At 42.8% G+C, this 57,671-nt stretch carries 46 protein-coding genes and 2 pseudogenes (2 of these 48 cut by a window edge); 21 read left to right on the top strand and 27 right to left on the bottom strand.

The genetic code is table 11. The features are described from left to right. Positions 1-593: the 5' portion of a prolipoprotein diacylglyceryl transferase gene (gene lgt, locus RJ01_RS01855; RefSeq protein ID WP_034169881.1), read on the bottom strand. 220 nt of this gene lie to the left of the window's left edge; the window shows 593 of its 813 coding nt (coding positions 1-593); its start codon is at positions 591-593; its stop codon lies off the left edge, out of view. Positions 594-686: 93 nt separating this feature from the next. Between lgt and RJ01_RS01860 the strand changes: the two genes are divergently transcribed. Both RJ01_RS01860 and RJ01_RS01865 read left to right on the top strand, forming a co-directional pair. Continuing rightward, the gene (locus RJ01_RS01860; RefSeq protein WP_034169882.1) at positions 687-1,469 is read left to right on the top strand and encodes an NRDE family protein; all 783 of its coding nucleotides are present in this window, start codon (positions 687-689) and stop codon (positions 1,467-1,469) included. A gap of 112 nt (positions 1,470-1,581) precedes the next feature. After that, a complete protein-coding gene (locus tag RJ01_RS01865) occupies positions 1,582-2,463 on the top strand; it encodes a permease (RefSeq protein ID WP_034169883.1) in 882 nt (293 codons plus the stop codon). Between the two features lie 259 nt (positions 2,464-2,722). Here the strand turns inward: RJ01_RS01865 and rdgB are convergent, their stop codons facing one another. From rdgB to RJ01_RS01905, 8 genes are all read right to left on the bottom strand, one after another. Beyond that, positions 2,723-3,349, bottom strand: coding sequence for an RdgB/HAM1 family non-canonical purine NTP pyrophosphatase (gene rdgB / locus RJ01_RS01870; RefSeq protein ID WP_004781971.1), 627 nt, complete (start codon positions 3,347-3,349; stop codon positions 2,723-2,725). A gap of 106 nt (positions 3,350-3,455) precedes the next feature. Continuing rightward, on the bottom strand, positions 3,456-3,686 hold the full coding sequence (locus RJ01_RS01875; RefSeq protein WP_004781972.1) for a hypothetical protein: 231 nt from the start codon (positions 3,684-3,686) through the stop codon (positions 3,456-3,458). Positions 3,687-3,792: 106 nt separating this feature from the next. Beyond that, positions 3,793-4,383 (bottom strand): tetratricopeptide repeat protein, encoded by a 591-nt coding sequence (locus RJ01_RS01880; protein ID WP_004781974.1) that lies wholly within the window; start codon positions 4,381-4,383, stop codon positions 3,793-3,795. Then, the gene (metW, locus tag RJ01_RS01885; RefSeq protein WP_004781976.1) at positions 4,380-4,973 is read right to left on the bottom strand and encodes a methionine biosynthesis protein MetW; all 594 of its coding nucleotides are present in this window, start codon (positions 4,971-4,973) and stop codon (positions 4,380-4,382) included. The genes RJ01_RS01880 and metW overlap by 4 nt, the downstream gene beginning before the upstream one ends. Continuing rightward, positions 4,973-6,133, bottom strand: coding sequence for a homoserine O-acetyltransferase (locus RJ01_RS01890; protein WP_034169884.1), 1,161 nt, complete (start codon positions 6,131-6,133; stop codon positions 4,973-4,975). Before RJ01_RS01890 ends, metW begins: the two co-directional genes overlap by 1 nt. Before the next feature lie 112 nt (positions 6,134-6,245). Continuing rightward, positions 6,246-7,943, bottom strand: a complete 1,698-nt coding sequence (leuA, locus tag RJ01_RS01895; protein ID WP_034169885.1) for a 2-isopropylmalate synthase — start codon at positions 7,941-7,943, stop codon at positions 6,246-6,248. Between the two features lie 428 nt (positions 7,944-8,371). After that, complete coding sequence (locus tag RJ01_RS01900; protein ID WP_005232220.1) at positions 8,372-9,055, bottom strand: Fe2+-dependent dioxygenase; 684 nt, start codon at positions 9,053-9,055, stop codon at positions 8,372-8,374. Positions 9,056-9,126: 71 nt separating this feature from the next. Then, positions 9,127-11,379 (bottom strand): TonB-dependent siderophore receptor, encoded by a 2,253-nt coding sequence (locus RJ01_RS01905; RefSeq protein ID WP_004781982.1) that lies wholly within the window; start codon positions 11,377-11,379, stop codon positions 9,127-9,129. Between the two features lie 502 nt (positions 11,380-11,881). Between RJ01_RS01905 and tig the strand changes: the two genes are divergently transcribed. The 4 genes from tig to RJ01_RS01925 all read left to right on the top strand — a co-directional run bounded on the left by tig (position 11,882) and on the right by RJ01_RS01925 (position 16,233). Next, positions 11,882-13,213, top strand: a complete 1,332-nt coding sequence (gene tig / locus RJ01_RS01910; RefSeq protein WP_005232218.1) for a trigger factor — start codon at positions 11,882-11,884, stop codon at positions 13,211-13,213. A gap of 190 nt (positions 13,214-13,403) precedes the next feature. After that, positions 13,404-14,009: an ATP-dependent Clp endopeptidase proteolytic subunit ClpP gene (clpP, locus tag RJ01_RS01915; RefSeq protein WP_004781985.1), complete on the top strand. Its 606-nt coding sequence runs from the start codon at positions 13,404-13,406 to the stop codon at positions 14,007-14,009. 29 nt (positions 14,010-14,038) lie between these two features. Then, positions 14,039-15,349, top strand: a complete 1,311-nt coding sequence (gene clpX, locus RJ01_RS01920; protein ID WP_005232215.1) for an ATP-dependent protease ATP-binding subunit ClpX — start codon at positions 14,039-14,041, stop codon at positions 15,347-15,349. 167 nt (positions 15,350-15,516) lie between these two features. Continuing rightward, positions 15,517-16,233: a DUF2846 domain-containing protein gene (locus RJ01_RS01925; RefSeq protein WP_004781989.1), complete on the top strand. Its 717-nt coding sequence runs from the start codon at positions 15,517-15,519 to the stop codon at positions 16,231-16,233. A gap of 60 nt (positions 16,234-16,293) precedes the next feature. Here the strand turns inward: RJ01_RS01925 and RJ01_RS01930 are convergent, their stop codons facing one another. Further along, the gene (locus tag RJ01_RS01930) at positions 16,294-17,820 is read right to left on the bottom strand and encodes a fumarate hydratase (protein ID WP_005232211.1); all 1,527 of its coding nucleotides are present in this window, start codon (positions 17,818-17,820) and stop codon (positions 16,294-16,296) included. Positions 17,821-19,022: 1,202 nt separating this feature from the next. On the opposite strand from RJ01_RS01930, the gene RJ01_RS01940 reads away from it, so the two are divergent. Further along, positions 19,023-19,262: a DUF2171 domain-containing protein gene (locus RJ01_RS01940; protein ID WP_004781996.1), complete on the top strand. Its 240-nt coding sequence runs from the start codon at positions 19,023-19,025 to the stop codon at positions 19,260-19,262. Between the two features lie 308 nt (positions 19,263-19,570). Here RJ01_RS01940 and pta read toward each other — a convergent pair whose 3' ends face one another. The 3 genes from pta to RJ01_RS01955 all read right to left on the bottom strand — a co-directional run bounded on the left by pta (position 19,571) and on the right by RJ01_RS01955 (position 24,659). Then, positions 19,571-21,709, bottom strand: a complete 2,139-nt coding sequence (gene pta / locus RJ01_RS01945) for a phosphate acetyltransferase (RefSeq protein ID WP_034169887.1) — start codon at positions 21,707-21,709, stop codon at positions 19,571-19,573. A gap of 54 nt (positions 21,710-21,763) precedes the next feature. Further along, positions 21,764-22,987, bottom strand: a complete 1,224-nt coding sequence (locus tag RJ01_RS01950) for an acetate/propionate family kinase (protein WP_034169888.1) — start codon at positions 22,985-22,987, stop codon at positions 21,764-21,766. 406 nt (positions 22,988-23,393) lie between these two features. Further along, positions 23,394-24,659 (bottom strand): glutamate-5-semialdehyde dehydrogenase, encoded by a 1,266-nt coding sequence (locus tag RJ01_RS01955; protein WP_005232205.1) that lies wholly within the window; start codon positions 24,657-24,659, stop codon positions 23,394-23,396. A 324-nt stretch (positions 24,660-24,983) separates the two neighbouring features. Here RJ01_RS01955 and RJ01_RS01960 point away from each other — a divergent pair, with 324 nt between their 5' ends. After that, positions 24,984-26,321: an alpha/beta fold hydrolase gene (locus RJ01_RS01960; RefSeq protein ID WP_034169889.1), complete on the top strand. Its 1,338-nt coding sequence runs from the start codon at positions 24,984-24,986 to the stop codon at positions 26,319-26,321. A 29-nt stretch (positions 26,322-26,350) separates the two neighbouring features. Here the strand turns inward: RJ01_RS01960 and RJ01_RS01965 are convergent, their stop codons facing one another. Further along, positions 26,351-27,214, bottom strand: coding sequence for a class I SAM-dependent methyltransferase (locus RJ01_RS01965; RefSeq protein WP_034169890.1), 864 nt, complete (start codon positions 27,212-27,214; stop codon positions 26,351-26,353). A gap of 123 nt (positions 27,215-27,337) precedes the next feature. Beyond that, a complete protein-coding gene (gene nagZ, locus RJ01_RS01970) occupies positions 27,338-28,360 on the bottom strand; it encodes a beta-N-acetylhexosaminidase (protein WP_034169891.1) in 1,023 nt (340 codons plus the stop codon). Positions 28,361-28,559: 199 nt separating this feature from the next. On the opposite strand from nagZ, the gene RJ01_RS01975 reads away from it, so the two are divergent. From RJ01_RS01975 to RJ01_RS02010, 8 genes and pseudogenes are all read left to right on the top strand, one after another. Then, positions 28,560-30,749: a carboxy terminal-processing peptidase gene (locus RJ01_RS01975; protein ID WP_034169892.1), complete on the top strand. Its 2,190-nt coding sequence runs from the start codon at positions 28,560-28,562 to the stop codon at positions 30,747-30,749. Positions 30,750-31,176: 427 nt separating this feature from the next. Next, a pseudogene (locus tag RJ01_RS01980) lies at positions 31,177-33,234 on the top strand (EAL domain-containing protein). 288 nt (positions 33,235-33,522) lie between these two features. Next, positions 33,523-35,115, top strand: coding sequence for a peptide chain release factor 3 (locus RJ01_RS01985; RefSeq protein WP_034169893.1), 1,593 nt, complete (start codon positions 33,523-33,525; stop codon positions 35,113-35,115). Positions 35,116-35,210: 95 nt separating this feature from the next. Beyond that, complete coding sequence (locus RJ01_RS01990; RefSeq protein WP_005232178.1) at positions 35,211-36,038, top strand: hypothetical protein; 828 nt, start codon at positions 35,211-35,213, stop codon at positions 36,036-36,038. Positions 36,039-36,087: 49 nt separating this feature from the next. Then, the gene (locus RJ01_RS01995) at positions 36,088-37,050 is read left to right on the top strand and encodes an RsiV family protein (RefSeq protein ID WP_034169894.1); all 963 of its coding nucleotides are present in this window, start codon (positions 36,088-36,090) and stop codon (positions 37,048-37,050) included. After that, positions 37,047-37,868: a TatD family hydrolase gene (locus tag RJ01_RS02000; protein WP_034169895.1), complete on the top strand. Its 822-nt coding sequence runs from the start codon at positions 37,047-37,049 to the stop codon at positions 37,866-37,868. The genes RJ01_RS01995 and RJ01_RS02000 overlap by 4 nt, the downstream gene beginning before the upstream one ends. Positions 37,869-37,996: 128 nt before the next feature. Continuing rightward, a complete protein-coding gene (locus RJ01_RS02005) occupies positions 37,997-38,803 on the top strand; it encodes an enoyl-ACP reductase (protein ID WP_005232173.1) in 807 nt (268 codons plus the stop codon). Between the two features lie 186 nt (positions 38,804-38,989). Next, positions 38,990-39,388, top strand: a complete 399-nt coding sequence (locus RJ01_RS02010) for a cytochrome b562 (protein ID WP_034169896.1) — start codon at positions 38,990-38,992, stop codon at positions 39,386-39,388. A gap of 51 nt (positions 39,389-39,439) precedes the next feature. Here RJ01_RS02010 and secB read toward each other — a convergent pair whose 3' ends face one another. The 4 genes from secB to rsgA form a co-directional block, all read right to left on the bottom strand. Beyond that, positions 39,440-39,898: a protein-export chaperone SecB gene (gene secB / locus RJ01_RS02015; RefSeq protein WP_004782070.1), complete on the bottom strand. Its 459-nt coding sequence runs from the start codon at positions 39,896-39,898 to the stop codon at positions 39,440-39,442. 35 nt (positions 39,899-39,933) lie between these two features. Beyond that, the gene (grxC, locus tag RJ01_RS02020) at positions 39,934-40,188 is read right to left on the bottom strand and encodes a glutaredoxin 3 (protein WP_034169897.1); all 255 of its coding nucleotides are present in this window, start codon (positions 40,186-40,188) and stop codon (positions 39,934-39,936) included. Positions 40,189-40,209: 21 nt separating this feature from the next. Continuing rightward, on the bottom strand, positions 40,210-40,617 hold the full coding sequence (locus RJ01_RS02025; RefSeq protein ID WP_005232169.1) for a rhodanese-like domain-containing protein: 408 nt from the start codon (positions 40,615-40,617) through the stop codon (positions 40,210-40,212). A 93-nt stretch (positions 40,618-40,710) separates the two neighbouring features. Further along, entirely contained in the window at positions 40,711-41,769 is a 1,059-nt protein-coding gene (rsgA, locus tag RJ01_RS02030) for a small ribosomal subunit biogenesis GTPase RsgA (RefSeq protein WP_034169898.1), read from the bottom strand. Positions 41,770-41,893: 124 nt separating this feature from the next. On the opposite strand from rsgA, the gene orn reads away from it, so the two are divergent. After that, complete coding sequence (orn, locus tag RJ01_RS02035) at positions 41,894-42,448, top strand: oligoribonuclease (protein ID WP_004782074.1); 555 nt, start codon at positions 41,894-41,896, stop codon at positions 42,446-42,448. Positions 42,449-42,482: 34 nt separating this feature from the next. On the opposite strand, the gene RJ01_RS02040 is transcribed toward orn, so the two are convergent. Further along, entirely contained in the window at positions 42,483-42,731 is a 249-nt protein-coding gene (locus RJ01_RS02040; protein ID WP_005232166.1) for a hypothetical protein, read from the bottom strand. A gap of 198 nt (positions 42,732-42,929) precedes the next feature. Between RJ01_RS02040 and RJ01_RS02045 the strand changes: the two genes are divergently transcribed. Both RJ01_RS02045 and RJ01_RS02050 read left to right on the top strand, forming a co-directional pair. Further along, a complete protein-coding gene (locus RJ01_RS02045; protein ID WP_034169899.1) occupies positions 42,930-43,700 on the top strand; it encodes a ThiF family adenylyltransferase in 771 nt (256 codons plus the stop codon). Between the two features lie 104 nt (positions 43,701-43,804). Further along, positions 43,805-45,619: a tetratricopeptide repeat protein gene (locus RJ01_RS02050; RefSeq protein WP_034169900.1), complete on the top strand. Its 1,815-nt coding sequence runs from the start codon at positions 43,805-43,807 to the stop codon at positions 45,617-45,619. A 48-nt stretch (positions 45,620-45,667) separates the two neighbouring features. Here RJ01_RS02050 and RJ01_RS02055 read toward each other — a convergent pair whose 3' ends face one another. The 3 genes from RJ01_RS02055 to RJ01_RS02065 are packed head-to-tail and all read right to left on the bottom strand — an operon-like array spanning position 45,668 to position 50,425. Beyond that, positions 45,668-47,080, bottom strand: a complete 1,413-nt coding sequence (locus tag RJ01_RS02055) for an efflux transporter outer membrane subunit (RefSeq protein ID WP_034169901.1) — start codon at positions 47,078-47,080, stop codon at positions 45,668-45,670. A gap of 10 nt (positions 47,081-47,090) precedes the next feature. Then, a complete protein-coding gene (locus RJ01_RS02060) occupies positions 47,091-49,067 on the bottom strand; it encodes a MacB family efflux pump subunit (RefSeq protein WP_034169902.1) in 1,977 nt (658 codons plus the stop codon). Positions 49,068-49,069: 2 nt separating this feature from the next. Continuing rightward, positions 49,070-50,425 carry a MacA family efflux pump subunit gene (locus tag RJ01_RS02065; RefSeq protein ID WP_034169903.1) on the bottom strand — a complete coding sequence of 452 codons (1,356 nt, stop codon included), beginning with the start codon at positions 50,423-50,425 and terminating at the stop codon, positions 49,070-49,072. 654 nt (positions 50,426-51,079) lie between these two features. Here RJ01_RS02065 and RJ01_RS02070 point away from each other — a divergent pair. Beyond that, positions 51,080-51,469: pseudogene (locus tag RJ01_RS02070) on the top strand (bacteriohemerythrin). Here the strand turns inward: RJ01_RS02070 and holA are convergent. The 4 genes from holA to RJ01_RS02090 form a co-directional block, all read right to left on the bottom strand. Then, on the bottom strand, positions 51,466-52,464 hold the full coding sequence (gene holA, locus RJ01_RS02075; protein ID WP_034169904.1) for a DNA polymerase III subunit delta: 999 nt from the start codon (positions 52,462-52,464) through the stop codon (positions 51,466-51,468). The pseudogene RJ01_RS02070 and the gene holA sit on opposite strands and share 4 nt — an antisense overlap. Positions 52,465-52,473: 9 nt before the next feature. Continuing rightward, positions 52,474-53,007, bottom strand: a complete 534-nt coding sequence (locus RJ01_RS02080) for a hypothetical protein (RefSeq protein ID WP_004782084.1) — start codon at positions 53,005-53,007, stop codon at positions 52,474-52,476. A gap of 283 nt (positions 53,008-53,290) precedes the next feature. Beyond that, positions 53,291-55,912, bottom strand: coding sequence for a leucine--tRNA ligase (gene leuS / locus RJ01_RS02085; protein ID WP_034169905.1), 2,622 nt, complete (start codon positions 55,910-55,912; stop codon positions 53,291-53,293). Between the two features lie 120 nt (positions 55,913-56,032). Next, positions 56,033-56,383: a DUF4124 domain-containing protein gene (locus tag RJ01_RS02090; protein ID WP_005232144.1), complete on the bottom strand. Its 351-nt coding sequence runs from the start codon at positions 56,381-56,383 to the stop codon at positions 56,033-56,035. A gap of 682 nt (positions 56,384-57,065) precedes the next feature. Here RJ01_RS02090 and RJ01_RS02095 point away from each other — a divergent pair. Further along, positions 57,066-57,671, top strand: the 5' portion of a protein-coding gene (locus RJ01_RS02095; protein WP_034169906.1) for an acetolactate synthase 3 large subunit. The gene runs 1,122 nt beyond the window's last position; 606 of the gene's 1,728 nt are visible here — the first part of the coding sequence; the start codon lies at positions 57,066-57,068; its stop codon lies off the right edge, out of view.

The raw sequence follows: 57,671 nt of genomic DNA on the forward strand, positions 1-57,671 counted from the left end.
CGTGGCTTGCTACTAAACCACCACAGTACGATAAACAGAATCAAGCCTTCACAGAGCGCCTGATACAGTTGTGAGGGATGACGTACCAGCTGCAGCGGATCGGTTGGGAAAATCATGCCCAAGGCAAAATTTGGATCAGTGACTTGACGACCATAGAGTTCACCACCAATAAAGTTACCAATTCGGCCAAACATCAGGCCTGTCGGAACGCAGGGCGCAATAAAGTCCAGTGTCTGGAACCAGGCCATCTTATATTTCTTGCACCACCACAACATCGCTACGATTACGCCGAGGAAACCGCCGTGGAAACTCATCCCACCGGTCCAAATCTGGAACAGCCAGAGTGGGTTTTCCAAAAACTGAGAAAAACCGTAGAATAAAACATAACCGACCCGGCCACCGATAATCACACCCAAAGCCCCAAAGAAAATCAGATCCGAGACCATATCTGGTGTCCAGCCGCGTTGTTTAGCGCGATAAGTCGCCAGTCCCCAGGCAAATAAAAAAGCCAAGAGATACATCAGTCCATACCAGTGGACTTGCAAAGGCCCGAGCGAAATTGCAACGGGATCTATGTTTGGATAGATGAGCATTCCTGTTCCTTGTGATTCTGTTTTGCACAGATTTTAGCTGAAAGCGAAGAAAATTGTTGTACATTCAATGTGTAAAGATCGAGAGCATCAATTATGTGTATTGTGGCACTGGCTTGGCGAGTTCTGGATGAAACGCCTTTATGTCTGATTTCAAATCGTGATGAGTTCTATCAACGTCCAACACAGGCATTATATGAATGGGAGAACAGTCCGATTATTGCCGGGCAGGATCTTCAGTCTGGTGGTACCTGGATGGGTATAACGGTTTCAGGACGATGGGCAGTGATTACCAATTTCAGGGATGGTAATGACAAGAATAACTACCCAACTTCACGTGGACATATCATTCAGCATTTTCTGGAATCCGAATTGACACCTATCCGGTTTGCTCAAGAACTGGAAAAATGTCAATGTGATTATGCGGGCTTTAACCTGTTTGTCGGCGATCGAGAGCAGGCGGTCTATATGAGTAACCGTGGTGAGGCACCACAAGTACTAGCACATGGCGTTTATGTAGTGTCCAATGGCTTGCTCACGGAACATTGGGAAAAGACTCGACACCTGCGCAAGCGTTTTACCCAGGAATTTCTGCCCATGCTGCAGTATCCAGATATGCCTGAATCTGATCTTTATTATGCCGTTTGGGATATTCTGGAAGATGAACGCAAGATCATTCCCGAATTATTGCCGAAGACCGGGATCTCGCATGAAATGGAACAGCTGTTATCTTCGACCTTTATTCAAAGTCCAGTGTATGGCACGCGCTGTTCTAATTTCCTGCGAATGAAAACCGATGAATGGCAGTGGCTGGAAAAATCCCAGCAGGGTGAAACCGCAGGGCAGGTCGTTGTGCAAGTCATTCCGATCACTGCATAAATAACAATATTTATAATGATCTTGATAAAAAGATCAGTTTAAACAGTGAACTCTGAAAACAGATAGATATGCTAGGATAAAGCCCATCTATCTACGCATTTTCAGCTTTCCTATGGCATTGCTCCTTCCGCTTATTTCATTTCTGATTGGATTCTGGGGCGTTCATTATTTAAAGTCGATCCGTCCATTCATGGCGGCCTTGCTGGCACGTCTTTTGATTCCCTTGATTGTCATTTACAACATGGTGTTTTATAAGCCGGGCAGTCTGTGGCTGATCGGTTTTAGTATCTTTAGCTCACTGTTTCTGTTTGGCCTGTTCTTTCTTTTCTCCAAAGATAAATTGCGGGCATTATGTTTTAGTTATTTAAATGGGGTCTGGCTTGGCTTTCCTTTTGCCTTAGCTGTATTTGGTCCGGATGCCTTAAATACTATTGTTGCTCTTTATATTGGTGGTTCCTTATTTGGCAATGTCAGTGCAGTAGTGGCAGTCAGTGCTGAAAAACAGGCTCCCCAATTCATTATTAAAAATATGCTGAAATCCCCGCCAGTGATTGCGCTTTCTATTGCAGCGATTTTGTCCTTCTGGGATTTTAGTGCCTATGAAGCGCATCCGCTGATTCAATGGGGCTATGCAGCCAACAAGTTTCTGGTGACTTTTGCCGGTATGTGTATTCTGGGGATGTGGCTGAGTAAAGTCAGGATTCAACTGAGTGATTTAAAACGTAGTTTGATCTTGATCAGCGGTCGTTTTGTGCTGGCTCTAGGTCTGGCAGCGGGGGCTTATTTCTTGTTACCGATTCCACATCAAGCCCTGACCTATGCTGTGATGATGATGTATTTCCTGCTTCCACCCGCAGCCAATATTGTGGCGCTGGAAACCCATTATCAGGGCACAGGTTATTCAGCGAAATATATTGCCTCAGGAACGATTACGAGTGCGATTTTGATTGGGGTGTATGGGGTGGTGGTGCATGCGGTGGTGCCGGGTTTATAAATCTAAAAGTTCTCTCTCCCTCTGGGAGAGAGTTAGAAAGAGGGTATAAAAGTTTTTGAAAGTCCTTCCTTTATTAGAGAAGGGATTGAAGGAGATTAAGTTCTTTGTAGAAATGAATGAGAATAAAAATTAAGCGTTGAGATGGAAGAATCCCTCCCAACCTCCCTTTGAAAAAGGGAGGGCTCCTTCTCCCCAAGGGTGAGGGAATGACCTCTAACTCCCTCCTAAAAGGAGGGAGGACTCCTTTTAGGAATTAGATTTATTTTTCCAAACTCGCCTTAAACAGTTTCATCGCCTGACCACGATGGCTAATTTTATTTTTTTCTTCTTTGCTCAGTTCCGCACTAGAAGTTCCTAGTTCTGGTAACCAGAATAATGGATCATAACCAAAACCATTTTCACCGCGTGGTGCTTCCAGAATTTCACCTTTCCAGATGCCCTGGAAAATTTGTGGCAGTGGATCTTCAGCATGCTGGACTAAGGCCAGTACACACACAAACATACCTTCAATCGCTTCACCATCTTTGCGTAACGGTTTTAGTCTGTTTAAAAGCTTTTCATTATTGGCTGCATCATTGCCATGTTCACCGGCAAAACGGGCTGAATAAATTCCTGGCATACCACCGAGTACGGGCACACAAATTCCTGAGTCATCGGCAATGGCTGGTTTACCCGAAATTTTGGACGCATGACGCGCCTTGATAATGGCATTTTCTACGAAGCTTAAACCGTCTTCAATCGCATCTCCGATATTTAGCTTGCCTTGAGGAATCACTTCAACCGGTAGTTTAAGCTCGGCAAACATCTTTTCGAATTCTGCAATTTTGCCTTTGTTATTACTTGCTAATACCAGTGTGCCTTGGGATAACCAGTCAGTTGAAGTCATGTTGAATCTCGTTGTTGAACTTTAAGGGAGGGACTATTTTAACCTTGCTTGCCAATTTACGTGAAATAAACCGGTAATAAAAAAGCACCCGAAGGTGCTTTTAATTTTATCTATTTCTAAAACCTTGAGCCTTCATACAGTTATTAACCATATCTTCTCTATCCATTGCATCAATTTTGGCTAAGCCTAAATCATATTTACATTTTGCGAGAGCATTATCTGCTTCATATCTAGTTATGCCAGGCTTATTCCAAGTGTTGTAAGAAGTTGTTGAGACTGTACATGCGACTAATGGAAAAAATAACAGCAATGATGCATATCCCTTAAATTTTTTCATGTAAATTCCCTTTATAGGCTTTAGAAATAGTTTATTATTTTTAATATGTTACAGTTTTTTTAAAGTATAAAAAAAGCACCCGAAGGTGCTCTTTAAAAATTTTAGCTTATTGTGCCTGAATCCATTTGTCTGCACGGTCACGTGCCTGACGGATCTGTTCTTGGGTTAAGTTAGCTGCCAATGCAGTTTTCTTACCTTCAGATAAAGTAATCACTTTATTGTCCAGCATGCCATCGCGGGTAGAGAGTTCATACCACTGGTAAGCACCCATGTAGTTTTTCTTCTTTTCTTCCATCATGGCCAGATTGAAGCTGGCACGGTTATCACCACGGCTAGCTGCTTTTTCGAAGTACTGGCGAGCCAGTGTTTCATCTTTTTTGGTACCAATACCATCTGCCAGCATACGGCCAACATTCAGTTGAGCCACTGCCAGACCTTGGTCGGCAGCAGCTTTGTACCATGCAAAGGCCTGACGTTCATCTTTCTGGACGTCTTTGCCATATTGATATTTGGTTGCTAAATAAAATTGTGCACCAGGCTGACCCGCTTTAGCTGCTTTAGTCAGACTATGAATGTCCATTACTGAATATTGCGCTGCTTGGCTGGCCACAGAAGGCGTTGGTGCAACGTAATCGGCATGGGCCTGCATGCCAAAAAGTCCAGCCAGTAGCGTCGTACTTAATAATAATTTTTTCATAGAGCGCTCACTCGATAAATTGCGACTTCACCAAACAGATTTGGGAGATGTTTGCTAAGCAAACTATCTTCTTGATTCCCATTCACAGCGAGTCGATTAATAATTTTTATGTTGTTTTCCGCGCATAATGCTTCAAAGTCACGGAAAGTACATAGGTGAATGTTCGGGGTGTTATACCACATATAGGGTAAGGCTTCCGAAACCGGCATTTTCCCTTTTAATGCCAAGAAAGAACGAGTCTTCCAGTGCGCAAAGTTTGGAAAGGTAATAATGGCCTGTTTCCCTACACGCACCATGTCACGCAATAATACGTCTGGTGCATCTACAGCTTGCAAAGCCTGTGCCATCACCACATAGTCAAAAGACTGGTCAGCAAAACGGCTTAAACCGAGGTTTAAGTCCTGCTGGATGATATTTAACCCGCGACTGATCGCAATTGCAATCTTTTCTTGATCAATTTCTAATCCATATGCACGAATATTGTGCTTTTTGCTCATATGGGCCAGCAGTTCGCCATCACCACAACCGAGGTCGAGGATACGTGAACCGGGCTTGATCCATTTTTCAGCAAGTTGTTGGTCAATACGCATTACACAGCCTCCTTCGGTGTTGATCGCAGATGTTCTTCACCGCCCAGGAAGGCGCGCAAGGATTTTACATACAGAGGAATCGGGAACAGGAAGGAGTCATGGCCTTGCTCAGCATCAATATCCAGATAGCTGACAGGCTTATTATTGGTAATTAAGGCGTCTACGATTTCAACAGAACGTGAAGGTGAGAACCGCCAGTCTGTGGTAAATGAAACCACCAGGAACTTACATTTGGTTTGCGCCATCGCTTTGACCAGTGACTGCTGATATTCACGTGAAGGATCAAAGTAGTCTAGTGCTTTGGTCATGATCAGATAAGTATTGGCATCAAAGTTACGGCTAAACTGTTCACCCTGATAACGCAGGTAGCTTTCGACCTGGAATTCCACATCGAAGCCATACATGAATTTGCCAGATTTTAAATCACGGCCAAATTTCTGCTTCATGGCTTCCTCAGACAGATAGGTAATATGACCGACCATCCGTGCCAGAATCAGGCCTCGTTTTGGATAGCTGTCATTTTCTAGATAACGGCCATGATGGAAGTCCGGATCAGACAGAATCGACTGACGCGCGACTTCGTTAAAGGCAATATTTTGTGCAGACAGTTTCGGTGCACTGGCAATAATCACGCATTTTTGCAGACGGTCCGGATAATCTACCGACCATTGCAAGGCCTGCATGCCCCCGAGTGAGCCGCCAATGATGGAATACCACACATCAATCCCCAGACGGTCAGACAGCATCGCCTGAGTTTTCACCCAGTCACGCACAGTGACTAGCGGAAAGTCTGGACCATATGGGCGGTTATCATTTTCGGGATTAGGAGAGGTAGGACCAGTAGAACCATTACAACCGCCGATATTATTCAGCGCCATCACAAAGAATTTATTGGTATCGATTGCCTTACCCGGGCCAATACAGGCATCCCACCAGCCTGGTTTTTTATCATCTTCATGATGATAACCTGCAGCATGATGATGGCCAGACAGGGCATGGCAGATCAAAATGGCATTGGACTTATCGGCATTCAGTTCGCCATAAGTTTCTACCATCAGTTCAAAACGTGGGAGGATGCGACCGCATTCAAGCTCTAACGGCTGTTCGAATTGGAACTTTTGTGGGACAACAAGGCCCACTGAGTCAGCTGGAAAAGACACGGGAATGATTCGCCTTAAATCTTTAGTATGAATAAATAAAAGGATACCATTTGCAGGTATCCTTCTAAAGTCTTTTTATTGCTATGAATTATCGCTAATTCAAATACCGGGTTTAGACGGCAGCAGCAATCACCTGTTCAGTGCTTAACACATCCTGGTCGATCAGGCGGTTGGTACATGCAATAATCGCTTCAATTGAAGAGGTCACAATGTTATCGTGGACACCAGCACCAAAGGCGGATTTACCGGTACCTTTCACTTGAAGTTCAACCAATGCCAATGCTTTGGCATGTGCACCTGAGCTGATGCTACGTTCTTCATAGTTCAAGACGTCAATTGGCAATTGTAATGCATCCAAAATCGCAGAGATTGGACCGTTACCTTCACCACGTAAGCGCTGAGTTTCACCATTGACTTCAACATCTAGCTCAATCACCTGGTTGCCATTTTCATCTGACAATTTATAGTTCTTGGCAGCGTAATGTGCATCTTTAGCATCAACATACGTGTCTTTAAACAATGTCCAGATCGCTTGTGCTGAAATCTCAGTACCATCTTCATCGGTTTTTTGCTGTACGATTTGCGAGAATTCGATCTGTAAACGACGTGGTAAAGTCACGTTATAGTTCGATTCTAACAAGTAAGCGATACCACCTTTACCTGACTGTGAGTTCACGCGAATCACGGCGTCATAGTCACGGCCCAGGTCTTTCGGATCGATTGGCAAGTACGGCATATCCCAGATTTCTTCGTTTTTCTGGAATTCAAAACCTTTTTTGATTGCATCCTGGTGTGAACCAGAGAATGCAGTGAAGACCAAGTCACCCGCATATGGATGACGTGGGTGGACTGGCAAGCCAGTACATTCTTCAACAGTCGCAATGATTTCGTTGATGTTTGAGAAATCCAAGTTTGGTGCAACACCCTGGGTGTACATGTTTAAGGCAATTGCTGCCACGTCCACGTTACCGGTACGCTCACCATTACCGAATACACAACCTTCGACACGGTCAGCACCGGCCATGATCGCCAATTCAGACGCTGCGATCCCACAGCCACGGTCATTGTGACAGTGAACTGAAATGATCACGCCGTCACGACGCTCGATGTTACGGTGCATCCATTCCACTTGGTCGGCATACACGTTTGGTGTAGAGACTTCGACAGTGGCTGGCAAGTTCAAGATCACTTTGTTTTCTGGAGATGCTTCCCAGATTTCAGTCACAGCGTCGCAAACGTCTTTCGCCACTTCCAATTCAGTTGCAGAGAAACATTCAGGGCTGTACTGGAAAACAAATTCAGTTTCAGGCTGTTTTGCTGCGTATTCTTTCACTTTTTGCGCTGCATTAATCGCTAACTGTTTTGCACCTTCAACATCTACGTTCAACACTTTTTGACGGAAGGTTGGAGAGTTAGAGTTGTAGATATGCACGATTGCGCGTTTCGCACCTTGTAAAGATTCAAAAGTACGTGCGATCAAATGGTCACGTGCCTGAACCAGTACTTCAATGTAAACATCAGCCGGAATATGACCTTCTTCAATCAATTTACGGGTGAAGTCGAAATCAATTTGAGATGCAGAAGGGAAGCCGATTTCAATATGTTTGAAACCGATTTTTACCAACATCTGGAACATTTTGAACTTCTGCTCGATGTTCATTGGCTCGAAGATCGCCTGGTTACCATCACGCAGGTCAGTACTCATCCAGATTGGCGCTTTAGTGATTTCATTGTTCGGCCATTGACGGTCTGGTAAGTCCACACGTTGATACATGCGACGGTATTTTTTACTTGGATCAGCCAACATCATGAGAGAGCTCCTTAGGTAGCCTGGCAAATTCGCTTGGTGCAGCAGTTGCTCGGTCTACAGTATAGATTTTGTCTATATATTCGTTTACAGGCAGGTGTGGGTAAATAAGATCAATCCTGTATTTTTTAAAGTCTTGATCATCAGGATCGACCAGACACCTGCATGGTGAACCTATAAGATTAATTTTAGTCCAGAAAACGTGAAAAGTTTTTGCTTTTTCTATGGATTTTAGTCGTATGTTAATAAAGATTTTCTTATAAACTTTAAGAATTGAAAAATATTTTCACTTATTCTAAATATTGTATTTTATATTTTCTTAATTTGGACATAATGCGTTATTTATTACGTTCAATTGTGCCACAACTCAGTATATTTTGATAAACAATAGATCCAGTTGTTTATAAAGATCATTGAAGACAGAGCCTCTTTTAAAGTTCAGCCCATTTACGCATTAAATTATGATACAGGTTGGTCAGTTTCATAACTTCTGAATGCTGATCACCCAGCTGCACTCTCAAGTTTTGAATACTCTGATCCAGATTAAACAACATATGCCGCTCTGCATCATCCCTGATCATGCTTTGTACCCAAAAAAATGAAGCAATTCGACAACCGGAAGTGATTGGCGTAACTTCATGCAGACTGGTGGATGGATAAAGAATCATATCGCCGGCAGGCAATTTTACTTCGTGATAACCGTAAGTGTCTTCGACTACCAGTTCACCACCGACATATTCGTCCGGCTCGCTTAAAAAAACCGTACAGGATAAATCCGTTCTGAGGCGTTCACTGCTGCCGCGAATACGACGAATTGAATTGTCGACATGAAAGCCGAAAGATTCATTATTTTCATAGCGGTTAAAAAGTGGGGGAATAATATCCAGTGGAATCGCCGCCGATAAAAACAGAGCATGCTGTCCCAGCGATTCCAGAATAATATTGCTGAGATGATGAGTGAGTGAATGATCTTCAGGTAATTGCTGATTCTGTTTCACGGTGGCAGAGAGCGTACCCGCGGTAACCTTGCCATTGACCCACTCAATCTTATTCATCTCCTCACGGAAATATTGCACCTGTTCTTTGCTCAGTACATTTGGAATATGATGCAGCACGAGAAACCCCTGAATAATCGTCTTTTAAAAATAACATAGCCCCCATCAGGAGGCTATGCGGTTGCATTGAATTAATATTTAAAGTTGACTGCTAACACTGCACTACGTCCTTCTGCTTCAGTAGCATAGTGAGAAGCATAGGCTTTAGTGAAGTAACGTTTGTCAGAAAGGTTATTTACATTCAACTGTAAATCCACATTTTTGTTAACGTTATAACGCGCCATAGCATCGTAGCGTACATAAGATGGAGCCCATTTGATGTTTGCAACATCACCATAAACTTTGTCTGAATATACTGCACCACCACCCAAAGTTAATTGCGGCAATATCTTATAGGTAGTCCATAATGTTGCTGCTTGTTTAGGTACATTAGGCATTTGGTTGCCATTATAAATGGCATTATCTGTACAAGTTGCTGTTGAACCTGAACCACGGCATGATTTACCATTTTTTGTTAATTCACTATTAAGATAAGTATAACCTGCCGAAATATCCCATTTATCGGTAATTTGACCATTTAATCCTAATTCAACACCATCAACTTTACTTTCACCTACATTCGCATAAGTTGTTGGGTCAAGTTGTACACGAGTATTTTGTTTTTCAGTACGGAAGATCGCTGCTGTTAAATTCAAACGATCATTTAACAAGTCCCACTTAGTACCTAACTCGTAAGTTTGTGCTTCTTCAGGATCGATCATTTGGTTATTAGCATTTATGGTTTCGCTGTTATCTCCCCAACCAGCATTTAAGCCAACAGGACTGGCAGAGGTAGCATAACTTGCATAAATTGAACCATTTTCAACAGGTTTAAAGGTTATACCTGATTGATATGTAAAGAAGTCTGAATCATTGTTAGCTGTATATGCAGCAGCTGAAGATGTAGCACGAAAGTTTTGTGCAGCTTCAAACTTGTCCCAGCGCACACCAAGATCAAGTAACCATTGTGGTGTGATTTCAATACTATCTAATAAATATACAGAAGTGCTTTCAACCGTGGCATCAAAGTCTTGGCGGGCTTCTAGACGATCTAAAAATGGTTTTTGAGTTGGATTGTTTAGAGAAGTACACCAATTGCTTGAAAGGTCTTTACAGTCGCTGTAAAACCCAGTTGAGGAAACTTTGCCATCTTTACTGTTAATGATGTTATAACCACCTTTGTCAGTTTCTTGCTTGCTGTATTCAGCACCAACATTAAAGCTATGATTAATGGCACCTGTAGCAAATTTACCTATCAATGCTAATTGATTTGTAAAGGTATCGCTATCTGTGATGGCAGAGTTTTGACGATGCCATACTTGGCCATTAGCTACATTGCCTTTAGAATCATCAGGGTTTGTCCAGACATAATCATTTTTAGATTTGCTGTACATTGCAGTGTTTGTAACGGTTAGATTGTCAGTTAAATCATGTTCTAACTTGATTGTCCCTGCTTGGTTCTCTTGTTTTTGGAAGTCACGATCTTTCCAACCATAATAAACGCCTTGTTTTACTTCCGCAGGTTTACCTTGTGGTTTACCTAAACCAGCATCCCAATATGGTATACCTGAATCGGGAGTATCATCCGATTTTAAATAGTAATAACTTAAAGTTGCACGAGTAGGGGTGTCTAAGCCGAAAGTAATACTAGGGGCAATACCAGCACGTTTATATTCAGCACCATCAGATTGACCTGCTTTCTCATTCATGTGGCCCATAACGGCAACACGTGTAGCAATCCCATTGCCAAAATCTTTGTTGCCATCAAGCGTCACACGTGCGTAAGCATCTGTACCGCCAGCAACAGTACCTTCTAAAAAGTCACCTTTTTTGGCCACTTTAGAAATCATGTTGATGCTACCGCCAACAGTACCTGCACCACCCATAGCAGAAGCAGAACCTTTGGTGACTTCAACTTGTTCTATGGCAAACATTTCACGGTTTTGTGAGGTTGAATTACGAATACCATCTAAATACATTGAGCTTTCAGAGCTATAGCCACGGATAAATGGACGGTCGCCATTCGGGTTGCCGCCTTCACCCGCACCCAAGGTAATACCCGGTACAGTACGTAAAGCATCAGAAAGTGTAGTGACTTGAGTGTCTTCAATCAGTTGTTTAGAAATGACTGATACAGATTTAGGTGTATCCAGTAAGGGTGCAACAAATTTCTTATTTGCGGAATTATCTACTTTTAAACTTGGTGTCTGTTCAGCTTTAACTTCTTGATGAATAGTTTCGAGCTTGACCACATTTTCATCAGCCACAGCATTTACAGTTACGATCGAGAGGGAAGAGGCAATCGCCGATGAAACGAGTTTTTTACGTGATTTGATAAACGACATGTGGGAACCCGAAAAAAGCATAAAATTTATGTATGCGAATAATAATAATTCTTATTTAAATTAAGAATTACTTTTAGATAGGAAATGACGATTTTAAAAATTATATTAATTGCCTTTAGCGATGTTATGGTGTATCAAAATGTTTCTAAGTTAATGTATTTAAACTAAATCTGATTAATAGATTATTATCTTTACTTTTATTGAGATTATTAGAGTTTAAAAAAATTGAAGAAAAGATAAAGAAAAGTTTACTAAAAGCACTATAAAAATCCATAAATGCAGATTAAAGAGATGATCTGTCCAGTTTCAGTAATCAATATATCTATTCTTATTTGAGGGATGGGATATTTAATAAAAGAAAAATGAATTTGACTGAATAAATTTGATTATTACAGCATTAATAAAGACGATTCAAGTATTGTGTTTTGTATATCTGCAAATGTTGTCATATAATGTGGCACATTTTTATAAACCTGTTATTACCAAATATATAGAGGAAGCCATGCAAGTAACTTCTGAAGCGGTTTCGGGCGTTGCCCGTCGTTTAAATGTTTCTGTACCGACGAGCCGTATTAATGAGCAATTTGAAGCTCGTTTAAAACGCACTGCTAAAACTGCGAAGATCAACGGCTTCCGTCCAGGTAAAGTACCTGTAAACGTAGTTCGTCGTGAATACGGCGCTGGTATCTACCAAGAAGTTGTCAACGACATCATTCGTGACACAGTTTTCGAAGCAATCCAACAAGAAAAAATCAACGCTGTTGGTATGCCAAACATCGAAAAAACTGAAATGAAAGACGACGCTTTAGTTTATGAAGCGACTGTTGAAGTTTATCCAGAAGTTGAAGTGAAATTCGAAGGTCTGGAAGTTGAACGTAAAGCGTCTGAAGTAAATGACAAAGACGTTGAGAAGATGATTGAAAATCTTCAAAAACAACGCGCTTCTTGGGCTGAAACTAAAGGCATGGCTAAAAAAGACATGCAAGTAACTTTCGACTTCGAAGGTACTGTTGATGGCGAAAAATTTGAAGGCGGCGCTGCGCAAGACTTTAAACTTGTTTTAGGTTCTGGTCGTATGATCCCTGGCTTCGAAGATGGCATCATCGGTATGAAGAAAGGCGAAGAGAAAGTGATCGATGTTACTTTCCCTGAAGATTACCAAGCTGAAAACCTTGCTGGTAAACAAGCTCAATTCAAAATCAATGTAAAACTTGTTGAAAAACAAAAACTTCCAGAAATTGATGCTGAATTCCTGAAAATCTTCGGTATTTCTGAAGAAGATGGCGTTGAAAAACTGAAAGCTGACGTTCGTAAAAACATGGAACGTGAAGTGAAAAACGGCCTGCGTAACCAGGTTAAAGGCGCAACTTTCGATGCACTTGTAGCTGCAAACGAAGTTGAACTTCCATCTGCAATGGTTGCTCAAGAAATTGACCGTCAACGTCAACAAATGATCCAGCAGTTCACTCAACAGTTCGGTGCTCAAGGCGCGAAAGCATTTGATTCAAGCATGCTTCCAGATGACCTGTTCAAAGAACAAGCTGAGAAATCAGTTAAACTTGGCGTATTGGTAAGCCGCATTCTTGCTGATGCGAAAATCGAAGTAGATCAAGCGCGCGTTGAAGCTTATATCGAAGACATGGCTTCTTCTTACGAAGATCCAAACGAAGTAATCGAATACTTCAAAAATGACAAGCAACAACGTGCTCAAATCGAAGCAGTTGTACTTGAAGACCAAGTTGTTGATCACATCCTAGCATCTGCTAAAGTGACTGATGCGACTGTAAGCTATGAAGACTTATTGAAAGAGCAACAAGCTCGTCAACAAGGCTAATTCAAGCTTTCCATAAAAAGGCGCTTCGTGCGCCTTTTTTCATATTAGTGATTTCTTGACATATCTGATTTTCACAAAACTAATGCAAAAAATATGATGGAATTATTCGCGATTATTTTGCAATTTCATTGATTATCCCTCATATTGTGATTATGGATTAAGTCACAAAAATTTAGGAATAAATAAACCTATGTATGTTCCAACGATTGAAAACGCTTTAGTACCAATGGTGGTAGAACAATCCTCTCGTGGTGAGCGTTCTTTTGATATTTATTCACGCCTTTTACGTGAGCGGGTAATTTTTCTGACAGGTGAAGTTGAAGACAATATGGCCAACCTGATCGTTGCGCAAATGTTGTTTTTAGAAGCTGAGAACCCAGATAAAGATATTCATCTATATATTAACTCGCCAGGTGGTTCGGTGACTGCAGGTATGGCCATTTATGACACCATGCAATTCATTAAACCGGATGTTGTGACTTACTGTATGGGTCAGGCAGCATCAATGGGCGCATTCCTGCTTAATGCAGGAACTAAAGGCAAACGTTATTGCCTTGAAAATGCACGTGTCATGATTCACCAGCCTTTGGGTGGTTTCAAAGGTCAGGCATCAGATATTGAAATTCACGCACGTGAAATTCTGTTCATTAAAGAACGTTTAAACCGTTTAATGGCTGAACATAGCGGTCAGGACTATGAAAAAGTGGCACGCGATACAGACCGTGACAACTTCATGACTGCTCAGCAAGCGAAAGAATACGGTCTTGTGGATGAAGTTCTAACGAAACGTCCATAAGTTTTAGAGATTGAGATATTGGAGTAAATATGTCCGAACATCCTCAAGGACAAAAGCATTGTTCATTTTGCGGTAAAACGCAGTCTGAAGTCGGAAAGCTGATTGCAGGCGAGGACGCATACATTTGTAATGAATGTGTGGACGTATGCTTAGATTTGGTTCAAACCAGTCAACAGGTCGAAACCAATGACTGGGCGAACCGTCCTTTACCGAAACCGCATGAAATCCGTGCGGCGCTCGATCAATATGTGATTGGTCAGGACGTAGCGAAAAAGACATTATCTGTGGCCGTATACAACCATTACAAACGTCTGAAAGTACAGACCAATGGTAAGAAAGCAGATGATTCCGTTGAAATTGCCAAAAGTAATATCCTGCTGGTGGGTCCGACCGGTTCAGGTAAAACCTTGCTGGCACAAACCCTTGCCCGTCTTCTGGACGTTCCATTTGCCATGGCAGATGCAACAACCCTAACTGAAGCGGGTTATGTGGGTGAAGATGTTGAAAACATTGTACAAAAGCTTTTGCAAAAAGCTGATTACGATGTCGAAAAAGCGCAAAAGGGCATTATCTATATCGATGAAATCGATAAGATTACCCGTAAATCTGAAAACCCATCCATTACACGTGATGTATCAGGTGAAGGCGTACAGCAAGCCTTGCTGAAAATGATCGAAGGTACGGTTGCTTCAATTCCACCACAAGGTGGTCGTAAGCATCCGCAGCAGGAATTCATTCAGATTGATACCTCGAATATCCTGTTCATCTGTGGCGGTGCATTCTCAGGTCTTGAGAAAATCGTACAGCAGCGTCAGGAGAAAGGTGGTATTGGCTTTACTGCAGAAGTCCGTAATAAAGACGAAAGCAAAAAGCTGTCTGAATTGTTCCGTCAGGTCGAAGCGACTGACTTAGTGAAATTTGGTCTGATTCCAGAATTCATTGGTCGTTTACCAGTGATTGCGACTTTAGATGAGCTGGATGAAGAAGCTTTAATGCAGATTCTGACTGAGCCGAAGAATGCATTAACCCGTCAATATAAACATCTGTTTGAGATGGAAAATGTGGACTTAATCTTTGAAGATTCAGCACTACGTGCGGTTGCGAAAAAAGCATTGGAACATAATACAGGTGCGCGTGGCCTGCGCTCGATTCTGGAAAATTCATTGTTAGAAACCATGTATGACTTGCCGAGTCGTAGCGATGTAGGCACTGTGGTAGTCAATGAAGCAGTCATTAATGGTGAAGCTGCACCAGAATTTCTTGCTGAACGTCAACCACATGATGAACCAGAAACAGCGGTAAAAGTTGATTTAAAGGTGGTGAATAGCAAATCTGCTTGATTGCTATTCGTCAGAAACGTGTGAAAACCCCGTGTTTTCGCACGTTTTTTATTTCCAAAAGATAAAAGCAGATGCTAATCTCAACATCTAGGCGTGGACGCCGAAAGCTATAAAAATATATCGCAAAGTACTTACATACAAGAATAAAGACGCAGTGAGGGATAAGCATGCGTGGAGTCGCAATGGTGCTCATCGGCAGTTTGGCGCTGATGGGTTGTCACGGTAAAAAAGCCGTAGTTGAGCCTACACAGCCACTCAGCACTTTAAAAAATATTGATCTTGAAAAAAAACCGGGCTTCGTCGAACAGCATCGGGTGGGGATGTTTACGATTGGTGGCTGGGTCAACCAGAAACAGGGTAATCATTTTCAGGCAGTTAAACCTCAGCATGAGGATGCTGCAATCGTTTATTTATACCGCCCGGATTCCAAATGGAACCGTCAGGAAATTGTCGCTGCCAGCCTATTTATCAATCAGCATCGTATTCCGAGTTTATTGCACAATCATCATTACTGGATTGAGTTGCCTGCAGGTACTTATCGCTTGAGTACCAGTCGTCCTTTAGGTGCGTTGCACTTCCAAAAACCTAAGTATTTGGACTTTACAGTAGAAGCGGGTCAATCCTATTTTATTAAATATGATGAAGAAAATCTAAGCACCCGTCGTAGTGTTCCGGGGCCTCTGATGCTGATGCCGAGCAGTGTGGGCCTCAATGAAATTGCTTTTACCCAGTTAAAATCGGACAGTTTTAACTTTTTTGCACAGGATCAGGAAACTGGGAAAATCCGCAAGAAAGCCCAGAAAATTAAGGCAACTGAATATGATCCATCTACAGATGTGCAGTTAACCACACCGTTTAAACTCTGGGATCCAAGAACCTGGTAATTAATTTTAAAACTCCAATAAAAAAGCACCCAAGTAGGGTGCTTTTTTATCTAGCTTAAATTAGCCTGCAGCAGCGTCAACTACTGGAATCTTGCCAATCTTTGCTTGCCAGATTTTTGGAGCAGTCGCGTGTACAGATGTACCATTTACGTCAACTGCAACAGAAACAGGCATATCTTTCACTACGAACTTGTAGATCGCTTCCATACCCAGATCAGCAAATGCAACCACTTCAGCTTCACGGATTGCTTTAGATACGAGGTATGCAGCACCACCAACCGCCATGAGGTAAGTTGCTTTGTTGTCTTTAATTGCTTCAACAGCAGCAGGACCACGGTCCGCTTTACCGATCATGCCGTAAAGACCAGTTGCTTCTAATACCTGACGAGTGAATTTATCCATACGAGTCGCAGTTGTTGGACCTGCAGGACCTACAACTTCGTCACCTACTGGATCAACAGGACCGACGTAGTAGATAAATTTGCCTTTCAGATCAACAGGAAGTTCTTCACCGTTGTTCAGCATGTCTACCATACGTTTGTGTGCAGCATCACGACCAGTATAGATCGTACCGTTAAGAAGTAATGTATCACCTGGTTTCCAAGAGTTCATTTCTTCTTGGGTAATGTTGTCTAGGTCAACACGTTTAGAAGATGAGGAATCCCAAGTGACTGATGGGTAGTCTTCAAGGCTTGGTGCTTGAATATGCGCAACACCTGAACCATCAAGCGTGAAATGTGCATGACGGGTTGCAGCACAGTTCGGGATCATGCCGACTGGTTTGCCCGCAGCGTGACAAGGATAATCTTTGATCTTGATGTCTAGAACAGTGGTTAAACCGCCAAGACCTTGAGCGCCAATGCCTAATGCGTTTACTTTCTCGAAGATTTCGATACGAAGTTCTTCAAGTTTGTTTTGTGGACCACGACGAAGCAATTCGTCCATGTTGATCTCTTCCATCAATGCTTCTTTTGCAAGCATCATGGCTTTTTCAGCAGTACCACCAATACCGATACCCAGCATACCAGGAGGACACCAGCCTGCACCCATAGTTGGAACAGTTTTCAGTACCCAATCTACGATTGAGTCAGACGGGTTCAACATTGCCAGTTTAGATTTATTTTCTGAACCGCCACCCTTAGCAGCAACAGTGATGTCTACTTTGTTACCTGGAACAAGTTTGTGATAGATCACAGCAGGCGTGTTGTCTTTGGTGTTCTTACGGCCAAAAGCAGGGTCAGCCAGTACAGATGCACGAAGCACGTTAGAGTTTTCAAGATAACCTTGACGTACACCTTCGTTAATCGCATCGTCCAGGCTCATGGTTAAATCAAATTTAACATCCATGCCCACTTCAACAAATACGTTGACGATACCAGTATCCTGGCAGATAGGGCGGTGGCCTTCTGCACACATGCGTGAGTTAATTAAGATTTGCGCGATCGCATCTTTCGCAGCTTTGTTCTCTTCACGGTCGTACGCACGGCTCATCGCTTGGATGAAGTCTTGTGGATGATAGTAAGAAATGAACTGAAGCGCATCTTTAACCGATGTGATCAAGTCATCTTGCTTGATAATAGTTGTCATACAAATATCTCTTGAGCGGGCTGTTAGCTAGCGGGCTAAATTATAAGACAAATGAATCCGGTTGTGGGCGTTTTGCAGGGACATTGGCCGAAAGTTTATAGTTTAAGCAATAAGGCATATTACTTTGGCTGAAAGATTGGTTAAAAATGACAGGTTTTTGTCATATTTACTGTCATATTTCAGCTTAAAGTTTATTTAAATATAATTAAATTTATTTTAAATAGTTGATTTTTATTATTTAATTAAAATTATGAAAATTTCATCATTGTCATATAACTGTCATAAAACTTTTACATAATGCGCTTATCAAATAAATGATGAGTTTTCTTTATGACCCTGACTAGTGTATTGATGGTAATTGCTTTTAGTCTTTATATCGCTGCTACTTGGTTCTACGGCCAGAAAGAAGATCAAGCTTAAGCTTTATCTTCTTTTTTACATTTTAAGAGCTAAAAAATTAGCCTATCTTCAAATCTTCAAATCTTCAAATCTTCAAATCTTCAAATCTTCAAATCTTCAAATCTTCAAATCTTCAAATCTTCAAATCTTCAAATCTTCAAATCTTCAAATCTTCAAATCTTCAAATCTTCAAATCTTCAAATCTTCAAATCTTCAAATCTTCAAATCTTCAAATCTTCAAATCTTCAAATCTTCAAATCTTCAAATCTTCAAATCTTCAAATCTTCAAATCTTCAAATCTTCAAATCTTCAAATCTTCAAATCTTCAAATCTTCAAATCTTCAAATCTTCAAATCTTCAAATCTTCAAATCTTCAAATCTTCAAATCTTCAAATCTTCAAATCTTCAAATCTTCAAATCTTCAAATCTTCAAATCTTCAAATCTTCAAATCTTCAAATCTTCAAATCTTCAAATCTTCAAATCTTCAAATCTTCAAATCTTCAAATCTTCAAATCTTCAAATCTTCAAATCTTCAAATCTTCAAATCTTCAAATCTTCAAATCTTCAAATCTTCAAATCTTCAAATCTTCAAATCTTCAAATCTTCAAATCTTCAAATTACCTTAATAAAAAAAACAATATTTCAATCATCTTGGTCTTGCCACAACATGCCTGTGACACAGTTATTTTTCTTCATTACATTATTAACCTAGAAAAACCCAAAGCCTGAAAACCCTTACACACAGCCAATTTTTTAGGGCTTAAACTGAGGTCTCTCAACTTCTATAAATAGGGCAATTGGAATGAGTAACTTTAATACAAATGACATCAAAGAACATGCTTCAGTAATTGCTTCAGATGGTACTCAAGTTGGTAAAGTGGATCATTTAGAAGGTCAGGACAAGATTAAATTGACAAGAAGTGATGACGAGAATAATGAGCATCATCTGATTCCGATTAGCTGGGTAAGCGAAGTGAAAGATGACAGCGTGATCTTGAATAAAACAGCAGAAGATGTGCACAAAGAATGGACCACGGTATAAGTATGATCGTTGCCTGACTTATTCTGGTTTGGCTTAAATACTCAAACTGGATGTAAGTTTAAAATAGGCAAATCTGATCTGTTAAAGTGGTAAATGCCAGCCCGATCGGCTGGCATTTCTTTTGTGTCATCAATATTTTTATTTTAATTTTATTTACTCATAGAGCAGATTACGAACTTGCATAATTTTTTGAGCTAGACAATCTGTAGATTATAGCTCCTTCAATGATTATTGAGAAAGTTTGTTAAATAGATCACTAAAAAACCACCCGATCTTTTGACCGGATGGTTGTAGAGTGTTAAAGAAAATTAATTAGCTTGCTGATCTGCCTGAATCGCAGTTAAAGCAATGGTAAACACAATGTCATCGACCAGCGCACCACGTGACAGGTCATTCACCGGCTTGTTCAAGCCCTGTAGCATCGGACCGACACTTACGACATTTGCCGCACGTTGTACTGCTTTATAAGTGGTGTTACCGGTATTTAGGTCAGGGAAGATGAACACATTGGCACGACCAGCCACTTGTGAGTCAGGTGCTTTCTGACGGCCCACACTTTCAACTGAAGCGGCATCGTATTGCAGTGGACCATCAATCAACAGATCAGGACGACGCTGTTTAGCAATCTCAGTCGCTTTCGCGACTTTTTCTACGTCTGCACCTGTGCCTGAAGTCCCGGTAGAGTAAGAAATCATAGCAATACGTGGATCAATGCCAAAGGCTTTTGCAGAATCAGCAGACTGAATTGCAATTTCAGCCAGTTGTTCGGCATCCGGATCTGGATTAATCGCACAGTCACCATAGACATAGACTTCATCTGGCAGCAGCATAAAGAATACAGAAGAGACTAATGAATATTCAGGTGCTGTCTTGATCAACTGGAAAGCAGGACGAACGGTATTTGCTGTGGTATGTACTGCACCAGAAACCAGACCATCCACCTGATCAAGTGCCAGCATCATAGTACCGAGTACGACAGTATCCTGTAACTGTTCACGCGCCTGTAATTCATTGATTTTGCCTTTACGCAGTTCAACCATTTTTTCGACATAATTCTCGCGAATCAGGTCGGGATCAATAATTTCAAGATCGTGCGGTAAGTCAATATTACGTGCTTTGGCAACTTCAACCACTTCTTCCGGTTTTGCCAGCAAGATACAGTGCGCAATCCCGCGAGATTGACAGATTGCAGCTGCCTGAATGGTACGCGGCTCATCACCTTCCGGAAGCACAATACGTTTTTTCGCTGCAATCGATTTTTGTACCAGTTCATGACGGAATGCAGAAGGAGACAGACGTGGCTTATAAGAACCATTGATTAGCTGTGCGATCCATTCTTCATTTAAGTGACTGGATACAAAACGGGTCACCTGTTCAGCGCGTTCAGTATCATCACATGGAATTTCATTGCTTAAATTGGCCAGACTTTGGGCGGTTTCAAAAGTGCTGAGTGGCGTATGCAAAATAGGCAGACCATGTTTGATTGCTGTCTGGCAGAACTCCAATACAGTCGAATTTGGCTCATAATGTTCAGTCAGCACCAGTCCTGCCAATGGAATGCCATTGCTGCTCGCCAGGCTACTTGCAAGCAAGACATCAATACGGTCTGATGCACTGATAATCAGCTCGCCAGCCACAAATTTATGTAATTCATGCTCAATATTGGACGCAATTAAACTGCTGTGTAAGACACGGCGCTGCTTTGCTTCACCCAAGTTCACCCAGTCTGCTGAAATATGCGCTGCCAGGTCAGAAATACGTGGCACACTTAAAGTATTGCTGAATGGAACCAGACCAATGACTGGAAGCTTTTCAGAACCAATATGGGCATGGGTTTTTTGAATAGCTGCTATAAATTTATTGGTATCACTAATCAGGCGTAATCCAGGATCTATGGTTACCGGGATCTGTGCAGAATCTTCTGGTAAGCCTTTGGTGCGCATAAACAATACGCCAGCCATACGGGTAGAAGAGGACCCACCTAAATAACGTAATTGGCTTTCAACTTTTTCAGCTGCCACTTCAGGCTGGTTGATATCAGCATTGCTGACAATGATGACTTTGGCATCTAGTGCCTGCGCCAAGGCTGCATTAAAGCTTGGCGCAAAGGTATCGCGGCTATTTGGTACCAAACCTTCAACAATAATCAGGTCGTGATTTTTGGCAATCTCACGATGCAGGCGTACTGCATCTTCAAGCAATTCATCTGTTTCACCAAGATTAAAGCGTTGAATCAGGCTTTCATAAGCAATCGGTTCAACGGTTTCACTTTGGGATAAATGACGATAGAGTGCTGTAGTGCGATCTATTTCCTGGCTTTTTTCCTGTGAAAAAGGTTTCACAAAACCTGCTTTTACCCCTTGGCATTCTAAAGCATATACCAAACCTAAACAGGCTGAAGTTAAGCCGACGCCTTCCCCGGTCGGCACCAATAAAATCGTTTTCATAAGTAATATCAGTCGCGCAATAATAGAAATTAGGTAAAAGGGAACCGGGCTTGCTTATGCAAGCGCAGCTTCAGGTTCAGACTTTTTTGCAGTAGCTTGCTCCACTTCATGCTCTACCACATAATGAGTTTCTTTCGCGATTCGGCCTTCTTCATCAGTCGGAACTACCCAGATTTGTGGGCCTGTACCGTTATCGATCCGGCCTTCAGTGCCGCGCTTCAAACTGCTATTAGCGTCTTTATCCAGGTTGAAACCGAAATGTGGTAAATAAGCCATGGTTTTTTCACGAATATACGCCGAGTTTTCACCAATACCACCGGTAAAAAACAGACCATCAATACGTGGCAGACCACAGCTTAAAGCAGCTAAAGATTTCGCCAGACGGTAGCAGAATACTTCAATCGCAAGAGTCGCATCTTCATTGCCTTGTTCTGAGGCTTCAATCAAAGTACGCATGTCATTAGACAGATTGTCAGATAAACCAAGCAAGCCACTTTCTTTGTTGAGCATCTTGTCAATTTTATATACATCCCAACCTAAGTTTGCAGCCAGGAAGCTATGCAAACTTGGATCGACATCACCACTACGAGTCCCCATCACCACACCTTCAAGTGGCGTCAGACCCATTGAGGTATCTACACTTTGGCCATTCCACACCGCGCAGGTCGAACTACCATTACCGAGATGCGCTGTTAACCAGCCACCTTGTTTGAAGCTGCCCGCAAGTTCAGAACCGCGATCTGATACATAAGCATGGCTGGTACCATGGAAACCATAACGACGTACGCCATATTCGGTATAAAGGAATTTAGGCAGGGCATAACGGTAAGCATGTGCCGGCATGGTTTGATGGAAAGCTGTGTCGAATACTGCGACTTGTGGCAAATCTGGGAACAAACGTTTAGTCGCTTCGATCCCGATCAGGTGAGCCGGATTGTGTAAAGGCGCAAGTGGAGTTGCTTTGCGAATTTTTTCAATAATCTCGTCAGTAATCAGTTCTGCCTTGGTCAGGCTGCCGCCATGTACCACACGGTGACCAATGGCATCCGGCTTGTAATTCGCCAGACGCTCTAAACCTACTTCTAGCGCTTTCTTATGATCTGCAAAAGGAATATGAATATCGACGGGTTCATTACCGACAGTCACACCTTTAATACGGGCATTTTCTGTGCCTAAGTTCTCAGCTAAGCCGTGAATACGGAAATTCTGTTCTTCAAGCAATAGGGCAAACTTGATTGAAGAAGAGCCACAATTAATAACTAATACTGATTTAGACACGATTGTTTACCCGATTCTAATTAAAATTCTCATCCATTTCGTTGACCTGTCTGCTGGCAAAAGCGACACAAGATAGGTCTGTGATCATGTTTTAACATGGGTTTTTTTACTGTCCTAGATAGACTTTAGCCGATTAGACTTAAGCATTATCGACCATAGTGACAATAATAATTAAAATTTATCAGTTCATAGTTTTCATTTATAAATAAAATACTGTTAAAAAATGATCTATCAAACTGTAGCTTATACTTCTTAAAAATAATGTTTATTTATTCTATCTTTTAGGTATGGATATGAAGAAATTATATGCAATTTTATAAAGGTTGCATATTTATTTGAAAATGTCTTTTATTCATCCAATGCATAAAAAATTAGCCTTGCGAACAAGGCTGATTTTATTATCTATTTACTGACGAATCTGACCATCACCGAAGACTACCCATTTCTGGGAAGTCAAACCTTCCAGACCAACCGGGCCACGGGCATGAATTTTGTCGGTCGAAATGCCGATTTCCGCCCCCAGACCATATTCAAAACCATCAGCAAAGCGGGTAGAGGCATTGATCATGACTGAACTCGAATCTACACCAGCTAAAAATTCACGAGCGATGCTGTAATTCTCAGTGATGATTGAATCGGTATGATGCGAGCCATATTTATTGATATGTTCAATAGCTTCCTCAACACCCGATACGATTTTAACTGCCAGAATCGGACCTAGATATTCGGTGTACCAGTCTTCCTCTGTTGCTGCGACTACCTGATTGCCCAAGATACGCTGGGTTTCACGACAACCACGAAGCTCTACCTGTTTTTCCTGATACAGCTCAGCAATTCGAGGCAGGAAGTCTTCTGCAACTTTCTCATCAACCAGCAAAGTTTCCATGGCATTACATACGCCATAACGATGGGTTTTGGCATTTAAAGCAATGGGCAGTGCTTTGAGCAGATCAGCCTGTGCTTCAACATAAACATGACAATTCCCGTCCAGATGTTTAATCACAGGCACACGTGCCTCTTCAGTAATGCGCTCAATTAAGCCTTTGCCACCACGCGGTACAATCACATCGACAAATTCAGTCAGGGTAATCAGCTGGCCAACCGCAGCACGGTCAGTTGTGTTAATCACCTGAACTGACGCTTCAGGCAAACCTGCTACTTTCAAGCCATGCTGGATGGCAGTTGCAATGGCCTGGTTAGATTCCAAAGCTTCTGAACCGCCACGCAGAATAATCGCATTTCCGGATTTCAATGCCAGTGAAGCAGCTTCCAGAGTTACATTGGGACGTGATTCATAAATCATGCCCACTACGCCTAAAGGCACACGCATCTTGCCAAGCTGAATGCCTGTAGGACGGTAAGCCATATCGGTAATTTCACCAATTGGATCTTTCAGGCTGATCACATCTTTCAGGCCCTGTAACATACCTTTAAAGCGTGCGGGGTTGAGTTCTAAGCGATCAAGCAGGGCACTGTCCAGATTGTTCTGGTGAGCTTTATTCATATCAATCTGGTTGGCAGCCAGAATAGCGGCCTGACTGTTTTCTAAAGCGGTATAAATTGCTGACAATGCGCTGTTTTTAGTTTGGGTAGACGCACGAGCCAAAATGCGAGAAGCCTGGCGTGCCTGCTGTCCTACCGTTTGCATGTATTGTTCAATAGACTCTTGCATAGCGGTTCAATCACTTAGAAATTTCACTTTGATATTAACAGTCTGATGCCGGACAATGAAGCCCATCACTTAAAAATCATAAGCTTTTCACTGTTTCTAAACATTTTGAAATTGTTTTATCTTTAAAAGCAGATAAGTGGTTGTCGAATCAGTTGCTTGTGAAAAGCCGCTCTGTATAGAATGAAATGTAGCGACATAGATGTCATTGATATAATTACTACAGCGCAGGATGCGTGTTCAGGATAATCGGAATAATCCTGAAGCATAAGATCTGTAAATAATGACTTGCACAATAAAAATAAGGCAAGGACGGAGGAAAGGAATATGAATTCCATTATCCAGATGGATGCCCAGGCATTGGACCAACATAGCCATTATGGTTTTTTTGATCTTTATGATAAGCACAGTTTCAAGCAACCAGCACGTACGACATGGATCGATGGCTGGAAAATCGAGTATATGGCCATTGCGCGTCCTGATACTTTGCATATGCGCCCAATGGTGATTATTGGGGGAGCTTTTCAGAACTTTAATTCTTACAAATATTGTGTAGAACAGTTATTTGATGCGGGACCTATTATTTTAATTGATTTACCTTCCATGGGGGCCAACCAGCAAATTACTAACGTTGATACCGGCTTATCTGCAGGAACACTTGAACTCGAAGATCTGGCCGCGATGCTAGGCCAATGGCTGGATCAGATGCAATTGCCTAAGGTGGCTATTCTGGGAATGTCTCTGGGTTCAGTGGTGGCTTCCTGTCTGGCGGATCAGCGCCCTGAACTGGTAGACCGTATGATTTTAATGGGTGTGATGCAAAAGACCCGTAAAAGCTGGCGCATGCTGCTGGAAGAATCTCTGCATTTAATGAAAGAACAGCGCATGGATGAATTCGGCCAAGCGGTGATTCTGTATCTGGTCAATCATGCACGTTTAAAAGAAACCCGTATGTCGCCAACAGCAAAACGGTTGTTCTTTAAGCAGATGTCCGAGTTTACTGCCACTGAGCAGGACCGCTATGATATCAACTGTAACCGTCTTTTAAGACTGACCAATGTACCGATTCCTCAATGCAAAGTTTTGGTGGCTTGTGGGCAATATGACAGCTTTACCTTGCCACATGAGAATGCCAATTTTGCCCTGCAATGTCCAAACATGCAGTATGTGCAGATTGCTTCTGCAGATCATGTGCCTCAGTTACAGCGCCGTAAAGAAACCATGCATTTGTTTGCAACTTTCTTGCGTGATGAACCGGTTGATCAGCTCGAAGGTATTATCCCGTTCACCCGTGAACAGATGCAGCAGATCGAACGGCGCGGTGAAGAGCGGATTACGGTTCAGGATCCACAGCGTTATTTAAGTCATCGTCATTCTGATCTGGTACTCAAGGCAGAAATTATTGATATGAATTTCTTTGGGGTATTGCTGGAATTGGAACCTGGATTAACCGATCTGGCAGCCGCATATCCACGTGATCTGGCTTTGTATCTGGAAGATGAAGAAGGCGAATTCAAGATCGAATGTTTGATCTTCGAACATGATGATACTCAGTTACGTGCTTTGTTCAAGCATGGCAGTTTTGATGTGGCAGAGCGTTTACTACGCTTTGTCCAGAAAGAGAAAGCCCTTCAACAGGCTGAAGTATTCGATGCAGTCATCTAAACAATAGAATTCATAAAAAAACAGCGTAATTAAACGCTGTTTTTTTTCACTGCATGAATCATCCAGACCAAATCGCCTAGATGTTCATCCTGTTCATAATGAGGATTCTGCTGTCGAGGCTCTGCAAAATAACGTTTTGGTTGTTCGACCTCCACCTGCATAAACCCAGCTTGCTGAAAAAACTGCTGTAGTTCTTGAGGTGATTTAAAATGAAAGGTAAACGCACTGCGTGACATGAATTTCAGCAGACAGCTGCAGGCCCAGATAAAGCTCGCCAGTTTATTTTTGACCGGTTCAGGATAAATATCACTGAGATAATGCACTTCACTAAAGTCTTGACCATATTCGGTAATGCCTTTGAGTAAAGTAAACAGCATTTTTTGATCAAAGTAATTGATCAGGCCTTCACTAATAATAACGAGAGGTTGCTGCGGGTCAAAGACTTTAAAAATATTCGCCAGTTCTGCACTAAAAATATCGGCACTCAATACTTCCGGGGCATCCTGATCAATCTGCTGCAAAGCATTGGTTTTGATCCTAGCCATATCGGGCAGATCCAGCTCCCGATAATTAATCCCGGGAAATTTCTGTCTAAAATTCCAGCTGCGTGGGGATAAGCCACTGGCAATTTCCAGTACCTGTAATTGAGGATATTCACTAATTAACTGACCTAGGTGTTCGTCAATCATTTGATGACGCTGTTTCAGGGTGGTGCGCATACTGCCGCCTACATGACGTTCAGCCCATGACTCCAGTGGATGAACCAGTTTGGCAAGGAATTTACCTTTAGAGGTAGCAAATACCGGATGTGAAATCCCCATTTTGTACCAGATATAGCCAGTATAGTGTGCAGTAAAAGAAATATGGCGATGTTGTGAAAGAGATTCTGTCATGTCGTCCTGACCTTATTGTTGTTTTAATTCAATGCTGCTCATTAATATAGCAGTCTTTTCAACATGATAATAAAAAAGGAACACCTTGTCGTGTTCCTTTGTCGTATTCAGATCATTAAAAAATTACAGAACCTGATCTTTAAACTGGCTGATTTCATCACGGATCTGGCGCCATTCATCTCCAAGATTCAGTTCAGTACTGATTTGAATCTCTGGAATTTTTCCGCGCATACGTTCCAGACGCTGCTGATTGGGCAGTGGCAGATCCTGAATGCCCTCAAGCGCAATACATTGTGCTGCGCGATCATTGCAGACCAATCCCATATCACAACCTGCTTTCAATGCCGCCTGAATACGGGCATCGGCACCGCCAGCCACACAGGCAGCCTGCATGCTTAAATCATCCGAGAACAGTACGCCGTCGAAGCCAAGTTCTTGACGTAACACTTTCTGAATCCAGAATTCTGAGAAGCCAGCTGGATTTGGATCTACCTGACTATAGATAACATGTGCAGGCATGAGCGCATCCAGTTGTGGCTGTAACTGGATAAAAGTCTGCATATCTTTTTGCTGGATTTCTTCGTAGCTGCGCATATCAATGGCAGCGGCCACATGCGAATCGGCCTTAACCGAACCATGTCCCGGGAAATGTTTGCCAGTCGAAGCCATACCAGCACGTTTCATACCTTTCAGGAAAGCGCTAGCTAATGGAATAATATCCTGAATATTTTTGGCAAAGCTACGGTCGCCAATCACATCGCTAATATCATTTAGATCCAGCACAGGCGCAAAACTAAAGTCAATTCCGACAGCCAGTACTTCGGTGGCCATTAACCAGCCACATTTCTCGGCCAGTTCCAGTGCTTTTTCACGATCAGTCTGGTAAAGCTCACCAAATTTACCCATAGCAGGCAGCAGGGTAAAGCCCTGTTTCAGGCGCTGTACACGGCCACCTTCCTGATCCACTGCAATCAGAATATCTGGACGAACCTGGCGCATATGATCAGTCAAGGCACGGACTTGGGCAGGAGATTCAATATTGCGACCGAATAAAATCACACCACCGACTTGTGGTGCACCCAAGAGTTCAATATCTTCTTGAGTAAGGGTAGTGCCTGCGATGTCGAGCATCAATGCGCCAATCATATGCGGAATCCATTTTAGAATTTTCGGGGAAAACAATACCTGAATTCTGCAATGATTTGCTACACTTTGTCAGCACAGAATATGATAAAACTACACGACATAAACATATTAAGTTGTTTAAGATGCTGAATACTTTAAGTTCTGCTCGAAAAGCAACACGGTCAAATTGGTCTTGAGGCCAAGGAAGTACGAATTATTTATGAAATTTCAAACAATAGCTTGTGCAGTTGCGATTGCGACAGGCGGATTATTTTTTACCCATGTGGTGAATGATGCAATTGCAGCTGATGGTAAAGAAGTAGTCAGCAAAGCAGTGCTTCAACCTTCTCAAGAACAGGCATTGGTATCCCGACAACTGGCAACTCTCGTTGATCGCCAACATTATTTGAATATGCGTCTGGATGCTCAGACTTCACAGCGTATCTTTGATTTTTATATTGATAGTCTGGATGCAGATCACAGTCTTTTTCTAGCATCTGAGATAGAAAATTATAAAAAACGCTATGGTGCTACTTTTGGTGCCAATCTGAAAGCCGGTAATTTGTCTGGCCCCTATGAAATTCATGCACAGTATCGTGAGCGTTTAGCCCAGTTCTATACCTTTATGCTGGAAGAACTGAAAAAACCGCAAAACCTGAATCAGAAGAATGTATATATCGAAACGGATCGCGAAAAAGCGCCATTCTTTAAAACTCAGGCTGAACAACGTGCTCACTGGTCAAAAATGCTGCTTTCTCAGCTGATTAACCTGACGATCAGTAAGGAAGAAGAGCAAGCTAAGCAGAATGCACTCAAAGCCAATCCAGAACTGGCAAATGGCCAGGATCTGACTGGGCCGGAAGATTTAACACCTGCTCAAACTCTGACTAAGCGTTATACCCGTCAGTTAGAACGTCTTAGCCGGATCAAGAGCGATGATGTACTGGACAAAACCCTCAACGCGATGATGCTGACTTATGATCCGCACAGTAATTATTTCCCGCCTGTAGATGCGATGGAGCTGAACCGTCAGACTACATTGCAGCTGGAAGGGATTGGGGTGTCGATTCGTCCGGAACGTGGTAATGAAGATTACACCAAGATTGAAACCATTGTAGAAGGTGGGCCTGCCAGCAAATCAGGACAGGTAAAATCAGGTGACCGTATTGTTGGCGTTGCTCAAGACGGCGAACAGATGGTCGATGTAATCGGCTGGCCGAGCAATGAAATTGTTGGCCTGATTCGTGGTAAGCGCGGCACCAAAGTAACGCTGAAGTTATTAGGCCCGGGTGCGACCATGGGACAGGCGCGTAATGTCAGTCTTGTACGTGATGTGATTCAGGAAGAAGATGCCGGGGTTAGAACCCGTACCGTTGAAATCCAGCGTGATGGTAAAAAATATCAGTACGGTGTGATTGAAATTCCATCTTTCTATCTGAACTATCGTGCCCGTCGTGCGGGTACCGACTATCGTTCAGTATCAGAAGATACCAATAAAGCTTTGAAAGAACTGGCTGCGAAGAATGTTGCCGGTATTATTGTGGACTTACGCAATAACCCGGGTGGTTCACTTGAAGAAGTGGCACGCATGCTGGGACAGGTCATCAAATCGGGTCCTGTAGTTCAGATTCGTGATGGTAACGGTAATGTCAGCGTCTTTGAAGATGATGATGGCGGCGCACAAACCTATGCTGGCCCATTGGCAGTAATGGTGAACCTGGCTTCTGCATCTGCAAGTGAAATTTATTCAGCAGCAATTCAGGATTATGAACGCGGCATCGTGATTGGTAGTACCACAACAGGTAAAGGAACTGCACAGGTTCAGCTGGATAGCTTGGCGCATGGTCAAGCAACGCTGACTCAGCGTAAATTCTACCGTGTGACCGGTGGTAGTACCCAAAATAAGGGCGTGATTCCGGATATCAAACTGGTCGATATCTATAACGAAGAATTTGGTGAACGTAAGGCTAAAAATGCCCTAGAGTGGGATACGATTCCAACTGCACCATTTAAACGTGAAGGTGTGGTACAGAAATATGTACCGGAACTGGCCAAGTTATCTCAACAGCGTGTCGCTCAGAACCCTCAATTCAAGTATCTGGAACAGCGTACAGCGGCCATGAAAAAAGTCGAAGACCAAAAACGTGTAGTTCTGGATCTGGAACAGCGTAAAGCTGAGTTGCTGGATATCGAGCGTAAAGCTTTAGAAGCTGAAAATGCCCGCCGTGTTGCAACCGGCCTGAAACCTTATCCGAACTGGGAAAGTTATCAGGCTTCTCTGGATGCCATGGTTGAAGCTCGAGCAAAAATGAAAGCCAAAGAGCGTCCAGCATTACCGGAAGAAGAAGCTTTTGTACTGGAAGCCGCGCATGTCTTGGCTGACTATGCTCAAGCACAGTCTAAACAGTAACTTTCACATAAAATAATATGATTTCTAAAAACAGCCTATCTCGATAGGCTGTTTTTTTGTGCAAATAAAATGCAATATCAATTAAATATAAAGTGCTATGTAACTAAATAAAAAAGAAAAATTTGTGATTTATGTCGAATAAAAAAGCTGGAATATTAAAGTTAATCAATTGATAAAATCTCAAAGACTTCTAATATATAAGCTGAATTTTTTATTTTATCGATTCAGGGCAATTTTAAACTCCACTCCAGCTACTGAAGAGATAAAAATATTGCAATAAATTTTGTATATAGCTTCAAGTTTGAAGCAGCCGGGATGAACTCTGAAAAGAGTATTTTATTTTTTATAGGGCGTAAATTTAGCGGGGAATCGTGCGAATACAGCTGCGCAATAAAATAAAAATGATCGCCCAGATGGAACATTTTATATGATTCATGCTCATCATGATGTCAGTCTGCTTATTGGATCGATGGCTGTGGCATTTATTGCCTGCTATTTGACGCTTACGCTTGAGCAGATTCTATTTCGTAATGTGTCGCTAAGGTTGAAAACCCTTATTTTACTGTTTAGCGGTGGCTTGCTGGGACTGGCGATCTGGGGAATGCATTATGTCGGCATGACGGCAGCTCATTTTCCTGATGCTTATGATATCGATACTGCACTCACCTTAAGTTCTTATATGATTGGGTTTGTAGGAGCAACCTTTGCCATCTGGCTCACCACCCGTAAAACCTTGCCTTGTGCCCGTCTGATTCTAGGTGCTGTTCTGATGGGGCTAGGCATGTCAGGAATGTACTATGTGGGGATGCTGGGCCTGAATGTTAAAAATCATGTGACTACCTATCACCCTTTATTAATGATCTGTTCGATCCTGATTGCAACGAGTGGAGCGGGACTCAGCTTCTGGGTGGCATTCAAATATCGACAGGCAGTACAAAGTACGATCCGGATGAAGCTCGTGGTCGCGAGTATGCTTACGTTGACCATTGTCGGGATGCATTATACGGGTATGGCGGCACTCAGTTTTTATGAAGATGCCCATCCATTGAGCCAGATCAGTCATTCCCATTATGACTTGTTATTTTCAGTCATCCTGATTAGTTGTCTGGTACTGGTGACTGCATTTGGTGTAGCCATGCTGGAGTTACGCTTTGAATCACGTAACCGTCAGCTGATGCTGGCCAATAAAGAGCTGGCGAATCAGGCGATTCAGGATAATCTCACCAAACTGCCAAACCGATTATATCTGGTCAAATATGCACAATTGCTATTTTCTGACCGGCAGCAAGATGCCCAGCATGAAATCGCTTTTCTATACATTGACCTAGATCGCTTTAAAGCCGTGAATGATGTATTTGGCCATCACGTTGGAGACCAGCTACTGATTCAGCTGGCTTATCGTATTCATCAAATTCTGGGAGATGATTCCAAACTGCTGTGCATCGGTGGTGATGAATTTCTGCTGGTGCTAGAAAATACTTCAGTAGAACAGGCCTCGAAAATATCATAAAAGATTCTGGAACTGATTCAGGAAAGTTTCCAGATCAGTGGCAAGACCATTAATATCTCGGGCAGTATCGGGATCACCATGTATCCGAAGCATGGTCAGAATCTGCAGGATCTGCTGATCAATGCAGATGCCGCCATGTTGACTTCCAAGTATCAGGGACGGAATACCTATTCTGTTTTTAATTTCTCGACCGATCAGCATGAAAGCAAAAGCCAGAGCAAACTGATCAATGATCTGTATAAAGCAGTAGAAGAGCAGCAATTTATCTTGGTTTATCAGCCAAAATTTACCCATGATGAGCAGATCTGTGGTGTAGAAGCGCTAATCCGCTGGAAGCACCCATTGCATGGTTTGTTGGGTCCGAACATGTTTATTCCCGGAGCAGAAAAAACCGGTCTGATTATTCCGATGGGCTACTGGGCTTTGGAGCAGGCCTGTAAACAGATTCAGCTTTGGGAAGCTGATCATGCTGATTTTTTCCCGATCGGAGTCAATTTATCTGCAATTCAGTTTGAGCATAAGCATCTGATCAGTACGCTGGAGCAACTTCTGAATCAATATAAAATTGATCCTCAACATTTGATGATTGAGATTACTGAATCGACTGCCATGCATCATATTGATTCGAGTATCCGGACTTTGCAGCAGTTGCGTCAAATGGGCATCCAGCTAGCGATTGATGATTTTGGTACTGGGCATTCCAGCTTTCTGTATTTAAAAAACCTGCCTGTCGATGAGTTAAAAATTGACAAGGAATTTATTCAGGGTCTGAGTGCAGGTTCCAAGGAAGAAATGATTCTGGAAAGTATTATTCAGCTGGCCATTAAACTCGGCCTGAAAGTAACGGCTGAAGGAATTGAAACTGTGCAGCAAGCGGAAATTTTGACCCGTTTGGGCTGTCAGCAGATGCAGGGCTATCTGCTGGGTAAACCGATGGATGTTGAGCAACTTGAAGCTAGGACCTTTGTTTCTTAAATTCATTAAATCACTATTTAGAATTTTTTTTTATTAAACTAATCAATTGTAAATTATAAAATTTATGTGGTTATCGATTTATAATTTTTAGATTGAGTAGTGAATTCAATCTGCTAAATAAACGAGTCAAAAAAATATCAGTTCAACCGGAAAAGAGAATGGGAAACTACGATTTCTCCAGTTTATAGGGCTGCTTATTGGCTCTAGAAATCTGCTACAATATCGTCAATTTTTTCATATTGATCGTATTTGATCTTGAGCACTGCGGTTCTGCAGTAGGTATTTTCCATGAGTTTTAAAGATGAGTTAGCGGCGCAGGTCGCTCAGCGACGTACATTCGCCATTATTTCCCACCCCGATGCCGGTAAAACCACCATGACAGAAAAACTGCTGTTATGGGGTCAGGCCATTCAGGTTGCAGGTATGGTGAAAAGCCGTAAATCGGATCGTGCAGCCACTTCTGACTGGATGGAAATGGAAAAAGAGCGTGGGATTTCGATCACCACGTCCGTCATGCAGTTCCCGTTCAAGGACAAGATGATTAACCTGCTGGATACCCCGGGGCATGAAGATTTCTCGGAAGATACTTACCGTACCCTCACTGCGGTAGACTCAGCGCTGATGGTTATTGACGGTGCAAAAGGTGTCGAGGAACGTACCATCAAATTGATGGAAGTGTGTCGTATGCGTGACACTCCTATCATTTCTTTCGTCAACAAAATGGACCGTGAAATCCGTGAGCCTTTAGAGCTGCTGGATGAGATCGAAAATGTCCTGAAAATTAAATGTGTCCCGATTACCTGGCCACTCGGTACAGGACGTGACTTCGCTGGTGTCTATAATCTGCTCGAAGAAAAGTTCTATGTCTATAAAGCCGGTTTTGGTTCAGTGATTACTGATATCGAAGTTCGTGATGGCTATGCCCATGCTGATTTACGTGAAAAAGTCGGTGAGCTGGCTTGGGCGGCATTTGAAGAATCATTGGAACTGGTACAAATGGCCAATGAGCCATTAGATCGTGAAGAATTCCTGGCAGGCCGTCAAACTCCAGTGCTGTTCGGTACAGCTTTAGGTAACTTCGGTGTCGACCATGTTCTGGATACATTTAGCGAATATGCACCGCCTCCCAAAGCGCATCCAACTCAAGACCGTAAAGTAGAGGCAGATGAAGAAGGTTTTACAGGCTTTATCTTCAAGATTCAGGCCAATATGGACCCGAAACACCGTGACCGTATCGCTTTCATGCGAATCTGTTCAGGTAAGTATGAAAAAGGCATGAAAATGAAGCATGTGCGTATCGATAAAGATATCCGCATTAGCGATGCCTTGACCTTCCTGGCTGGTGACCGTCAGCATCTGGAAGAAGCATGGCCGGGTGATATTATCGGTCTGCATAACCACGGTACCATCCAGATCGGTGATACTTTCACTTCAGGTGAAAAACTGCAATTTACCGGTATTCCGCACTTTGCACCGGAAATGTTCCGCCGTGTCCGTCTGAAAGATCCGTTGAAGTCAAAACAGCTGCAAAAAGGTCTGAAAGAGCTGTCTGAAGAAGGTGCAACTCAGGTCTTCATGCCACAAAACAGCAATGACCTGATTGTTGGTGCTGTGGGTGTGCTGCAGTTCGAAGTGGTGGCGTATCGTCTGAAAGAAGAGTACAAGGTGGACTGTATTTATGAGCCGGTGAGCATCAATACAGTACGTTGGGTATCTTGCGAAGATGAGAAGAAATTTAATGAATTCAAGAAAAAAGCCCATGACCAGTTATCTGTTGATGGTGGTGGTCATTTGACTTATCTTGCACCAAGCCGAGTGAACTTACAGCTGATGCAGGAACGTTATCCGGATATCGTATTCCGTAACACACGCGAACACTAAGCCTTCAGGCTTGGAAAATGTTAAACAGCTTCTCCGGAAGCTGTTTTATTTTGTGCTACATTTAGACGACTCATTACTTATATCTCTAAAAAATCATGAAGTTTAGTAAGGAAATCCTGCTCGGTTCAGTCATTGGCTGCAGTTTGTTACTTGGTGCATGTGATAAAAATGAAAAAGAACAGCCAGTGACGGAACAGAAAAAATCTGCAGCAGTCACCCCTGAAGAAAAAGCCAAAGTTTTGCCTTATCTGAATATCCAGGAGAAATCGGCCGATATTGCTTTGCCATTTTGTGAAACTAAAAACTGTATTAATCTGGATATTCAAACCTTAAAGACAGCTGATTCCTGGCTAAACCAGTCTATTGAAAAGCAGCAAGCAAAAGTCATTCAGGATCAGATTGGCCTAAAGCAGGATATGAGTCTGCAGCAGGCGGTTAATGCGTATGTAAAAAAATCAGATGCCTGGCAAGCCCAGCTCAAACTGAATAAAGCCTATGAGTTATCGCTGTATACCCGTATTCCTTATCAGCGCAATCAATTTGTGTTAATGCAAATTGGGGTAGACAGCACTCAGGAAAATATCCGCGTCAATGAACGCTATTATTTCTTTGTGGCTGACCGTGTGCAGCAAAAAATACTCAGTCCGCTAGATATTATCAATCCTGAGCAGCAATTGCAGATGGATCAGATTGTGCAGCAGGCTTACCAAAAATGGTTAAAGGACAATAATGCAGAAGTCCAGCAGAAAGCACCAAAAAAACTGTACTGGGGGCAGGCGGACTGGTTCTTCGATCAGGAAGGAATTGGCTTACATTATCGTAGTCAGGAAATTAGCAAAGATGCCAAACAACTGGACATCTATTTAACCAAAGAACAAACACAACAAGTCTTGAAAGTGGATATTTATCAGAATATGTTCTAACAGGTAGGTCCTGCAAGGATAAATAATGATGTTGAACAAAGGTTAATGCATGTCAAATTATAAGAATGTTTTATGTCTGTCAGTATTGGCATCAGCGGTTTTGCTGAGTGCCTGCCAGCCTAAGGAAAAAGAGCCGAAAGAGCCTGCTGCGCCTGAAGTGGTACAGGCTCAGCCTGAAGTGCTGAAGCTGAGTGGTGATACTGAGAAGCTGAAACTGGCCTTGCCTGAATGTGAAGGAAAAAACTGTCCTGAGATTTCTATCGAGAGATTGAAAAGCAATCAGCCATTTATCGATGAATGGATAGATCAGCAGATTCTGCAGCAGCTACAGGGCATTTTGTCTATTGATGCGATTGAACCGGCGAAAGCATCTGCAGCAAGTGAAGCTGAAGCCGCTGCTTCCGAATCAAAAACTGCATTAGCCAATGTCAAAACTCCAAAACAGCAGCTTGAACAGCAGATTCAGCCGCATATGCAGACTTTCCTGAATCTGGATAAGGAGTTGAAAGCACTCAGTGCCAGCCATAGTATCAGCTTGATGATCAAACCGAGAATTCTACAATCTGGTGATCCACTCGCGACTGTGGTCTTAAACAGTACCCATTATCTCGGTGGTGCGCATGGCGCTTCTGCTCAAACCTACTACAATTTTGATCTTGAGCAGAAAAAGCTGATTAAGCTGGATGATATCATTCTGCCTAAACAAAAGGCTCAGCTCGAAGCCAAAGCTTATGAGGCTTTTAAAATCTGGGTGATGGAATCCAAACTGGCCAATGATGTAGCTGAATATGAACAGGCCTGGAAATTTAAGCTGACAGATAATTTTTACCTGTCTAAACAGGGACTGGCGCTGCAATATGCCGAATATGAGATTGGTCCTTATGTGGTGGGTTTGCCACGTCTGGTCATTCCTTATGAACAGCTGAATGGCATTCTGAAACCTGAATATCTGCCTCAAACAGAGAACGCTGCTTCAGAAGCCGAGCCTGCAACTCCTGCCAAAGCACGCTGATGGTTTCGTTATTTGATACCCATACCCATTTTGATGTTCCCGATTTCGATCATGATCGGGAACAGCTGGCTTATGCATCCAAAGCAGCAGGGGTGGAGCATCTGGTCTTAATTGGTTTTTTACAGAGCCGGTTTAAGGATTTATTGCAGACGCATCATTTTATTAATCAGTTAGACAATGCGCCTCAAAGTCATCTGGCACCCGGCCTGCATCCATTTTATATTGAGCAGCATCAACCTGAGCATTTACAGGATCTGGAGCAGTTATTAAGCACAGAGCCTTGTATTGCCATTGGTGAAATTGGTCTGGATACTTTCGATAAACGGCATAAACAGCCGGAACTTTTTCAGAAACAGAAAGATTTTTTTGCTGCACAGCTGGAACTGGCGCAGCAGTTTGATAAACCTGTGTTACTGCATATCCGTAAATCTCATGCCGATGTTTTACAGATTCTAAAACAGCATCAGTTTAAACAGGGCGGTATTGCCCATGCCTTTGGTGGCGGGATTGAAGAAGCCAAAGCCTTTATCAAGCTGGGCTTCAAGCTTGGAATAACAGGACAAATCACCAATCCGAATGCTAAAAAACTGCATCAGGTGGTACAACAGGTAGGGCCGGAATATCTGGTGCTTGAAACCGATTGTCCGGACATGACGCCTTTATGTTGCCAGCATTCTACTGAGCAGCGAACTCGCAATACGCCTGCCAATCTGCCTTATGTCCTGCAAGGCCTGGCCAAGAGTCTGCACATGGATCAAGATGAACTAGCACAGCAGCTCTGGAAAAATACCCATCAGGCTTTACATCTGGCGATTTAAGATAAAACCCTACATCGGTCGGAAACTGGATTCCAATTTATGATCCAGTGAAAAAAGGCGCATTATGCAATTTCTAAAATGCTTTAGACTTGGCATCATGCATATAAATTATTTTGAGTGAGATTCACATGGCACAAGGACTATTGGCGGGTAAGCGCTTCTTGATCGCAGGTATTGCAAGTAAATTATCAATTGCTTTTGGTATTGCTCAGGCATTACATCGTGAAGGTGCAGAACTCGCTTTTACTTATCCAAATGAAAAGCTGAAAAAACGTGTAGATGATTTTGCTGCACAATTCGGTTCTGAATTGGTTTTTCCTTGTGATGTGGCAGTAGATGCAGAAATTGACAATGCATTTGCAGAACTGGCAAAACACTGGGATGGTCTGGATGGCGTCGTACATTCAATCGGTTTTGCGCCAGCACATACCCTAGATGGTGACTTTACTGATGTAACCGACCGTGAAGGTTTCAAGATTGCCCATGACATCAGTGCGTACAGCTTTATCGCGATGGCACGTGCTGCGAAGCCATTACTGGCTGTACGTCAAGGCTGCCTGTTAACGCTGACTTATCAAGGTTCTGAGCGTGTGATGCCAAACTACAACGTGATGGGTCTGGCGAAGGCCTCTTTAGAAGCAGGTGTACGTTACCTGGCATCTAGCCTGGGTGCAGAAGGTATCCGTGTGAATGCGATCTCAGCAGGTCCAATCCGTACATTGGCGGCGTCTGGCATTAAATCATTCCGTAAAATGCTGGATCTGAATGAAAAAGTGGCTCCACTAAAACGCAATGTGACCATTGAAGATGTCGGTAATGCAGCCTTGTTCCTGTGCTCACCATGGGCAAACGGGATCACTGGTGAAATCATGTATGTCGATGCGGGTTATAACACAGTAGGCATGAGTGCTGAACTGATGCTGGATGCAGAATAAGTCTTTTTAAAAGATCAATTTTCAGCAAAGAAAACCCCTCATTATTGAGGGGTTTTTATTTTTAACTTTAATTGTTAATGATGTAAGTCTGATGACAAGGGATACAAGAATTCGGATCAAAATAATTTATCTTTCAGGACTTTCCCACTAAGATGTTTAATATAAAAACAATACAGGATAATAAGGATGTTTAAAAATTTTTTAATCAGCATGATTTTTGTGATGGGCACAGTGGGGATCACCACGTCGAGCATGGCAGAAGACAGTCACTATCATGACAATATGCATGAACTCGACCATCATTTAAAAAATTTCAAATCTGCCAAAGATAGCAAAGAGGCGCGGGCAGCATTGCAAGGTATGCAAAAATCTGTGGAAGTTTGCCAGAAAAATTTACCATCAGGTCTGCAAAAGCTAAAATCCAAAGATGCGAAAGTTACGGCTTATCAGGGATTGTTAACTGACTTATTGAAAGAGATTAAACAAGCTGAACAATTTGTTGCAGCCAATCAGCTAACCAAAGCCCAAACTCTCACAGTGAAAATGGATCAGATTAAAAAGCAGGGGCATCAAGCCTTTAAATAAGCCATAAAAAAGACCGCTATTGCGGTCTTTTTTAACTTCAAGATCAAGTGATTAAGCTTGACCTTCAACAGCAGCAGCTTGCGCACGTTGCATGTTCGCTTCAAATTCAGCATCGAAGTTGATTGGTGTAAGCAGTAATTGCGGGAAGCTGCCTTTAGTCACCATATCATTCACCGCTTCACGAAGGAACGGGAACAGGATGTTCGGGCAGTAAGCACCAAGAATGTATGGCAGACGCTCTTCTTCAACGCCATCAATCAGGAAAATCCCTGCTTGAGTCACGTCAACGATAAACGCTGTATCACCTTCATTGGTCGCTTGAACCACAACTTTTAAAGCCACTTCAAAATGAGTCGGATCAATTTTTTCTGCAGAAGAAGAAAGGTTGATGTTTAACTCAGGTTGCCATTGCTTGGTAAAAACTTGTGCCCCAGGAACTTCAAAAGAAATATCTTTAGTGTAAATACGCTCTAATGCCAATTGTGGTTGAGCTTGTTGTTCTTCACTCATTCTTTAATCCTTGATATGAGGTAGGTTTTAGTAGATTAAGCCAATAATTCGTCTAGTTTGCCTTCACGCTCTAGGGCATAAAGTTGATCAAAACCACCGATAAATTGTTCATTAATAAAAATCTGTGGCACGGTACGATGATTGGTGCGTTGCATCAATTCAAGACGCACTTCAGGGGCTTCATTCGATAAATTAATTTCTTTGTATGCAACACCTTTGCGCTCAAGGAGCTGTTTTGCACGGATACAATACGGACATACTGTCGTCGAATAGATAGTAACTTCAGCCATGATCAATCTCCTGTTCGCAGATTATTTGCTTTTCACCAAAGGTAAACCTTGAGCTTTCCAGTTTGTAATGCCGCCATCCAGACGGTAGGCATCTGCATGACCTACCTGTTGAAGCGCAGAACCTGCAACTTGCCCAAGATTACAAATGAACACCAACGGGCGATCAGATGCTTTTAACTCATCAACGTGTTTTGTAATTTGGCTATATGGAATGTTACGGCTACCACTGATGTGACCTTCACGGAAGTCTTTAGCATCACGTAAATCAATCAGCATGGCATTTTTTGCTTTAACTAAAATTCCCAGCGATTGCGGAGAGATTTTGCGACCATTACGTTGACCTTCGATGATGAAGAATACAACCACGAGTACCGCGAGTGTTCCAAACAAGAAGGGGTGATTCCCCATAAACTCGAACCAACGTTCCACAATTCACCTAATTACAATTTTAAAATTGCCAAGAGTATAGCTCATAAATATGGTGATCAAAATCACCGCTTCAAGGGCTAAGCCTTAAGAAAATTAATTTTTTTGCTGCGCTTCGTTAATTTCGTCAATTAAACGTAAATAGCTGTCCAGTCGGCGCGGCAAAATTTCCCCTGTTGATGCTGCCTGACGTAAGGCACACTGCTTTTCATGTTTATGGGTGCAGTTACGGAATTGGCAGTGACCGAGCAGATTTTCAATTTCCGGAAAACCGCTTTGGACTTTGTCCAAGGTCAGATGCCAGAGACCAAATTCACGGATTCCCGGTGAGTCGATGAGAGCAGCGCCATCACCAAAGGAAATCAGACGTGTGGAGGTCGTGGTATGTTGCCCCAGTGCTGAGTTTTCAGAAATGACATTGGTTTTCTGTGCAGCATCCGGGACGATCGCATTAATCAGCGTGCTTTTACCGACACCTGACTGACCGACAAACGCTACAGTTTCCTCATTCAGACGAGCGGACAGTTCTGTCAGATCGCCATCGGACTGGGTTTGCATCACTTCATAACCCAGATCTTTATATTCTTTAAGCAAATCCAGAATTGGATCATTTTCCTTAAGCAAATCTGATTTATTCAGAACTAAAAGCGCTGGAATCTCTGCATCTGCGCAAGCCACCAGATAACGGTCAATCAGACCCGGAGCTGGTTCAGGCAATGGCGCAAACACAATCACAATCAGGGAAATATTGGCGGCAACCGGTTTAACCTTGTGGTAACGGTCAGGACGGGTCAGCAAAGAAGTGCGCGGATGAATCGCCGTAATAATGCCGAGTCCGGTATTTGGATCAGCCTGCCATCTGACTCGGTCGCCTGTTACCAGCAATTCCAGGTTGGTTCGGGTATGGCAGCGCCAGACACTACCCAGTTCAATCGGCTTCCAGAAGGGCTCAGGTTCGCCTTCAGCCACGACCGGTTTTTCAGGATGCTGTTCAGGTACGGACAAGGCCTGGACTTCAAGCTGGCGGCCATAATGCTGCACGACCAGCCCTTCCAGGTCTTGAGAGGTATCGATCTCTTCCTGACGCGTTTTATGCTGTTTTTGAATACGACGTTGTTGTTGTTCAGTTAAACGACGTTTACGTATTAAAGCCATTCAAATCCTAAAAAACCATGGGAGCGAGATGGCAAAAATAGCATGAAGCGGGGTGTCAGTTACAGCATCGACGTAATAAATTTGCTACTATAAATGTTTTATAGCCTAATAAGATTGCACATTTATGAGCAGCACCCCGGATAGCCGCCTGATTTGGATTGACCTGGAAATGACAGGTCTGGATACAGACAATGACCAGATTATTGAAGTTGCCACGATTGTAACGGACGATAACCTAAATATTCTTGCCGAAGGGCCCGTGCTAGCTGTGCATCAATCTGACCGTATCCTGAATGCGATGGACGAGTGGAATACTCGCCAGCATGGTCAGTCTGGCCTGATTGAGCGCGTACGCCGCAGTAAATTGACTGCTCAGGATGCAGAACGTGAAACCATTGAATTCCTGAAAAAATGGGTGAATCCAAAAGTATCGCCTATGTGTGGTAACTCGATCTGTCAGGATCGTCGCTTTCTGCACCGTTTAATGCCTGAACTGGAACAGTATTTCCATTACCGTAATCTGGACGTATCTTCAGTAAAAGAGTTGGCAAAACGCTGGCGTCCTGAAATCATGAGTGGCCTGAAGAAAAATGCTTCGCATCTAGCCATGGATGACATTCGTGATTCGATTGCTGAACTGAAATATTATCGTGAATATTTCTTCATTATGAATAAATAATCCGAACAGTGAAAAAGAGGCGAAAGCCTCTTTTTTATTTGCTCGCAGAAAGTTTCTTGCGATAAAAGTTTTCACTACTCTCAAACAGTACCCAGGTCAGAAGCACCAGAGCAAGATGGGTCTGGGTTTCATATTGATCCAAAATAATCAAGGCAAATAATCCCAAAGTCAGGATACGGATCATGATACTAAGATAATAGTTTTTCTGCTTTTTAAAGGTTAAACCGTAAAGATAGAGCAGGAACAGTAAAACCATCAGGGCAAAAAGGGCGTTAAATAGCATGCTGATCTGACTCCCTTTAAGGTAATCCTAATTGAAATATTGTGAAGTTTATTATGGTTGTAATTTGATCGATTTTACGTGTTTTAGCGATGGCGCAAGAAGGCTTTTTTGACTGATTTTGTATCTGGATTTTAGTGGCAGTAAAGTGCCCATGATTTTGCTAAAATACTCTAGTGTTTTTCTTGCTATTGATGACCTATGACTGATCTGCTTCAAGATGATGAGTACGACCGCCGCTTTGCGGGTGTAGCCAAAATTTATGGTGACGATAGCTTTCATCATTATGAAAGCAGTCATGTGATGGTGATCGGAATTGGTGGTGTTGGTTCATGGGCAGTCGAAGCACTGGCACGTACCGGGATTGGCGAGCTCACACTGGTCGATATGGATGTGGTCGCAGCATCGAATATTAACCGTCAGTTACCAGCCATGACAGCGACACTAGGATGTGAAAAAATCGAAATCATGGCAGAACGCTGCCGCTCGATTAATCCTCGAATTAAAATCAATCTGATTGATGATTATCTGATGCCAGAAAATGTGAAAGAAATTCTGTCAGGAAATCCTGACATCATTCTGGACTGTATCGATGACGTCAAAGCAAAGTTTGCCTTGATGCTGCATTGCCGTTTTAACAAGATTCCATTGATTGTATCCGGTGGAGCAGGCGGTAAACTGGATCCGTTAAAAATCCGGGTAGCCGATTTATCCAGAACCGAACAGGATCCAATGCTGGCAAAATTACGTGCGCAATTACGTGCTAAAGGCATCTGTAAAAAGCCAAAAGAAAAATTTGGGATCACTTGCGTCTACTCTATCGATAATCCATTCTCGAGTGCAGATGTTTGTGCAAGCGCAGGCTTGCGCTGTGGTGGTTATGGTTCTGCAGTGGTAGTGACTTCTAGCTTCGCCATGGTTGCGGTATCGGAAGTATTGAAAAAGCTTGATAGCAAAAGACTGAAAGCCTAATTGAGTCAACAAAAAAAGCACACAATTTGTGCTTTTTTTTATGCTAAGTTTAAAATGAATTTTTATACATATAACAAAAACAATCTTTTGGTTTTGGAGCAGCTATGTGGTTTTTGCTAGTGCTGGTTTTGGGGATTGGGGCTTTAGCAATCTGGATGTGGAAACGTCCTGATCCGGTGAAACGTGATCAGGCCAAAGCCGTGCATCATGATCTATGGATTGAGCAGATTGATGCTCAATTGAAATATGCAACCCGTCTAAGTACGGATCCGCATCATCCGGATTATGAACGTGCCTATCAAATTTATCAGGGGCTAGCCCAACAGCAGGAATTGCCGCAGGCTTATGTGGGCATGGCCCTAATGCACTTAAACGGACAGGGCCGTGAGCAGAGCACGGAAAAAGCGATTAACTTTCTTGAAAAAGCTTATAGTTTAGGTGGGGAAGATGCAGCCTATCATTTAGGCCAGATCTATGATGGTCATCAATACCAATTAAATGATCCTGAAAAAGCCTTGTACTGGTATCGGTATGCGGTCGCGCGCGGTCATCTGGATGCGCAGTATCGCATCACTGAGCTGGCTGAATCTGATCATGACACTGCAGAACAGCAACGCCTGCAACTGTTAATTCAAAATGCCGAGCAGGGACATGCTAATTCACAGTACCAGTTAGCCCAATATTATTTGGCGGATGGTGCAGCGCAAGATTTAAGTTTGGGTATCCATTATCTGTTTCTGGCAGCACAGCAGGATCACTTGGCGGCCAATCAGGATATTGCCGAAGCCTATACAAATGGCAAAGTCTTGCCCAAAGATCAACAGCAGGCTTTGAATTTCATTAAACGCTGTATTCATCTGGGTGATCAGAGTGGTTTATATGATTACTATGCTGGCGTGTTACTCGGCACTATTGATCCTGATCAACGTCAACGGGTGTTTCAGCATCTATTACAGCAGTCCAAAGAACATAAAGATGCACAGGCCAAAACTCTGATCGGTCTGGCCTATTTTCATGGTTGGTATGTGCAAAAAAATGAAACCATGGCATTTCGCTACTGGTCTGAAGCAGCACAAACTCAGCATCCTCAGGCCTTGAGTCTGATTGCCGCACTATATTTTGAATCCTATTTGGTCGCACATGAACCGGAGAAAGCATTTGAACTCTATCAACATGCCTTGCAAAATGATCCTGATCATGGCTTTAGCCAGATGGGTCTGGCACTCTGCTATTTAAACGGAGTAGGTGTAGCAAAAGATACGGCTAAAGCTACCCAAATGATTCAGGAAATTGCACAGCAAGAGCAACTTGCAGCACAGTCTGAAGCTGATCTGATTTATATAGTGGGACGTTTTTATGGCTTGCCTGAATATCCATTACCGACACGAGAAAAAGCAATTCAATATTTGAATCAGGCGGTGGCGAAAGGTTCAAGTAAGGCTGCTTGGTATTTGTATCAAGCTTATAGTGATTTTTATCCAGTCTTTGAAGTGAACGAGGAACAGGCCAAACGTTATCTGCATCAGGCAGCTCAATTGGGAAATGCACAAGCACAGGCCGAATTGGGCATGATGTATTTAAAGGGCAAGAAGGTGGAGCAAGATACGGCTTTAGGACTAAAATATCTGGAACAGGCTTCGAGCCAGCATAATGGTCTCGCACTAAATGCTTTAGGTGAAGCTTTGGAACAAGGAATTGGTATTGAAGCCAATTTGGATCAGGCAATCCAGTGCTATCGTAAAGCGGCAGCGCAGGCGAATGCCGATGCTTATAGTCATCTGGGGCGCTTATATACCAAAGGCATTGGTGTAGAACGTGATATTGCAATTGCCCGTCAATGGCTGGAAAAAGGCAGTCTGTTAGGACATGAGCCTTCTATTGAACAGCTCAACAATGTAAATGCTTATCTGCATATGTAAACTTCAAAAAAACCGCTGACTAACAGCGGTTTTTATTGAGCTAAATACTTAAGGCAGTTGCTTGATCGGGCTACCCCCCAAAGCTTGCATCAGGGTCACATAAGCATTGTATTGGCTTTGTCGGGTTTGCACCAAAGACAGACGGGCATTACGTGTAGTCTCTTGTGCATCCAGCAGATTTTTCAATGCCACTGCACCATTACGATAACGCACTTCTGTCAGACGTTCAGTACGTTCAGCCAGTTCAACATTACGTTGTTGTAACGTAACCTGTTTGGTGAGTTCAGTACGATTGGACAGGGCATTCTCTACATCGGCAAAAGCTTCGTACATGGTCTGACGATACTGGATAATTGCCTTTTCGTATTCCAGTTCATTCACCTGTAAATCACGTTTCATATCATTCCATTGCAGGAATGGCAGGCTGAGTCCTGCGCCTAAGGTCGCCACCGGATTTTTAAGCGCATCTGACAATGATGAACTGGTGCCTACGCCAGTACTTAGGCTGCCAGTCAGGCTGATCGAAGGATAATAACTGGCCTTGTTGGCATCCTTATTGGCTAAGGCTTTACGCAAACGCAGTTCAGTGGCTCTCAAGTCAGGACGGCGGGAGAGAAGGCTAGCAGGCAAGCCAGCTTCAATCGACGGTAAGGCAATATTCGGTAAACGCTTCGGTTCCTGAATCGAAAGCTGTTGCACAGGCATATTCATGAGTACTGCCAGTGCCGTACGTGTTTCCACACGCTGCTGTTCAATTTGGCTTAAGGTCGCTTGCTGGCTTTGAATGGCCTGTTCAGCTTGAGTCAGATCGAGACCAGACACTGCACCGGCACGATACTGGACATTGACCAGATCATACGTACGCTGTGCAGTCGCCAGGTTTTGTTGAACCACGCTATAACGTTCATTTAGATAACCCAGCTGCCAGTACAGTTGAGCAGTCGTACCAATCAGACTTTGTGCAGTCGCCTGTAAGTCCTCTTCAGATGCCAAGGCCTCCCAACGCGCTGCTTCAGTCTGATTGGCCAGTTTACCGAACAGATCCAGTTCATAGCTTAAGCCAGGGAAATTAACCCCAAAACTGGATGAACTGCTGCCATCTTCCAGATCAAAGCTTCTACGTGTGGTTAAACCCGCATCACTGATACGTACACCTTGCTGGCTTTGTGTCTGTCTGGCTTGAATACTGGCTTGCTGCAAATTGATCCCGGCCACGGCCAGATCACTATTGGCTGCCAGTACGTCATTCACCAGACTATTTAGTTGGGGATCTTTAAATAGAGTCCACCATTGATCTGCGAGAATATCAGCATGAATTTGCTGACTTACAGCTTTATTGTTTTGAAAGTTATTAGGTACCTGTACAGCAGGTTGTTCATACGGCGTTTTCACCACGGCCGCACAGCCGACCAATGAACTCCCTAGAATCAGGGCACTGGCAAGTTTGGTAAGAGTATGCATATCAGATTCCTTATTCTCGAGAAAGTGCATCGACCGGATTCAAACGGGCTGCATTACGTGCCGGGATAAAGCCGAACACGATACCGATCAGACTTGAGCAGACAAAGGCCGCGACAATCGATGTGGTTGAGTATGCCATCTGGAAGGTTCCTCCAGCAAAATGCGTAATCAGCTGACCGATACCGAGTGACAGCAATACGCCTAAGATACCGCCCAGAATACAAACCAGAACAGCTTCAATCAGGAATTGCTGCAGAATGTCGCTTTGGCGCGCACCGACTGCCATCCGTACCCCGATTTCTTGCGTACGTTCAGTCACCGAAACCAGCATAATGTTCATCACACCAATACCACCGACCACTAGGGAAATGACGGCGATAGCCGAAACCAGAAGCGTCATGGTCTGAGTGGTTTCTTGAATGGTTTCACGAATACTGTCGGAGTTTTGCGTAAACACATCTTGAGCACCATGGCGTTGTACCAATAGGCTTAAAATGGCATTTTCCGCAGCCGCACTTGGATATTCATCTTTAATACGCACAATGATACTGCGTACATTGGATTGTCCCAGCATACGGCTCATGACGGTTGAATAAGGCAAATACACATTCAGGCTGTCTGAGTTGCCCATCATGCTTTTTTGTTCTTCAATGACTCCAATCACCCGACTCGGTACACTACCCAATAGAATGACTTGACCGACAGGATTGGTGCCATCCGCAAAGAAAGTGTTTTTGGTATTGCTATCAATCACCACATCCTGAGCTTGTTCGGTCACACTTTCTTTATCAAAGGGCTGACCTGACTCGAAGTTCATACCTTTGACATAGAAGAAGTCTTCACTGACACCGTTGACCGTGGTCGATGCTTCGATCTCTTTGAAGCGTCCGGTAACACTACTGTTGACCGATGGACTGACACCATCGACATAAGGTTGTTCCGATAGGGCAGTAGCATCATCAGGAATCAAGGTTTTCACTTGTGCAGTTCGGGAATTATCCCCAAAGCCCCGGCCTTGGAACACGGTAATGGTATTGGTCCCAAGACTGCTGATATTTTCCAGAATCTGCTTTTGTGAGCCATTACCGAGGGCAACGACTGAAACCACCGACGCGATCCCGATAATGATGCCGAGCATGGTCAGGAAGGTCCGCATCCGGTGTGCATTCATGGCCAATAAGGCCATACGGAAAGCTTCACCGAGACGGTCTACTGCAGAACGCCAGCTCGAGATTTTCTTTTGTTCATTTCGAACCAGATTTTCTTTCTCGAAACCATCATCAACTTCAGGCACATTCTGTTTGTCTGAAATGATATTCCCGTCTGAAATTTCGATAATGCGCGTGGCATTTTTAGCAACGTTATGATCATGGGTAACCAAAATAATGGTATGACCTTTGGCATTCAGTTCACGCAAAATGCGCATGACCTCAATACCACTGTTTTTGTCCAATGCCCCGGTGGGTTCATCGGCCAAAATCACATCACCACCATTCATTAAGGCACGAGCAATCGATACACGTTGTTGCTGACCACCAGACAGTTGGCTCGGACGGTTTTGGGTTTTGTCCCCCAGTCCTAGATCGGTCAGTAATTGCTTGGCACGAGCATTACGCTCGGTCGCATCGGCACCGGCATAAATTGCGGGTACTTCAACGTTGCCCGTAGCATTTAAATCACCCAATAAGTGATAGCGCTGGAAAATAAAGCCGAAATACTCACGACGCAATTGAGCTAATTCATCAGGCTCAAGCTCGCGGGTTTCACGTCCTTTAACTTTGTAGCTACCGTTGGTGGGTTTGTCCAAGCAACCTAAAATATTCATTAAGGTTGATTTACCTGAACCCGATTGACCTACGATTGCCACTAATTCACCGGGATAAATCTCAAGATTAATCCCTTTAAGAATCTGAACAGTGCTTTCACCGGCGGGGAATTCACGAGTCAGATTCTTAACCTCAAGTAGAGGTGTTTGATTTTGACTCATAATTACATTCTCATTGGGCCGCCAGCACCACCACGATTGCTGCGTTTAGCTGAATCATTTGAAGTATCTGAACCATCTGCAATCACCACTTTATCGCCTTGATTTAAGCCGCGGATGACTTGAGCTGTGACGCGGTTATTCAGACCAATTAATACAGGTTGAGGTTTTGCAGAACCATCTGCTTGTAATACACGAACCATCGATACAGTTGCTTTTCCTTGTTTAACCAAAGCTTTTTCTGCTTCAGTGAGTTCTAAGCGTTTAGGTCGATCCGTTTTATTTTCACCTTGTTTCGCATCAGCAGGAGCGGCAGCATTATTGGCTTGTGTTGTATCGCTATCGGAACTTTGTGCACGGCGCTGCGGACGGTTTGAGGTTTGCACCGCTGCGGCAGGAATAGTCAGCACATTTTTCGCTTCATCTAAAATGATGTAAACCTGAGCAGTCATATCAATACGTAATTTACCATCTTCATTCGGTACATCAAATAGGGCGTTGTAATACACCGCAGTACTTGATGATGAAGTCGATGTGCTGTTGGTTTCGGTATTGATCGAGTCCGGTGCAGGTTCAACTTGACGTAATGTTGCATAGTGTTTGGTTTCACTGTCACCTAAAGTGGTGAAGTAAACACTTTGACCTTCCTGAACTTTCATCACATCGGCTTCAGAAATTTCCGCTTTAATGGTCATGGTATCCAGCTGCGCCAGTTTCACAATCGTTGGTGCACTTTGATTGGCGTTTACAGTCTGACCTTCTTCAGTCACGATCGCTACAATGGTTCCGTCCATTGGCGCCACAATTTGGGTATAACCGAGATCTTCTTTCGCAGTGGCTAGAGTTAAACGTGACTGTTCGATCTGTGCATTAATCGCGGTGATATCTGCCTGAGCGGTCTTGTAGCTGGCTAATGCAGATTCTAGTTCTGAACGCGAGGTTGCATCTTGGGCATACATGGCTTGCTGACGCTTATATTCGGCTTCCACCTTAGCGAGGTTGGCCTGTTTCACGGCAAGCTGTGCCATCTGGTTTTTAATACTGGCTTCAGCAGTCTTTAAATCATTTTCCTGACGAACAGAGTCAATTCGGGCAATCAGTTGGCCTTGTTTGACCTGATCGCCAAGTTGCACATACATTTTTTTAACCTGACCCGAAACCTGGGCACCGACACTGACCATTTTGGTGGCTTCAAGTACACCAGTTGCCAGTACCGAATTTTCAATATCCCCTTGGGTCACTTCAGCTGTAATATATTGTGGCTGCTGCTCTTTTGGTTTTAGAAAATACCAGGCAGTGACTGCCACCAGGATGGCAATTACAATTGCCATAATGAGTTTCGTAGGTTTTATTTTTGGCATATGGGTTCAGATTCGGGTCGTAGGATAACAGTTGATTATAAAAGCGAAATTAGGATAAAACGTGAATTTTTTTTATTTAAAATGAGAATTATTTTCCACTGCCTAGTTTAAAAAAACATATAAGATAAAACCTGATTTTATATAAGGCATTCATTGAGCTACTCCTATTAAAATCATCTTTTTTAGATGAAATTTTATACGATTTAGCTATCTGAAAAATATTGATCATATGATTAATCAATTAAAACTTCATGGGAGTATAAAGTACGTCTTAGATAGACTACATGCAAAAACCTGGCCACTAAACTGCTGATAAAAATACGCCATAATGCTGCTCAATATCATGGAAGTTTTTAATGATATTTGTTGTAAAAATAATTGTGTACTAAAGCTAACCTCTTTTATTTTTAATCCAATTTTTCGAATGATGTGTTCTATTAAAATTTAAAAAATATATGTTTTACATATAGATTTAAGTAAATAAAGTTTGTGATACCTAATTCCATAGAAAAATATGGATTTATTCATTAAGAGAATATGCTTATTTAATGAGCGGAAAAATAATACGACTTTACTAAGAAAATTGATGAGGTTCATAGATGGAATGGAAGTTACAATATTGGAATTGAGGTGATTGATCATCAACATCGCTAGATTCTGGACTATATAAATGCTTTAGAGCAGGTCAAAAGTACCGGAGATCGCGATAAAATCCGGGAGGTTCTAGACGATTTAATTGACTATACCCAGTCACATTTCAGCTTTGAAGAAAACCTGCTGGAACAGGTGAGTTATCAATATTTGACTTCACATCGCGGTATACATGAATTATTTGTCAAAAAATTAAATGATTATCGCCTGAAGTTTGAGCAAGGTTAGTCCATTGAAAAAGATTTGTATTGTCTTCTGTCCAAATGGCTCACCAACCATATTCAGCACGATGATCAGGATTATGTCGAAGCAGTACGGGACAATATGTTGAGTTATCTGCGAACACAGAAAAAGAAAAAAGGCAAAGGCTGGTTCGCGCGTTTCTTTAGTTAGGCACTCGAGGATGCAAACAAGCTTTGACCGCACATTTCAGCAATGGCCTGCAAGATCAGATGTTCAGGGTTCTCTCTGGACATCCCTTTAATTGCAGCGTCGATCCGGATCAAAAGCTGAGGCCAGCTTAAAAAGCGCTGTGGACTTAAACGACGCAAGGCTTGCTGATATAAGCTCACTTTAGTCTTCCAGATACCGATTTGTAAGGCATTTTGTGGCTGTTCAAATAATTGCATCAATAGACGCATTTCTTTGCTGATACTCCACAAAATCAGGCTCATTGGCTCGCCTGATGCAATCAGATACTGGAAAATCTTAATTGATTGCGCCAGATTCCCATTTAATAAGGCATCACTCAGGTCATAGGTGCTGTAACGGGACTGATCCTGCAAACAGGCATATAGATGGTCAATCTGGATAATATCTACTTCAGCAAAAGTATCCGCCACTCGCATCAGGCTATTTTTGGCTGCCAGCAAATTGTGCTCATGATGCTGCTCTAACCATTGCCAGGCGTCATTGGCCAGCTTAATTCCTAGTTTTTCCGCTTCAATTCCGAGGATCTGTTGACGATCTTTTGGGTAGTTGGCCACTAGCGCTACATTTACGCCATTGGCATCAATGGTCTGGAAAAAGCTGGATTTCAGGCTGCTGGCATCCTGCTTCGGCATGACTACCAATAGCAGGTTGTCACTGTCCTGTTGCAGATAGTTTTTTAACAGTTTGAGACCACTGGCATCCGGTTTGATATTGCCATGCACTTCAATTGCCAGTTGGCTAGAAAATAATGACAGGCTGTTTAAAGCATTGAAGACATTTTTCCAGTCAGAGGCAGAGCTAATATCATAACGCTGGCGTTCAACTTCACGGCTTTGCCAGCTGCTACGAAAGGCATCTACCAAGTTCTGTTCCAGCAAAGGCTCCTGACCATGCAACACCCAGGCACCGCGAGCTTCATTGACACGTTTTAATGCCTGGAGGTAGTCAAGTTTCATTGGGTCGTCTTATTGGGCTGGTTGAGTCGAAGTTTCTGGTTTTGCCAATGGCAAACGATTCGATGAAATTTGACGGGCAATCTGCTGGGCCACATCATCAATCAGGACCTGATTTAAGAATTTTTGTTCCTGGTCATCCGTATTTACGGTTTCAATATCATATTGATAGGTACGGGTCGCGATTACTGTACGGGGTTCAGTCACCGGATTGCCTTGTGCATCTTCGATTCGGAAAGTGACATTCAAGCGTAATAAAGTTTCCACCAATTTACCATTCAATTCTAAACGGCGAGGGGTGTAATCTAGGACACGTAAGACATAAGCATCAGGTGCATTACTCAGCTGTACTCCAGCAGCACCTAAGTAAACGGCTAGTTTTTCCTGAAGATCTTCAGTATTGTCAGGCAGGGCCAGACTCATGACTGAGTAAGCTACAGGTGCGGAACTCGGATTGGTTCCTTTTAAATGAAAGCCACAGCCAACGAGGCCTGCACTTAGACCACAAGTTAAAACAATTGCTGCTAAACGTTTGCCTAAATGCATGAGTATCCTCTTTTTCCCTCAGGGAAATATTTGAAATCCTGAACCGAATTGTAAAGTCAAAGCCCGTTGGCTGGCAACGGGCTTTGTTTGGAATTGTGAAATCCTTTCCCTCATCCTAACCTTCTCCCAAAGGGTGAAGGAATTTCCCTCTCCTACAAGGAGATGGTTAGGGATAGGTTAATTTAATCCCTCCCGACCTCCCTTTGAAAAAGGGAGGAGACTTCATTTTTTTATTTGAAGTGGAAAGTCCCCCTTTTGTAAAGGGGGATTTAGGGGGATTAAATTAAACCACCAAGTTCACTAGCTTATTCGGTACCACAATTTCTTTCTTGGTTGGACCAGTCAGGAATTGTTGAACTTCAGGTAAAGCTTTCGCTTGCGCAAGAATGTCATCTTTAGATGCATCCACAGACACTTCAAGTTTGCCACGAAGTTTACCGTTGACCTGAACCACGATGGTTTGGGTATTACGAGTCAATGCAGATTCATCCACTTGTGGGAACTGCGCTTGAGTTAACTCGATTCCAAACTGAGCCAATAAAGTCTGACTTAAATGTGGTGCAAATGGCGCAAGTAAAATTAAAAGCGTAGTGATCGATTCACGTGCTACAGCAACGTCATTATCATCTTTCGCTTCAAACTTGTTGTTCGCATTTAACAGTTCCATCATTGCTGCAATCGCAGTGTTGAATGCGTGACGACGTTCGATGTCATCACCCACTTTCTGGATGGTTTCGTGAGTCTTACGGCGTAAGTCTTGCGCAGCTGTAGAAAGAGCGGCTTTATCGAATTCAGTCGCAGTATTACCTTTTTCAAGGAAACCTGTTGCCAAACGCCATACACGTTTCAGGAAGCGGTTTGCACCTTCAACACCGGCATCAGACCATTCAAGTGATTGATCAGGTGGTGCAGCAAACATCATGAACACACGTGCAGTATCTGCGCCGTATTGGTCAATAATCGCTTGCGGGTCGATCCCGTTGTTTTTCGATTTCGACATCTTCTCTTGACCGCCAACGACAACGTCTTGACCATCTTCTTTGTATTTCGCAGAAGTGATACGACCTTTTTCGTCTTTTTCAAGTTCGATGTCGGCAGGGTTAAACCAGGTTTTCTTGCCTGATTCAGATTCGCGGTAATAAGTATCCGCAAGCACCATACCTTGAGTGAGCAAGTTGGTGAACGGCTCGTTACCTTGTACCACGCCTTCGTCACGCATCAATTTGTGGAAGAAACGTGCATATAACAAGTGCAGAATTGCGTGTTCAACACCACCAATGTATTGGTTTACTGGAAGCCAGGTTTGACCTGCTTCAGGTTTTACCATGCCATCAGTAAAGTCTGGAGATGCATAACGTGCATAGTACCAAGAAGATTCTACGAATGTGTCTAGCGTATCTGTTTCACGACGCGCATCGCCACCACAACATGGGCACTTAGTTTCATAAAACTCAGGCATTTTGTTCAGTGGGTTACCTGAACCATCTGGAACCACGTCAGTTGGCAGTACAACAGGAAGCTGGTCTTCAGGCACTGGAACTTGACCACACGTGTCACAGTTGATCATTGGAATTGGACAACCCCAATAACGTTGACGAGAAACACCCCAGTCACGTAAACGGAATTGAACTTTCACGTTGGCAAGACCTTGTGGTTCTAGTTTTGCCAAGAAAGCATCAAATGCGCCTTGGAAATCTAAACCATCAAATTCACCTGAATTAACCAGTTTACCTTCTTTAGAACCGTACCATTCTTGCCATTGTTTTGCATCAAACTCGCTATCATCAGCACCTTTGGCATCAATCACTTGCTTGATGGTTAAGCCATATTTATTGGCAAATTCGAAGTCACGTTCATCGTGTGAAGGCACCGCCATCACCGCACCTGAACCATAAGACATCAATACATAGTTTGCAATCCAAACAGGAACTTCTTCACCTGTTACAGGGTGCTTTACAGAAAGACCTGTTGCCATGCCTTTCTTCTCGGCAGTCGCTAGATCCGCTTCTGCCACAGAACCCATACGGCATTCTTCAATGAATGCTTGAAGCTCAGGATTATTTTCTGCTGCTTTCAATGCCATTGGATGTTCTGCTGCAACTGCAACATAAGTTACACCCATTAAAGTGTCAGCACGTGTGGTGAATACTGTTAAACCATCTGCATAGATGTCTGGATTCGCTGAAGGGAAGGTAATGTCCATCCCTTGTGAGCGACCAATCCAGTTACGTTGCATGGTCAAGACTTGTTGTGGCCAACCGTCTTTGAGTGTGTCTAAGTCATCCAATAATTCTTGCGCATAGTCAGTAATGCGGAAGTAGTACATTGGGATATCACGTTTTTCAACCAATGCACCTGAACGCCAGCCGCGACCATTTTCAACCTGTTCATTGGCAAGAACGGTCTGGTCTACTGGGTCCCAGTTGACTGTAGAAAGTTTACGGTAGATCAGGCCTTTTTTATAAAGCTGAACGAATAGCCATTGTTCCCAGCGATAGTATTCTGGTGTGCAGGTTGCGAATTCACGATCCCAATCTACAGACAGGCCAAGTTTCTTCAACTGATTACGCATGTAATCAATATTTTCGAACGTCCATTTTGCAGGAGCGACCTGGTGTGCAATAGCAGCGTTTTCTGCAGGAAGACCGAAAGCATCCCAGCCCATTGGTTGTAATACAGTTTCACCTTTTAAACGGTGGAAACGACTGATTACATCACCAATAGTATAGTTACGCACATGACCCATATGCAGTTTGCCACTTGGGTAAGGGAACATCGAGAGGATATAACGACGTGGACCTTCTATAGTGTCGGCAACTTTAAAGGCTTTGCGAGATTCCCAGTCCTGTTGGACTTGAGGCTCAATCGCACTGGCTTGGTATTCTGAGTCAATGTGAGTAGTCATATACGTAATACAAGAGAACGGTTAAAAAATTATGAGGCACAGCATAGCGCAAAATGCACTTATAGTGAATTTTGCGGATGGGATTCTGCAGGAAAAATCTAAATTGACAGACGAGTATGATTAGAAAGCTACACGCTCAGACTGACCACGTTGTAAAGCTTCATTGGCTTCACGCTGTTGCTGCTCATTTTCAGAAACGACAGGCACAGGTGCAGATGAATTTGAGTTACCCGTTTCGGTCTGGTTCTCATTTTCGGTTGTTCTTGATGGTGTAGGCGCGGAATTGGTCCAGCCATAGGTTTCTACTTTGCTTTTGTGCTTGGCATTTTTAGGAGGCGGGGTTTTAGTGTAGTGAGTCACGCCTTTGGCATCTACCCATTTATAATATTCAATCGCTAAAGCAGAGCTGCTCGCTACACCTAAAACAAGCGTAGTAGCAAAATTTAATGCGGTCAGGAAAGATCTTTTCATCAGTAAAAGTCCTGAAAATTTCAAGCGGTTAAATAGAGTTTTTATTGTAGAGAGTTTTTTGCCATAAGATGATTTTTAATTCAATTAATTTTGTGATCAGTAGTGGTTTTATGTTTCAAGCTAATGCTAAAAAAGAGTAATTTTATATAAAAAGAAATTTATTTATAAACAGTTGCATTGAATTTCTTAAAAATTCATTCAATTTTTTTATATAAGACATATTAAAAATTTATAAAATTAAAGTTTTAAGTATATGAAATTTATTGATTTAAATTAAAATTTTAAAGCTAAAAACCACAGTTAAAGTCGAAATTGTCTGTAAAAGCAGCAAATTTTAGACGTATAAACAATAATAGCCTGTTTTTTAAACTTGACTTTACAGACTGAAAACACAAGAATGCTGCAGTAGTTTTATATGCCTTAGATCGATCACCCTTCGAACAAGTGTCATTTCATGCAGTGGGCGATTTCTCTAGCCGAGAAATTGAACAAAGCTAAGCAAAATATGTTTATCCCAACATGTTTTAGGTCTTGTATTGCTCGAACAGTAAAGAGACCAGATTTTTTTTCCTATTGCTATGAAAACTATGAAATTTATGTGCTATAACAGTGCAGACAGTTAATGAATGAACACTGCAAATGCCTCCCATTTGTGCAGTGAATAATATTAGGGTGAATCACGTTGGAACTTTTATCTGGTGGTGAAATGCTCGTTCGCGCATTAGCGGATGAAGGCGTTGAACATGTTTTTGGATATCCAGGCGGCGCAGTTCTACATATCTACGACGCGCTATTTCAACAAGACAAAATTAATCATTACCTCGTACGTCACGAACAGGCTGCCGGCCATATGGCAGATGCATACTCGCGCGTAACAGGTAAAACTGGTGTCGTGCTTGTGACATCAGGTCCGGGCGCAACCAATACCGTAACTCCAATTGCAACAGCTTATATGGATTCCATTCCAATGGTGATCCTGTCTGGTCAGGTTGCAAGCCATTTGATCGGTGAGGATGCGTTCCAAGAAACTGATATGGTCGGTATTTCTCGCCCAATCGTTAAGCACAGCTTCCAGGTTCGCCATGCCAGCGAAATTCCGGCAATTATCAAAAAAGCATTCTATATCGCTGCTTCTGGTCGTCCAGGTCCGGTGGTTGTTGATATTCCTAAAGATGCAACTAACCCGGCAGAGAAATTTGCTTACGAATATCCTGAAAAAGTGAAGATGCGTTCGTATCAGCCACCATACCGTGGTCATTCAGGTCAAATCCGTAAAGCGATTGATGAA

Origin of the sequence: Acinetobacter sp. YZS-X1-1 (genome assembly GCF_000804305.1) — a bacterium.
GTDB lineage: Bacteria > Pseudomonadota > Gammaproteobacteria > Pseudomonadales > Moraxellaceae > Acinetobacter > Acinetobacter variabilis.

Bases quoted from the DNA above. Each gene is read 5' to 3' on its own strand.
- RJ01_RS01990 (WP_005232178.1), top strand. From the start codon at position 35,211: ATGAAGTTTAGTAAGGAAATCCTGCTCGGTTCAGTCATTGGCTGCAGT.
- RJ01_RS02010 (WP_034169896.1), top strand. From the start codon at position 38,990: ATGTTTAAAAATTTTTTAATCAGCATGATTTTTGTGATGGGCACAGTG.
- clpX (WP_005232215.1), top strand. From the start codon at position 14,039: ATGTCCGAACATCCTCAAGGACAAAAGCATTGTTCATTTTGCGGTAAA.
- orn (WP_004782074.1), top strand. From the start codon at position 41,894: ATGAGCAGCACCCCGGATAGCCGCCTGATTTGGATTGACCTGGAAATG.
- RJ01_RS02045 (WP_034169899.1), top strand. From the start codon at position 42,930: ATGACTGATCTGCTTCAAGATGATGAGTACGACCGCCGCTTTGCGGGT.
- RJ01_RS01975 (WP_034169892.1), top strand. From the start codon at position 28,560: ATGAAATTTCAAACAATAGCTTGTGCAGTTGCGATTGCGACAGGCGGA.
- RJ01_RS01995 (WP_034169894.1), top strand. From the start codon at position 36,088: ATGTCAAATTATAAGAATGTTTTATGTCTGTCAGTATTGGCATCAGCG.
- leuS (WP_034169905.1), bottom strand. From the start codon at position 55,912: ATGACTACTCACATTGACTCAGAATACCAAGCCAGTGCGATTGAGCCT.
- leuA (WP_034169885.1), bottom strand. From the start codon at position 7,943: ATGATGTTGGCTGATCCAAGTAAAAAATACCGTCGCATGTATCAACGT.
- RJ01_RS01965 (WP_034169890.1), bottom strand. From the start codon at position 27,214: ATGACAGAATCTCTTTCACAACATCGCCATATTTCTTTTACTGCACAC.
- RJ01_RS01905 (WP_004781982.1), bottom strand. From the start codon at position 11,379: ATGTCGTTTATCAAATCACGTAAAAAACTCGTTTCATCGGCGATTGCC.
- RJ01_RS01925 (WP_004781989.1), top strand. From the start codon at position 15,517: ATGCGTGGAGTCGCAATGGTGCTCATCGGCAGTTTGGCGCTGATGGGT.
- RJ01_RS02050 (WP_034169900.1), top strand. From the start codon at position 43,805: ATGTGGTTTTTGCTAGTGCTGGTTTTGGGGATTGGGGCTTTAGCAATC.
- RJ01_RS02060 (WP_034169902.1), bottom strand. From the start codon at position 49,067: ATGAGTCAAAATCAAACACCTCTACTTGAGGTTAAGAATCTGACTCGT.
- RJ01_RS01875 (WP_004781972.1), bottom strand. From the start codon at position 3,686: ATGAAAAAATTTAAGGGATATGCATCATTGCTGTTATTTTTTCCATTA.
- RJ01_RS01880 (WP_004781974.1), bottom strand. From the start codon at position 4,383: ATGAAAAAATTATTATTAAGTACGACGCTACTGGCTGGACTTTTTGGC.
- rdgB (WP_004781971.1), bottom strand. From the start codon at position 3,349: ATGACTTCAACTGACTGGTTATCCCAAGGCACACTGGTATTAGCAAGT.
- pta (WP_034169887.1), bottom strand. From the start codon at position 21,709: ATGAAAACGATTTTATTGGTGCCGACCGGGGAAGGCGTCGGCTTAACT.
- RJ01_RS02080 (WP_004782084.1), bottom strand. From the start codon at position 53,007: ATGCATTTAGGCAAACGTTTAGCAGCAATTGTTTTAACTTGTGGTCTA.
- RJ01_RS02040 (WP_005232166.1), bottom strand. From the start codon at position 42,731: ATGCTATTTAACGCCCTTTTTGCCCTGATGGTTTTACTGTTCCTGCTC.
- RJ01_RS01865 (WP_034169883.1), top strand. From the start codon at position 1,582: ATGGCATTGCTCCTTCCGCTTATTTCATTTCTGATTGGATTCTGGGGC.
- RJ01_RS02005 (WP_005232173.1), top strand. From the start codon at position 37,997: ATGGCACAAGGACTATTGGCGGGTAAGCGCTTCTTGATCGCAGGTATT.
- RJ01_RS01955 (WP_005232205.1), bottom strand. From the start codon at position 24,659: ATGCAAGAGTCTATTGAACAATACATGCAAACGGTAGGACAGCAGGCA.
- RJ01_RS01960 (WP_034169889.1), top strand. From the start codon at position 24,984: ATGAATTCCATTATCCAGATGGATGCCCAGGCATTGGACCAACATAGC.
- clpP (WP_004781985.1), top strand. From the start codon at position 13,404: ATGTATGTTCCAACGATTGAAAACGCTTTAGTACCAATGGTGGTAGAA.
- nagZ (WP_034169891.1), bottom strand. From the start codon at position 28,360: ATGATTGGCGCATTGATGCTCGACATCGCAGGCACTACCCTTACTCAA.
- secB (WP_004782070.1), bottom strand. From the start codon at position 39,898: ATGAGTGAAGAACAACAAGCTCAACCACAATTGGCATTAGAGCGTATT.
- RJ01_RS02090 (WP_005232144.1), bottom strand. From the start codon at position 56,383: ATGAAAAGATCTTTCCTGACCGCATTAAATTTTGCTACTACGCTTGTT.
- RJ01_RS01985 (WP_034169893.1), top strand. From the start codon at position 33,523: ATGAGTTTTAAAGATGAGTTAGCGGCGCAGGTCGCTCAGCGACGTACA.
- holA (WP_034169904.1), bottom strand. From the start codon at position 52,464: ATGAAACTTGACTACCTCCAGGCATTAAAACGTGTCAATGAAGCTCGC.
- grxC (WP_034169897.1), bottom strand. From the start codon at position 40,188: ATGGCTGAAGTTACTATCTATTCGACGACAGTATGTCCGTATTGTATC.
- metW (WP_004781976.1), bottom strand. From the start codon at position 4,973: ATGCGTATTGACCAACAACTTGCTGAAAAATGGATCAAGCCCGGTTCA.
- RJ01_RS01940 (WP_004781996.1), top strand. From the start codon at position 19,023: ATGAGTAACTTTAATACAAATGACATCAAAGAACATGCTTCAGTAATT.
- rsgA (WP_034169898.1), bottom strand. From the start codon at position 41,769: ATGGCTTTAATACGTAAACGTCGTTTAACTGAACAACAACAACGTCGT.
- RJ01_RS02065 (WP_034169903.1), bottom strand. From the start codon at position 50,425: ATGCCAAAAATAAAACCTACGAAACTCATTATGGCAATTGTAATTGCC.
- RJ01_RS01860 (WP_034169882.1), top strand. From the start codon at position 687: ATGTGTATTGTGGCACTGGCTTGGCGAGTTCTGGATGAAACGCCTTTA.
- RJ01_RS01930 (WP_005232211.1), bottom strand. From the start codon at position 17,820: ATGACAACTATTATCAAGCAAGATGACTTGATCACATCGGTTAAAGAT.
- RJ01_RS02055 (WP_034169901.1), bottom strand. From the start codon at position 47,080: ATGCATACTCTTACCAAACTTGCCAGTGCCCTGATTCTAGGGAGTTCA.
- tig (WP_005232218.1), top strand. From the start codon at position 11,882: ATGCAAGTAACTTCTGAAGCGGTTTCGGGCGTTGCCCGTCGTTTAAAT.